This window comes from Lysinibacillus sp. FSL L8-0312, from assembly GCF_038003285.1.
Taxonomy (GTDB): domain Bacteria; phylum Bacillota; class Bacilli; order Bacillales_A; family Planococcaceae; genus Lysinibacillus; species Lysinibacillus fusiformis_D.
Genome location: NZ_JBBOOV010000001.1, coordinates 689,073 through 746,743 on the forward strand (window position 1 = coordinate 689,073; position 57,671 = coordinate 746,743).

A 57,671-nucleotide genomic window follows, 5' to 3' on the forward strand; every position below is an offset into this window, starting at 1 on the left:
CTACAGAATGAGAAAAAAATGGTGGTTTATTGTAAGTGGCTTGGCGATAATGATAGCGGGCTATTCGGTCGTTCAATATATCGTATTCCATGCACAACAGGCTGGGTTTGTTCAATTAAAGCTCATGCTTAGCGCTACATTGAATTCCTTTTGGTATAGTATGCTTTACATTCATATCATTTTTGGTGTATTAGCCCTCGTAATCGGCCCTTTTACATTGTCCTCCACCTTAAGAGAGAAAAATATGAAACGTCATAAACGATTAGGTAGCATCTACATGGTTAGTATTTTGTTCGGTGGTGTGGTAGGACTTTATTTAGCATTTCACGCAACTGGGGGATGGGTAGCACAGCTAGGCTTCGCTTTATTATCTATAGGCTGGCTCATCACAATGTTTCAAGCACTAGCTAACATTAAAAAAAGAAACATCCAAGGACATCAAAAATGGATGCTAAGAAATTATGCTTTAACCTTTGCGGCAGTGACATTGCGAATCTACCTCCCCTTATTTACTGTATTATTTGGCTTTGAAAATTTCCAGTATAGTTATGCCGTCATCGCGTGGTTATGTTGGGTGCCAAATTTATTCGTGATGGAATGGTATATTCAGCGCAAGCTTCATGTCTTTATAGACAATCGACATGTAACAAAGACGACTTGATTTGCAATAGATTAAAGAGAATGTAAAGCATAATGAATTCAATAATCACTAGTAATAATTTCTGTGCTTGTAAAGATAGGATACCAGCAATTGACCCTTTAACCATTCCTCAGTATGCACAGCCTTCTCCTCATAATTATGCGAATATTCTCGACAAGGTAACAGTAGTAGAGTATTGTTTTAGTAAGAGAAGTTATTATTTAGTTACTTTGGATAAATAAGGGGAATGACTATGCATACAAAATTGCAAAATGTTATAGTGGACATACAACAGAATCTTGATTTTTCGGGAACAATTCTAGTGGAAAATCAAGAGAAGGCTGCCTTAGTCAATCAAAGCTTTGGCTATGCAAATCGCTCGGAGCAAATTGAAAATAACACAAAAACGCGTTTTGGTATTGCATCTGGCTGTAAACTTTTTACTGCAATTGCTATTTGTCAGCTTATCGAAAAAGGAAAGCTTTCTTTGGATAGTAAACTAAGTGACTGTTTAAACCATCATTTTAAGCATTTGGATGAGCAGATTACTATTGAACATCTGCTAACGCATACTTCAGGAATTGCAGATTATTTTGATGAGGAAGAAATGGAGAATTTTGAAGAATTATGGGTTGAAAATCCAATGTATCAACTTCGAACATTGCGTGATTTCTTACCTTTATTTCAGGATCGGCCGATGAAATATAGAGTAGGAGAGAGATTTCATTACAACAATGCCGGGTATATTTTATTAGGCTTAGTTGTTGAGCATATTTCTGGTATGAACTTTTCTGACTACATTCAAAAAAATGTATTTGATCCAGCGAATATGAAGGAATCGGGCTATTTCTCATTAGATTCTCTACCGTCTAATACCGCAATAGGATACATAGATAACCCGGATGGTACATGGAAAACAAATATCTACTCCTTACCTGTAAAAGGAGGTTCGGATGGAGGAGCATTTGTAACGGCGAAGGATATGTCAAGGCTGTGGCACGCGCTGATGAACTTTGACCTTTTAAGTGAAGCTGTCACAACACAACTGCTAACGCCTCATGTTGAGATGAATGAAAGTGATAGTTACGGGTATGGTGTATGGATTAAGAAAAACAGTGACCAATCTATTTTAAAATATCATGTGATGGGATATGATCCAGGTGTGTGCTTCCATTCAGCTTATTATCCTGACTGCTCAACCAAAGTAGTTGTCTGTTCAAATAAATCGAGTGGAGCTATGAACATCATGAAGGGCATAGAAGCAGCATTATTATCAGCTCAAACCTTATAAAATAAATAGAGCCTATGTGGAAACAAATTTACACATAGGCTCTAATGTTTAATAGCATTGGTCGAATATCGCCCTTGTGTGTATGTGCCTTTTCTTCTCATTACCTATGAAGCTATTGACTGCTTGCGAGTGTATAACTAATACTCCAAACAATTAATATAAAGGTTATTATGACAATCCTCGATTCAGTCGTTGTCGTGTATTGTCCCTTACTGAATTTTTTGAGTAGCTTAATAAGGTAATAGCTAAACAAAAAAGCGTAGAGGGGCATTAAATAAAAATTACTAAAGAAAAAGAACATTTCCATAGCTGAACAACCTTTCTTATCTTTATTAAAAATTACAGGATTATTGTGCAAACTGATTAAAAAGGAGCTACTTTAATAAGTAGCCCCAAATTTGTTAATATTAGTATATTATTTTGTCTCTATTCCTGCAATCGCTACATTCTTATGGATCGCTATGTTTCTGTTTTTTGATTTTCTTTTGTTTGTAGGTAATATAAGATGTTTTCAATGAAGCGTAACTACCAATGGCTGCGTAGCCATAAAACCAGCCCATGAAAAGCCCAGCAAGAAGGTTGTGGCGATGGCTGATGAAAATGGAAATGAATAAGCCGACGATTAATGCAATGGTCGGAACCCAAAAAGGTTTGATATGACCCAATTTCTTAATTAGTTGCGTAACAATCATCACGACAGGGACTGCAATGACGGCATCCCAAAAATTTGTATGTATTAGCGGAAAATGCTCCATACCTCTCACCTCAAGTAGACTGACTTAGAACTTATTGTGGACATGAAGTAAGATTTTATGCAAAAGGAGATGAGGAGCGCTTGTAGGAATAGGCAACCAAAAGAACATGATAATTAGCTTTGTCCTTTTAAGTGTCATCAAATGGAAATAGAGATTGAAATAGTTCGTCGAAAAAAATTTGTTTAACAAATCCATGATTAAAGAGGTATGCTATGTTTCCTATATTACAAACTGAACGATTAGTATTAAGAGAATTAGGGAGTCCTGATGCACAAGCTCTTCTTGATTGCTTTTCGAATCCTGAAGTTTTGCGCCATTATGGGCAACAACCCTTAACGAGCTTAGTACAAGTGCAACAAATCATTAAAAATTTTGCAAACAATTTTACCGAAAAACGTGGTATTAAATGGGGTATTGCATTAAAAGAACAAGAAGGCATTATTGGTACACTTGGCTTTCAAGAGTGGTCAATGGAGCATCGAAGAGCAGAAATCAGCTACGCACTATTTCCTGACTATTGGGGAAAGGGCTATGCTCAGGAAGCTGTGAAAAGAGCCATTTCCTATGGTTTTGAAGAGATGGATTTAGTACGTATTGGTGCTATTGTTTTTACAGAAAATGAAGCTTCTCAGCTACTATTGCAAAAAATAGGTTTCGAACAAGAAGGATTATTAAAAAAATATATGCATCAAAACAATATGCCACATGATACATATATGTATTCACTCATAAAATAAAAAATTTTTTAAGACCAGATTCCCTAAGTTAGGGCTTCCGGTCTTTTTTTATAGTTTCTGTGAATGTTTTGCGACCTGGATTGATTTTAGCTACTTCCACATGAATTTTACTGATAGAATCCTCTGTTAATGGAATTTTTCCATCCTTTTCTAACCTTTTCCATGCTTTGACGTTGTCCCGATAAAGAGACTCTGATAATCGATAGATATCAACATCTAATTTTAAGCCTTCATTGAAGGTTTCATGGATTTCCTTTTTCACCTGTGTGATTATATGTTTTTCCAGCTCTTTTTCCGTTGTTTTTCCTTTAAAGCCATTAATGGTCGCATTGATTTTTAATTCGACTTCAAATGAAACATCTTCCTTTTTGACATGTGGTTTCACATCGACATGAATTTTTTCAATACTCACGGTTAATTCTTCCTGACCATTTGTTTTTAATTGGAAGGTAATCTCACCGCGATTTGTATAGTTATGCATCCATTGATTGCCTCTTGCTGCATTGTCTTGCAAAAATCCTTTAAAGCCATCTTTTGATAGGACACCAACCCCTGAAAAATAAGTTTCTTCTGTTCGATCCTCATCTGTTTGCCAATCTTCTTTAATGGACACATATGGGATGGTCACTTCATGGCTTGGTTCATTTAAACCAATGACGATATCTCTTATATTTTTGGGTTCAACAAAGGTTTCTTGTTCAGTTGGGTTAATCGGGTTACTTAATTTTGATGAGGACAAAGAATTTCTTAGGATGGGTGTGACAAGCAGCACTTCATCTACCGGATTTTTTGTACAGTACACCCAAATCTGGTACCTTGTATCGCGAAAACGTATCAATGTATCAATGACTGGAATAAAATGTTCATTTTCCATGGCCCGCTCTGAAAAGAGAAGAAACCTCATATGACCCCAAAATATTTCCTGATCGGAGGAGCGATACAATTTGTAAATCGCTTCTTCTACTGTTTTGCCAGTGGCACGACCCACCTCCGCAGGAGCCACATCTGCACTGGGCTGAATCGATTTCGCAACATCGGCAAAATTAATCACCTGTAAATAGACAACATATTCATCGTTTTCATAGTCTACACCTACTGCATTAATATAGTACATTCTCTGTGGTTCAGTAATATCCCAGCATCCAGCGAGTAAGGTCGTCAATCCAATAATCATTAAAATTTTGAAATATGGTTTCATCGTTTCTCCACTCAAAAGCTCTACCATTGTATTTTATAATGTTAGCTTAGACAAAAGGTGGTTATTTTATAAAATGATTATTTGTTTGAGTGTGTATATTCAGCACTTGCTTGTTTGCGTTATGATGAGAGAAGAGGTGAATAAGATGACGATTATTTCCTATTCTATAATAAATACCTTTACAACAGAGCTATATAAAGGGAATCCAGCAGCAATATGTCATGTAGATGCAGATGTTTCTGAGGAGACGATGCAAAAAATTGCACAGGAGGTACCTGTCCCGACAACAGTCTTTATTGAAAACAAACAGCTTGATTTTTCGATAAGATGGTTTACCCCAGAGACAGAAATCCCGATTTGTGGTCATGGCACCCTTGCTAGTGCTTTTTTGCTTTGGCAGCAGGGGATCGTGCCTAAGCATCAGACCATCACATTTCAATCAACAAATGGCCCTTTGCAGGCAAGATGGCAACAGGAGCGAGTGGAAATTGCCATCAAAACGTATCCAATTGATGAAATAGTGTGTCCTCCAGCATTGGAAGACTGGTTAGGAAGTAAACCGATCTATGTAGGGAGTACCGAATTGGATTATATTGTGGAACTAAGCAATGAAGACCTTATTGCACATTTCGAGCCAGATTTTTCTGCGATGGAACAATTTCCTGTTAGGGGGATATGTGTGACCAGTAAGTCGAGGGAAGAGGGCATTGATATAGTATCCCGCTTTTTTTCTCCAGCACAAGGAATTGACGAAGATCATGTTAATGGGTCTAGTCATGGCGCACTTGGGCCATACTGGTGTGAAAAACTATTGAAAAACCAGCTAGTAAGCAAGCAACTTTCCAAACGGGGCGGTATTTTATACGTAACACCCCAACGCGAAACAGTAGCGATAGCGGGTTCAGCCGTTCTCGTGTTGAATGGAAGATTAAGCATTTAAAAGCCGCTTAGATAAGAGAGATGAATGAAAGTTTACAAAAGGATTGTTATTTGCATCCTATTCATAAATACCAACGCCTTTTTGATGTTTGTCAATTTTTATCAACTGACGATGGTTTGCACTATTTGCAGGAAAGAACTAAAAAAATTTTAAATTGGTTGTAACTTATCGCAATGCTTTACGACTACTCTATTAGTAGAATACAAAAAACTAAAGCAAAATAGTAGCATTCACTTTTCACAAAATGACCAGGGCTCAATTTCTGAGTGCCTGGTTATTTTGTTGGATACAAAAAGGACATGCATTTGTTGCATGTCCCGTGTCATTTATTCGCTAAGCATCGCTTTTAATGTTCGCTTTTGCCAGCCTAGCTTGAAGTAGGCATATTGCATAATGAAATGGACGCAGAAGGTAATTGGATAGGCTAACCAAACACCGTTTAATGCGAGTGACGTATGGTGGGACAAGAAGTACGCTAATGGCACTTGCACGACCCAAATCGTTATGACTAAGAAGATGGTCGGCCATAGTACGACACCAGTGGCACGCATCGTAGCGGAAACGGTTTGCGTATGTCCAAATATTAAATAGCTCCAAAAGGCGATATATAAATAATTTTTGGCAATGAGCACAGTATCATGTGAATCGATAAAGAAAGCCAAAATTGGCTCTGCAAACAGATACATGATGAGAATGATTGCGCCACCTAAAAGATAGTTAATACGCACACCCATTTGACGAATTTTTTTAATCATTTCTGTAGAATTCGCTCCTAAAGCCTGTGCTACGAAAACGGATGTAGCAATAGCAATACTCATCGCAGGCACTTGTGCATAGCTAGCTACCTGATTGACAACGCCATAAGCAGCAGTGGCGTCAGATCCATAGGCATTGACAAAACCAATAACGGCAATTTCTGCAACTGAGATGGCAACCATACTAATACTTGATGGAATCGCTAGTTTTAATAATGATGTTAAAATATCTTTCTTTAATTTAAAATGCTGTAAGATGGATTTATCAAAACGTAGTAAATGCTTTGTTTTATGCAAATAAGCTAATAATAAAATCATGGTCACTAAGTTTGATAACACAGAAGCATAGGCAGCACCATTTAAACCAAACGCGGGTAATCCGAACCAGCCGAATACCAGCGGTGGGAGGAAGGCAATATTTAACACCACACTAATTACTAAAAAGAGAAAGGGTGTTTTCGAATCACCGACGCCGCGCATAAAGGTTGTATACACTAAATACCAAAACATAATGGGTAATGTGAAAAATAAAATTTGTGCATAGCTAATACTCATGTCTAAAATATTTGCTGGTGTTTGCATAAAGCGTAAAATCCATTCAATGAAAAAGCCGCCAAAGAGCGCCACGATAATCGATAAAATCGTAGTAAAGGCAAGGGTTACCCCAACTACCTCTTTCATCTTTTCATGATGACCAGCCCCAAACGTTTGCCCAACTAAAATAGAGCTTCCCGAACCTATGCCAATCGCGAAGGCCATTAAAAAGAAGAAAAACGGGAAAAATGCGGAAATGGCAGCGAGTGCATCGACACCTAAATTGCGCCCGACGATAAACATCGCAAATACTTGGCCAACAGATTGCAGTACATTCGCTAGCATCACCGGGATTAAGAAATTAAAAAAGGCCTTTCGTAGTTTTTTATCATCCTGTAACATTTGTTCATTCATCGTTAAAATCCTCTTGAGTTTTAATAACCCATTTCTTTTAAGATTCGTGATAGTGTGCGAAGGCGTTCACCGATTAGCTCACCATCATTATTTAATGCTTGCTGAAAAAGCTGAATATCCTCTTTAATTTGTTCATTTTCTGTGCAAACTTCCACAGTCATAGCATCACCCTGTAAGCCTACTCGATTAATAACAGGGTTTGCTTCATCATATAAGTGCTCGTAGCGGTATGCATCCTTAAAATAAAGTTGTGTCTCACATACTAGAATAGCGAGGTCAAGCACACGATGGAGGGGTAGTTCTTCCGACTGACGTGACCATTTGCCACCTGTATGTCGCCAAACCTTCGCAGAAATATCAACCTTTCCTCGATCATTCCATTGTGCCAACCCAAGTGAAAGTCCTTGTGTATCAGTTTGATAAGCTGTACGCCCATCGATATTGGCATAGTTTTCAGCAACGATTACAGGTTTATGTTTTAAATGTGTTGGAATTTTCATTGTTAAGCACTCCTTGTTATTTGAATTTAGTAATTTAGTAAATTACTGCTTTAGTAAATTTAGCATTCACCTAAACAGAAGTCAATAGAAATGGCAGTGTAACTTTTTCTGCTAGGCTAAGTCTAATATGTAAGATGATGGAAAGGGTGATGTGATGAAGGGCTATCTGCGGATGTTTTTGTTTTGTATAGTATGTCTCGTAATAATACCTGTGAACACTGTCGCAACAACTTGGGTCTATCCTTTCGTAGTTTGGGATGGTTATATATATGAGGTAACGGAGGAGAAAGTGCACGCAGTTGAGAATGAAATAGGAAAGGTAACGAAGTATTCAGATATGGAGCAACATGGAGGCAATTTTTCAAATGCATATCCAAAAGGAACCAAGTACTTTGCGATAAAGGGAACCGATACAAAGGTCGCCATCGCGATACAAGTTGACAAAGGAGCATACCTTAAAGCGGTGAATGATGGAGAATATACGTATCAACGTAAAGCAAACATTGCCTTATATCTTTATAAAGCATTAGGAATCCTCGCCCTGTTCATCGTTATTTATCTATTGTTCACGAGTTTACGCAAGAAGCGTTAAGCAGCAAATTCGTACTTTATGTAGGGATGTTGCTTCTCTATACAAGAAAACGATTATTGCTACTTTGCTTGTTTTTTGCGGTATCGTATTTTTGAAGGAGTTTAACTTTAAACGGTTCAAAGAATAACAGAAGTATGATAAACGTGAAGGGTTAATTTTTTTCAAAATTCCTTCAAAAACCTGTAACCTTTGCAAAGCTGACACGACTACTGTAATAGTAGAATACAAAAACTACAGCAAACTAGTAAGTTTCACTTTTCACAAAAAGACCAGGACTCTGTTTTTCGAGAGTTTCTGGTCTTTTTGTGTGCTGGAAATAACACCGTTTTATAGTTTATGTTCTTAAAAAAGGGATTTCTTAATCTCTTATTGACAATATATTTATAAAAATGAAACTTTTCCCAGTAGACATGCGTAAAACTAGTAAAAGAACAAGGAAGGGAGCTCTTAAAAATGCGTTGGAAACACTTTATTATGATGGTTATTGCCTGGATTGTGGAGATAGCGTTAACCTATTGGATTGCCACAATGTTCTCTGTTCGATTTATAGAAGTGATGTTTTTCACTGGTGTTGCCTTTACGTTAGGCACATTCTATTTTTCCAGCAGTGGTGGAGCCATGTCTAGGCTTTATGCATCTCAGGTCAGTGCACAAACAGGAATCATTCATGAGCGAGAACGATTCCAGGTAAAACTTGGTCCCATGTTTAAAGCCTCGTTCATATTTTTCCTCATTGGTTTGGTGTTCTTTATTTTACTTGTAACAGGCATCATTCCACCTCAAAGCATGTAATATCTTGTGTAGGTTTGATTTAACTGCTCTTATACCTTTAAAGCTTCAAATAAAAAGTCGGCTATTCCTTATCGGAGTAGCTGCTTTTTATTATGCACAATTTTTCTTAAAAACTTATTCTATTCCATTTTTACTATAGTTTTATGTGAGGTGTTAAAAGGGGAGTTCAAAATTACAAATTCCTGACTGAGGTAATACTTGGTTAGATTAGAATATGTAGTTCAACATTTAGTGTAATTATCAATTGAATGTAAAAAAATCCTTACATTCTACCTCAACAATTATAAAATATTATTTGGAACTTGATTTGCTTGAGTTAATAACAATTATGATGCTTTTGTTATGATATTATTTTTAATGAAGAGCATCATTTCTTTAGCCATATCAGTATCACGTATTTGTGATTCAGCAGCTTGAAAATTTTCAGATGTGTTGAAGTTAGTATTAAAAGCCGCTTCTAAGCGATTTACTAGTTTTGAATGTTCGTTCGATAAAATTTCTGTGGAATTATCGAGGGAATTTAGGGAGGTGGTTATTGCATTTAAACGAAATTAAACAACTTTATTATGCATTTTCAGTATCACCTAAGTGATACACCTGTAAGATAAATTTAATCCCAAATCCGTATTCTTGAAAATCTTGTCATTCTTAAGTAATCCAGCTTTGGACCGTATGTACTGATCACGATATACGACACTTAGAAAAATTCCCCTTAATCTTCTTCTATACCGAGAATGTGGCGTCTAAAATCTTTTTTTCTAATTTTCGTTTACAATTCTAGTTCTAACATTATTCAGAATTGCTACCCCAACAGCTAAAACTGTAGCAGCAGTACTTAATCTACCAATAATCTTTTCATCATTTTCCTTTAGGTCATTAAAAGAATCAATAAGCCCGTTCATATCAACATTTTTCCATAGTATGAATATCCATGAAGCAGAAATAACTAAATTACCAAATCACAAACCTTATCTCGTTCAGTCGGCTCCTTGCTTCTTCATATGCATTTAAATTACAAAAAAATAATTATATGGTAAAATAAGTTGATAAACGGAATATAAGACTTTTTCTTAATTTCAGAATACTAGTTTGGAGGGTTTATATGAAAGGCATAAAGATAAGTATAATTACTTTATTTATTATCGTATTTGTGTTGATTATCATGTTACTTAATGCTGGTCCCCCTAAGCCAATTGTATTGTCAGGAAATAATAAGATAACAATAGTACAAGGTTCTTATTGTTGGAAAAAAATAACTGGCACTGAATGTGTTGATAAAATTTCACCACCAGAAATTCTTGATAATAATAAAATTGTCCCTTTTTCAGTATCCCCTCAAAGTAAAATAAAAATCAATTTTAAGAAACAACCTGAAAAAGTAGAAGTTGAGAAATGGATGAATAACGATGAAAGCGAAAAAGTAATAGTGGAAGATAATAGTATTTCTGTACCGAACGAAAAAGGCAAGTATATATATATTATCTCTGGAAGATGGGACAAAGGGAGTTCTTCTTATATCTTTAGTATAAAAGTAAAATGATACCAAATTACCCTTTATATTGTATTTTATTATGTTTATAATTTATGTGTGTTAGTTCCATGAATGTAAAAATAAAGGGGACTTGGTAAAATGAAGTGGAAATTTAAAGGCTTTTTAATTATGCTATTACTTTGTGTTGTATCTCTACCAATTACAGCTGATGCTTATCAATTACTAGGATTTAAAAAGAAGGATAATTTAGATTTGTATTACAATATTAGTCAAGAGCTAATTGATATGGGTTATAAGCAAGATATTCTAAGAGGATTTACTGCGTGGCATTCAACTAATAAAGTTAAGTTTACTAAAGAGGTCTCGGTTAGTGGAAATGTTAATGTTGATTATGTAAATAGTAATTATGGTGATGCATATGCTACTCATCGTAATGGTTCCTCTACTTTATCAAACATAACAATGTATAAATCATGGAAGGGATTAGATCAAACTCGTAGAAGGGAAACTGCAGTTCATGAAGTAGGGCATGCTTTAGGTCTTGATCACACTCAAACAAAGAATAATTCCATATCTGTTATGAGGACAAAGGGTTTTAATGATAAAGACTGGCCGTTACAAGACGACATTGATGGTATAAAAGCTTTGTATTAATTACATACGGCTATTACTCACACAAAAATTGTCGACAAAGGGGCAGGTAGTATGAAAAATAGAAAGTTTCAAGTGTTTAGCTTTTTTTTAGTGTGTTTTTGTTTAATATTCTTTATAAGCATTAAAGATAATAAAAAAATAGAGACTATTAATTTTGAAGGTAAAACTCTAGGTTTTGATAATTTAGAAGAGATGGAAGAAGCATCACCTGTAATTGTTCTTGGTACAAAAACAAAAGAAAATGATACTGAAGTTTTTAGATCAGACATTAATAACGATGTAATTGGTGGATATACTAAATCAAGTTTTTTAATTTCAGAAGTTTATAAAAATAACGATAATAAAGAAGATATAAAAACAAATTCTCAAATTACTGTGTCAGAAATGGCTTTTTATGATAAAGAAACAAATGCTATGTATACTGTGAATGATTATGAGAACATGGAGTTTGATAAAGAATATTTACTATTTTTGGTTCCAGTAGATGATGGTATGTATGCCCCTAGAGGTGTAACTACTGGTAAAGTGCCAATGTTTGGATCTAACTCTTCTCTTAACTCTTTAAATACTGTAGATAGTGATAATTCTGATCTAGCCATTATGAGAGATGCACAGCTTAAGTATAAAAAATAATAAAATTTCGTGGTCTACTAAAATGTAGCGTATTTATATCATTTAAAAATAAGCAGCCTATGAGTGAAGTGACCCCTAAAAGTTAGACACGGTTATTTCATTAGGCAGCGGTTAGGGCATGGGTTCGATATTGTATCGGACTCATGCCTTTTAATTTTGCCTTAATCCTTTTTGTATTGTAATACGTTATATACTTTTCTAATTCAGTTTTAAAATGGTCTACACTTTCAAATTTTTTGAAGTATAAAAACTCAGACTTCATAATCCCGAAGAAATTCTCCATTACAGAGTTGTCGTAACAGTTTTCTTTACGAGACATACTTTGGAGAATACCCCTTGATTGAAACGCATGACAATATTGCTTCATTTGATAGTGCCAGCCTTGATCTGAATACATGAGAAGCTGATGGCCTTCTGGTAGACGCTCCAAAGCTTTATCTAACATCTCTGAAACAAGTGAATAAGTTGGTCTAGAGCCAATTGTGTACGTAATAATTTCACCATTAAATAAATCTAAAACAGGTGATAAATATAATTTTTCGCCGAATAATTTAAACTCCGTAATATCGGTTACCCATTTTTCATTCGGTGGGTCCGCTGTAAATTGGCGGTCTAAATGATTAGGCGCAATTTTACCGACTGTTCCTTTATAGGATTTATATTTTTTCATACGCACAAGGCACTTTAATCCAAGTTCTTTCATGATGCGTTGGATCTTCTTGTGATTCACGTTCTTACCACGATTAGCTAGCTCATCACGAATACGACGATAGCCATAACGTCCTTCATGTTCATCGTAAATTGAATTGATTTCTACTTTTAAATCGGCATCTGGATCTATTCGGTTCATTTTCTTTACTAAATCATAATACGTGCTACGTGGAATACCAGCGAGTTTCACAAGCGCCTTCATCGAATATTTATGCCTTAACTCAAAGACTACTTTTGCTTTGTCTTGTTTCATGATTTTTCCTTGTTTTGAACTAAGGCATTCAACTTTTTTAAATACTCGTTTTCCATTTCAAATTGTTTAATACGTGCTTCTAGTGCCTCGACAGATCCTTCAGCCAGGATTGTTTCGTCGATTGTTTTTTCATCGATGGACGCCCCTTTTGTCTTGATTCAAGGGCATCTAAACCGCCAACCTCCATTTGTTTTTGCCAAGTATACACTATTGTATAACTTGAGATTTTAAAAAGAGCTGCGGTATCCATTAATGACGAACCAGATTGAACCATGTAATTTAATACGTCTAGTTTAAATGGTACAGAATAATTTGTATAGGTATTCCTAAACCCTTCATCTCCATGTAATTCATATAACTTTAACCAATATTGAAATTGTGCTCTTGTTACTCCCATCTGTTTTGCATACTCTTGTTGAGAAAAAATCTTTGAATTAAAGCCTTGAATAATCTTTAACTTTATCTCGCTCGTAAATTTAGTCATAAAAAAACTACACCTCCAATTGTTAAATGCTGTGTCTAACAATTGGGGTGCAGTTCATTCCTTATCGGAGTAGCTGCTTTTTTTATGGCAAAAAGTTCAAAAAACCCGACTTTACTTACAGGCATTGGATAGGAAGGGTTGTGGAAGTATATGAAATGTTTTGGCGAAATGGCTCAACCAAATCAGAGCCTGTTGTTCGATTAGGACTATATTAAGAATTTGTTCAGAATTTGTAGAGATGTGCTTGGTAGAATTGGAAGGTTGTAAGATCATTACTCGATCAAGACCTAGGAGGTGGCGTTCGCAAAGGAGAAATACTATGTTGCCCTTTGACGAGATTCACTTATGAAAAAGAAAAAAATAGCGATCATTATTCTCTTATTTTTTATTTTGTTAACGAGCACACGCATATTGTGGTTGCATTTATTTACTCAGCCAGACCAACCCTACGCAGAAAAAGGGCAAATCGATGTACGGGATTTTGATTTTCAACAGAATGCTTTGACGCTGGATGGTGAATGGGCATTTTATTCTTCTCACTGGTTGATGGATAGTAATCAACCACCTTTCCCCCCCACGTACATACAGGTTCCAGATGGTTGGGATCAAATTTTTCAAGAAGGTAAGCTGACGCCATATGGCTATGGCTCCTATCATTTGAAAATACAGGTTAATCCAGAAGAAACAAAAACATTTAGCATAAGGGTGCCTAGCATTCGTAGTGCAGCAGAAATATATGTAAATGATCGTTTAGTTGCGAAGGCTGGTGAGCTAGGTGAAAATCGAGCGCAAACGATGGCCAAAAATGTTCCATTTACAGCTTCTTTTGACACAAAGGGCCAAAGTGAAATCGACATTGTTGTGCAAGTGGCTAACTTTCAAGATCCTCGTAATGGGGGAATTGTGCGGTCTATAAAATTTGGATATGAAGATGTTATCTATCGCGAAACACAATTGTCTATTACCATGCAGCTATTAGTGGCAGTCGTTTTACTTTTACATGCCCTTTACTCGATCATCCTATATTTAGTTGGAAATAAGGAAAGACCTTTACTGTTCTTTTCACTCTTAACCGTCAGTATCATGTTTTATTATCTATTAGGGAGTGACGATAAGCTTCTTTCATTTTGGTTTCCAATCAATTATGATTGGGGGTTTATATTGGTTCACCTTTCGATGATTGGCATTGGCTATTCCCTGCTACAATGTATCGATCCATGGCTACCGCGCCATTTTCACCGTTATCAGCAGGGATTTGCCCTTGTATGTGCCTGTGCAGCTGTGTTGGCTATTGTACTACCAACACGATATGTAGTGTCGATACAAAGTGTTTATATTGTCATTTTAGGCGTTCCCATTGTGATCACCATGATGATGATGCTAGGAAAGGCGCTCAAAGATATCCGTCAGCATGTTTTTCTGCTTTTAGCAATCCTTGCATTTATTAATAGTATTCTTTGGGATATTTTGCTACTGATTTCAGGAATCAAGGTGATTTCATATCCCTTTGATTTGATAATGACCATTGCTTGTTTAGCGACATTGTGGTTTAAAGATTACGCAAAAGTGCATGCGGATACAAAAGACCTTGCCCAAAAATTGCAAGAGACAGATAAACTAAAGGATGAATTTCTGGCAAGCACCTCCCATGAATTACGCAATCCGCTTCATAGTATTATCAATATGTCCAAGGCTGTTTTAGAGCGTGAGTCTCATGCACTTAGTCATAAAAGCGTCCATGATTTAGAAACGGTGCTGTCTGTTGGGCAACGAATGTCGCATTTATTGAACGATTTACTTGATGTGATGAGCCTAAAGGATAATACTCAAAAATTGCATCTGACCACGGTTTCCATTCATACCATCGTGGCTGGCGTCTTCGATATGCTACGTTTTATGATTGAAGGAAAGCCAGTTCAGTTTGTTCAGCAAATTCCAGCAGACTTTCAAAAAGTATTGGCAGATGAAAATCGGGTAATCCAAATTATTTTTAATTTGGTACATAATGCCGTGAAATTTACTAATGAAGGTACTATTACGATTTCGGGCTATACCGAGGCTAGCATGGCGAAGATTGTGGTGGCAGATACGGGCATTGGCATAGATGAGGAAACCATGCAGCGATTATTTGAGCCATATGAGCAAGGTACTGTCAGTAAGACGATAGTAGAGGGCGGATTTGGGCTAGGGCTTAGTATTTGTAAGCGACTGGTTGAACTACAAAGGGGAACATTGGACGTACAATCAGTGGTGGGACAAGGCACCACCTTTACCTTCACATTACCACTATCTGACGAAGCGGAAGCTCAAGAGGTAACGCTTGCACAGCAGACTCATCAAAAACAGGAAAGCCCTGAGGTACAGCAAGATGGAATGAACGATGTAGGAGATGCGTGGAATCAACCACGAATTTTAGTAGTGGATGATGAGCCCATCAATTTAAGAGTGGTGGAAACCCTCTTGGCGAATGAGCAGTATGATGTCGTCACGGTGACAAGTGGTTTGCAGGCACTTGAATATATACGGTCCCAGGAATGGGATTTAGTGATTTCAGACGTAATGATGCCGAAAATGAATGGCTATGAATTAGTACGAATCATCCGTAAGCAATTCTTCATGACGGATTTACCCGTACTATTACTAACTGCACGTAGTCAGCCACATGATATTGAAAATGGCTTTTCAGCGGGGGCCAATGATTATGTCGTCAAGCCTGTTGATGCCTTAGAGCTTCGATCTCGCGTTGAGGCATTAACAAAGGTGAAGCGATCTATTCAAGAACGACATCGTATGGAGGCAGCGTGGCTTCAGGCACAAATCGAGCCCCATTTTCTCTTTAATACATTAAATGCTATCTTAACGTTAAGTGAATTGGACAGTGAGCGGACAGCTAAATTAGTAGAGGCATTAAGTGATTTTTTAAGAGAATCCTATAATTTTCAAAACGTAGAAGCGCTTGTTCCATTAGAAAATGAACTTCGGTTAATTCAAGCCTACCTCTATATTCAGCAGGAACGTTTTGGTGAACGTATTCGCGTCGTATGGGACTTAGATACAGCGACGAATGTATTGATTCCATCGCTAACCATTCAACCGCTAGTTGAAAATGCATTAAAGCATGGTATTTTAAAGCGTGTTGAAGGGGGAACCGTTCACATTCGTATCATTAATTGTGGTACTCATATCGAAATTAGTGTCTCAGATGATGGCGTTGGTATGGACGAAGAGCAATTGGCGAAGCTACTACAGCCGAACAAACGTCCATCCAGAAGTATTGGCTTATCGAATACCCATAGACGTCTGCAACAGCATTACGGTCAAGGCTTACACATAACAAGCAAGCTGCATGAAGGAACTGCTGTTTCATTTGTTGTATTACCAAAGAAAACAACTAATCAATTAGATGCCTTCTCCCTCAGCGAATACTGAGAGGGGGGAAGGCATCTTGCATCTTATGTTAATGACAAACTTGATTCTGTGGCATTTTGGTTTTAAAGTGCGTAAATAAATAACAGCCCATAATAACGATCAGTCCTCCAATGCCTTGAAGCCAACTCAGCTTTTCACCGATAAAGAAGAACGCGAGCAGGGCAGTGAAAATAGGATTGAAGTTTAGGAAAATGCCAGAGGTTGTGGCTCCTAATTGCTGTACGCCTATATTCCAAAAGACCATACAAACGACAGTAGAGATAATCCCTGTATACAGAAGAGAAAGGATGAAAGATGGATTAATATTAGAGAAGGTGAATTCCGTACTGGTGAACGGGACAAGAGTAAGAACACCGAACACTCCCGCATACAATGTGGCCATTAATGGAGAGGTTGTTTTCATAGCCCACTTACTACAAACCGAGTAAAGTCCCCAGACACAAACCGCAGCTACCATCCATAAATCCCCTGTATTCAATTGAAAATCCAGTAACTGCTGCAAATCTCCTTTCGAAAGGACGAGAACCACCCCCATGAAAGAAAGAGTCATAGCCAAAAGCTGCAAGCCATTTATTTTTTCTTTGAGAAAAGCAAATGAAAAAAGGGCTATGGACATCGTATTCATCGTTGAAATAAGGCCTGCATTCGTGGATGTTGTTCGCTCCAACGCTAAAAATTGAAAAATATTAAACAGGGCGACACCTGTAATACCCATGAACAATAACGGCACAAGAGCTGCTTTTGCAGGGACTAGCTTCTTTTCTTTCCACCAGACTAATGGTATAAGGACAATCACCGCAATGAACCATCTTGCCATCGTTAAAGTCATCGGAGAGGCATGCGCCACAAGCGTCTTGGCCACAACAAAATTGCCTCCCCAAAGTAAGCTTGTGACGAGCATTAAGCCCATATAAAATTTGACCAAGGTATGTAACCCTCCTATGATTTTATGTATATTAAGAATCATAGCATTATTGAGGTTTTGGCTGTATAATATTTTGTATAATTGTACTAATTTGAAATAATTAAAATAAATTTAATAAATTTCAGAAGAATATTCTGAAATAGAGTCTAATATGTACTTGCCGAATAACAATCAAAAGGAGAGATAACAATGGAGGAGATTAAAAATAAAGCATTAGACAGTGTGGATCTTCAAATTTTAGCGATTTTGCAGAGAGAGGTGCAACTCAGTAATGCAGAATTGGCTAGACGAGTAAACTTGTCTCCACCAGCAACTCATACAAGGGTCAAACGCCTTGAAACAGAAGGATATATCGATCAGCAAGTGGCTATTTTAAATCAAGAAAAGCTAGGATTTGATTTACTGTGCTATGTCTTTATGAGCACTAATATTCACCAAGCGAAGGAAATCGAGGAATTGGAGGACAGCTTAAAAACGATGACCGAAATCATGGAATGTCATTGTTTAACAGGTGCATATGATTATTTGTTAAAGGTTGTCATTCGAGATCGCAAAGAATTAGATCAATTCATCCGCAAATTAAATAAGCTAGGGGTTTCTAGAATTCAAACGAACTTATCCTTGAGGGAAATTAAATATTCTACTGTGTTACCTATAGAAGAAAACAGCAAGTGTGAGTTTTAGGCTCAAACTTGCTGTTTTTTTAGTTTTCAGGATGACCTATTAAAGGTTTTCTACGATACTTGTGGCATACTTTTTCAGGTTAGACAACGATAGAATTTTATAGAAGCGTGTTTGGATGCTCTCTACTTTTCTCGTTATTCATCCTTTGCTGGGAGTTGGTCATATCCCAAAGTATTCAGGTTTTCTTGTGGCTGCGCATTGACGGTTTGTTCTTTAGCTTCCGCTTCTTCGCTAGGCGGAGCTTCTTCCGCAGAACAGGCAGCTAAGAGGGAAAATAGCACGCAACTTAATAACAGTAGCTTCTGCATGAGGCAAACCTCCATATATTCGATGTTGATATGAATATTTTGTCCATTTTCATGCAGAATATGTTGAACATCGCTTACAAAAAATTATGCTACTGTATTACTAATAATGGTACTAAAGCCATTAGTGGCAGCATTGTTTATAAGCTGTTTTATAGATTGAACTGCTTGATCTGTGAAAATATACCAGCTATCTTCAAACACATCATGCAGTAGATGATGGGGATGACCTTGTAATAGTTCATCAGGGAATGCAGTATTTAATGAATAAATATCAAATTGTTTGACTGTGTTCGTATCATCGCTCATAAAACGATATTGCCCACGTTTAGAATAGGAACCAGGTATGTCTAAATTAATTTGCCATGAATATTCTTTAGGTGCCTCTACTTTGTTTCCTTTTTGCTGGAAAACTTGATAAAGCGCTTTATGATAAGCATTGCCTTTAATGTCTTGAATAACACCACCCATTGTCATTTGATATTCATAGCGGAGGGCTTTTATTTTTTTATTGTCAAGTAGTAGTGGTTCAGAAGTGATACTGACTGTACCTTGATTGTATTGGACCTGACTGCCAAATGTTTCCGCAATAAAGCGAATCGGTACATAGGTACGATTATTTTTCATGTATGGCTGTACATCCAATTGCTCTGTTTTGTCATTTTTCATGACAGTCTTGTTGTTGAGATTTAATACAATCAATGTTTTATTCATGGCAAGGGTAATTTGTGAATCCTTCCAATGCACTTGCGCACCTAGATTTTCACTGATCACACGCAATGGCACCATGATTCGATTGCTTCTTTGCTCGGGTGCTGTATCAGATTTTACTATTACGTCATCTATTTTAATTTGTGTAGTGGCAGCATCAGCCGGAAAAGCCACAAAAAACATAGATGTTAACAATAGTCCAGTGAAGACTTTTTTCATGGTAGTCAACCTCCTATATTCGAGTTTTTAGCATCTTCAATATTTTACCATAGTTATTGGCTATTGGTCGCTAATTTTTTACAGCTATATTCCGTAATTGTTCTCGAATACTAACGGTGAAGGGAGGTTTTTAAATGAAATTATTGACCTGGGGTATTGTTGGTGCAGCACTGTTTGCTGCCATGAAAGGCTATGGGAAATCAAATCAAGGACAGAAGGATAGCTTTCAACAAACGACGACGCCTGTACAACTAGTTGCCAATGCGAATCCACTGACAGCCAATACACCGAAACAGTAAAACGAAGAGAAGCTTATAGATTACTTTGATCTATGAGCTTTCTATAATTTTACATAAATATCATATAATTGGTATAATAGATTGCGAGAAAAGAGGTGGGATAGATGCTTGATTTTACAAACTATCATGACGATTTAGAAGAAATTCTGCAATTATTTAACGAAACCGTACATACTTTTATGTCCATAAGGATTTTCAAAGACAGGGGATTGCAGCAGCCTTAGTAGATTTACTAGAAGTGGACGCAAAAAAGCTTGGTCTTACCCATATCTACACAGATGCTAGTCTTACAGCGAGACCCTTCTTTGAACGAAAAGGATACCAAATCATTCAAAGACAAACCGTCGAGCGTCAAGGCATATTGTTCATGAATGTTAGTATGGGTAAATTATTTATTGATGAAAAGGACGGATGAAAAAGATGCATTATGTAAAGGGTTTTGTCGTATTAATGATGCTATGCTTCGTGTTTAGTGCCTGTGCACAAACAGAAAAGCCTTCCCATAAAAAACCAGATATTGAAAGTATCACGGTTTCATTCGAACATCCAGAAACGAAGCAACCATTTAAAATAGTTCATGCTTTTGAACTTTTTCAAAACTATACGGAAAAGGTAGAAAGTAATCCAGATCGTTCACCATTGGACATCTATCGAGAAGAGGTCATTGATCCCGTTTATAGTGCATGTTTTGAGAATGGTGAATATATAAACATGGCTGAGACGGTGTTGAATAGCACGACCAAACAATTGAAAGAAAATCAATTATTAAGCGAAAAAATTGATAGGGAAGCAACAGAAAAGAGTATTAAGGAAGGTCTGTTCAAATCTTCTGAACTCCTTCCCACTAAAAATGAAACGACGGTATGTGTTTTTCCAGCCACAGATGTAAACGCGAATATGGTAACGATTGGTGCAGGTAAAATAACAGCCCTCTATAATAAATATTATACAAATGAATTTATTAGGGCTGTAATTGCCCATGAATATCATCATAGTGTTGCAACTGAAAAACGCCCGCGTAATGAGGGGACAGTGCTAGATCATCTCATATTTGAAGGAAGGGCAGTGATGTTTGAAAAATTAGTTTATCCTGATTTAAATTTTACGCGAATAGATTTGGATTACAACAAAGTTTATTGGTCTGATGTTGCAGCGGATTTGGAAAAGCATAACTTGATTCGTGCCCTAGAAATAATTAGAGGTGGAAATGGTCTACCCTTTAGTTATGGCTACAGCGAAGGCTATAAAATGGTTAAATCTTATCTCGATTTGCATCCCAATGTATCGATAGAGGAGTGGACTGCCTTAAGTCCGAAAGAAATTTTTGAAAAAGGAAAGTATCTCGAAAATTATCAATAAACAAATAAGCAACAGACCCTGTATTAAACTCGGTCTGTTACTTCGTTTAGGCATCGATGAATGGTGACAATTGCTTGTAAATGCATACCTTCATGAAAGATGGTACGTAGGAGTACTTGTTCAATGGTCTGCATACCCATGTCGATAGGTGGGAATTCCTCAGCCAATCGATGACCGTATCGTTCCTTTATCTGTGAAGGCTGCTGAGCCAAGTACTTTTTTAACTCCTCGAATGTGGGCGTTTTTTCGTCAAAATGCTTAGGCGACGTACCAAAGCTAAACCATTTCATGAGAGCTACTAATGCTGTATCCTTTTCTTTTGTTAACGCCTCTAGCCATAAATATTGATCGAGATAAAGATGGCCCATATTCCAGCGAATATTATTATGAAAACCAGCTGGAATGATGTTTGCCTTTTCTTCTGACACATGCTCTAGCAAATGGAGTAACTCGCTACGGTAATGTGCTAACTGCTGAAATAAATTTTCTTGACGTTCATTCAAGTTCACCCCTCCTTTTTAGTATGTATTGGCTAAAATTCTCCATTTTCCTGCAAAAAAAAAGAAGAACACTCTTTTGTGTTCCTCTCCAGATTATCTACTTTGTGTCTGTAGTGCTAAACGGACACCGAGACCGATATAGACAAAGCCAACAGTTTTTTCAAGCCAACGTGAGCTACCACTTGTTTTCGTAAAGATTTTTTCACCAATGAAGCTTGTAATAATTGCTAGTAGTATTGTATACAAAGCACTCATCACAACAAAGGTGATGCCTAGTGTTAGCAATTGGCTTGTGACAGATTGCTCGTTGTGCTGTACAAATTGTGGTAAGAAAGCAAGGAAAAATAAAGCTGTCTTCGGATTTAAAATTTCTGCTAAAAAGCCTTGGCGGAATGATGTACTAGCAGGGCTTTGTTCCACAGTTGGTTGTTCAATTTTTTTTGGTTTTGTGAGGAGCATCTGAATACCTAAATAAACAAGGTAGGCCACCCCAATATATTTCACTACCTCAAAGGCTGTGGCTGATTTCATCAAAATAGCAGAAAGACCTAAAACAGCCGCTAACGTATGAACTAAATCTCCAAGACCGATGCCTAAAGCGGTATAAATACCATTCTTTTTGCCACTTTTTAATGTTTGTGTAATCGTGATAATAACAGCAGGACCTGGGATTAAAAATAATAAAAGTACTATTGCGATAAAAGATAACATGCGAAACCTTCCTATTCTAATAAACTAATCAATCTAAGGTGAATGCATGGAATATTATATTCCAGCGACTATAGGGCTGTCGATAAAGAAATATTGAAAAAGGAATGAAAAAAAATTCAGAAAACAATTTAGCGAGGAGATGATCGGCATGAAATGGTCCTATTGTCTACAACTATTCATATTTATCCCAATTGTGGTGACGAGTATGTGTGGTCTTATTACAAAAGATTTTTCGTTCTTACCAGTTACTTTCATGTTATTAGGTTGTACATTTTTACTCATTGGTATGAGAGCGTGGCAAAGAGCCAAACGATCTACCATTAGTATTCTTTCTTTTGGTACGGCCATTTTTCTATTTGTCATTGTCGGACAGTCATTTTTTGACTAACTTCATTTTTATTACTAAGTACTAATATTTAGTGTTAGAATAAGGTTATAAAAATGCTGTGGAGGAATCAATATGTTAACAAGTCAACAATTGCAAGAAATATTACCACATCGCTATCCGTTTCTTTTAGTAGATCGTATTTTGGAATTAGAGGAGGGAAAGCGTGCAGTCGGATTGAAAAATGTGACAATCCATGAGGAGTTCTTTCAGGGACATTTTCCACATTATCCTGTCATGCCAGGTGTGCTCATTGTGGAAGCGTTAGCGCAAGTCAGTGCAGTCATTATGCTGACAAAGGCAGGGAATGAGGGGCGGTTAGGCTTGCTTGCGGGCATTGATCATTGTCGCTTTAAAAAACAAGTTAAGCCTGGTGATCAGCTACGGCTTGAGGTAGTAATCAACCGTGTGAAAGGGACAGTCGGTAAAGGAAGTGGGGTTGCCACAGTGAATGGAGAAATCGTTTGTGAAACAGACCTTGTTTTTGCTTTTGGCCAGTAAAAGGAGGTCCTTTTATAAATGATAGTTTCATGCATAGTGTTTTTGTCTTGACTTTGCTTGATGACGTACTACATACCCATCTTATCCTCATGATTCAACTGAAGACTCCCTTCTCTATAGGGGCAATGAATACTTTTTGGCGGGTGAGCGCCACGTGGTAATAATGGTGAAAGCATGTCACAGGATGTAACGATCGGCAAAAGTGAAGCGTCTGCGACAAATACACCATGGTGTGATTGAATGTTGTGGATAAGCTTCAACAAAAAAATTATAGGAGCCTGGAAAACATACGTCATGATAAATTTTAATGAAATAAAGCTAAACATAAGCATTTTTTTATGAAATCCACAAATAATAAAGTACGAAAATTATTTGGGGACGTGAAAATGTGAAAAAATTTTTACTGTTTTTACTACCACTTTGTTTGATCACGGTGTCGTTTTTTTATGTCAAAGTAAGTTCTTCTGAAAATAAAGGGAGAAAGTATTATGAAGAAGCAGGACAAATTCTTTGGGAAATCCAAACAGAGGAAAAAATCATTGCCTTAACGTTTGATGATGGTCCACATCGTACCTATACAGCGGATGTTCTTGATGTATTAGAGAAATACAATGCGAAAGCTACTTTTTTTATTGTTGGTCAAAATGCAGAAAAAAATCCTGAATTGATAGCAAGAATGTATGAAGAAGGGCATGAATTGGCCAATCATACCTTTACACACCCTTTAAAAACAAATGTACCTAATTTAATGAAGGAAATTCAACAAACAGATGAGGTAATTGCAGGAATTACGGGCTATCAGCCAACCTTATTTCGCCCCGTTGAAGGGCAATATACCGATGCCATGATAGAGGCGATTGCCAAAAAAGGCTATAAAGTCGTGATGTGGTCTTGGCATTTGGATACGCTCGATTGGAAGAATCCTGGGGTCAATCGCATCGTTAATACGGTTTTAAAAGGCGTAAAGGCTGGCAATATCGTGCTGTTTCATGATGGTGGCGGAAACCGAGCCCAAACCGTCAAAGCATTGGAGCAAATATTGCCAGAGCTTGAAAAGCAGGGCTACCAGTTTGTGACGGTTTCTGAATTGATGGAACTACAAAGGACTCATCAGAAGATAAAAAAACAGTAGTGTGGTAGGTATTTGGCTTCCACACTACTCTTTATGTAAAGGTTATTTTAACATTTTTTTGATTTGCTTTAGTTCAGCAATTAAATAATCGATTTGTTTCTGCATGTTATCGACTTTGGCTGTTTGATCACCATTATTTGTTGGAGAAGAATCGTTCTTCGCATTTTGTAGTGCCTCTAGGGCTAGACCAGCTGCGATGGTCTGAATGCCATCCCCTAAAGTTGAAATGGCTGTGCCGATATAGGCTAACTTTGCAATATAAATATCCATTGAATCATTGTTCTGGTTCTGTTTATTATTTCTTCCCATTTTCCTGCCTCCTTACAATTGTCATTACTTGCATCATATGCGACAACAATGGAAAAGGCGATTCACGAGGCATTTGAATGATTCGCTAAAATGGTAATGTTAGCTCAGCAAAATTATTGGGGGAAAATAGCATGGGCAAATGTAGAGCTTGTTGAAATGGATAGTGCGTTGCTAGAGGGAATGGGCAGGAGCGATTAGCAAACTTTCAATCTTCCTATGTAGACGTTGCGACGGAAACATTCAAATGGCTGCACGAAAGTTAGGATTGTAGCCTAAGTTGATTGAGCTTCAAGAGATGAGCTAATGGAAAAAGCGCCTACACTGTATGGTAATTTTTCAGTCGTATATAAAGGGCAACTGCTTTCCTTCCGTCGATTAACTGTTCATACGGTCTATAAAAAAGGTGAAAAAGAATGAATAGTTGCTAAGGAGCTGCAACTTTTTTCGTCACTTGTACGTTATATTCTTATAGCATTTCTATGATTCTTTGAGTTTTTGGTTGACTGCAACTAGGAAATGAGTAAAATTAAAAGGCAGTACCATTATATACCTAAACTTAACAGTATGATGAGTAAATAGGTGCTAGGATGCTAGATAGGATGAAGCATGATAGGTTAAGGTTTGTCATGAAGTTTTGGCAGTCTTTTTCTTTTCGTCTTCTGGATAACCTGTTAAGATGGTAGTAGTGTGACAACAAGTTAGTGTATATGAGAGTGGTGACAATCAAGATGGATGAACAGAAAAATGAAAGTACAGAACAGCAGCAGGAGCCGACTCCAGCAGAAGTAAAGCCGGCAGGACAATTTATACAACTGAAACCGTTTAAATTTATCATGCTAATGTTCTTTACAATCCTTATTACGGCAGGGTTAACGATTTTTGCGTTAACGTTTGGTGATAAGAAAGTAGTAGAAGTGAAAGTTCCGACTGAACGTGAGGAATTTACAAAATTATATGAAGCATTTGATTTACTGAAAAATAACTATTACCAAGATATTGATGATGAAAAAGTAGTCGATGGTGCTATTAATGGTATGTTCGATGCATTAGGCGATCCTTATTCTGACTTCATGGTAAAGGAAGAAGCAGATCAATTTAATTCTGGTTTATCTTCTAGCTTCCAAGGAATTGGAGCGGAAATCCAAGAGCGTAATGGTTATATTACAGTTGTGTCACCTATCAAAAATTCTCCTGCAGAAAAGGCAGGCTTATTACCAAAAGATATCATCTTAACGGTTGATGGGAAAAGCATTCAAGGCTTGAGTGCAACAGAAGCGGTTGCTTTAATTCGCGGTGAGAAAGGAACACCAGTGAAATTAACGGTGAAACGCGGCGAAAACACAGAGGCTATTCATATGACCATTGTTCGTGATGAAATCCCAGTAGAAACAGTTTATGGGGAAATGCTCGATGGCAATATTGCCCATATTCAAATTACATCATTTAGTGAACAAACAACGAAAGAGCTTGAAAAAATCCTTGCTGAGTATGAAGGCAAAGGAATGAAAGGCATTGTTTTAGATTTACGTCAAAATCCTGGTGGCTATTTAACGGCTGCTGTCGATATTTCTAATTTCTTTGTACCAGAAGGAAAAGCGATTGTTCAGGTACAAGAAAAAGATGCAGAGCCTCAGATTACTAATGCCATTGCAGGTAAAAAATATAACCTACCAATTACAGTACTTGTCGATAGTGGTAGTGCCTCTGCCTCTGAGATTTTAGCAGGTGCATTAAAAGAATCTGTAGGTGCCAAAGTTGTAGGTGAAACATCCTTCGGTAAAGGGACTGTCCAAAATGTAACACCATTAAAAGACGGCTCTAATCTGAAATTTACAACAGGTAAATGGTTAACACCGAATGGGAACTGGATTAACGAAAAAGGCATTGAACCTGATGTCAAAGTTGGTTATCCATCGTATGCTACTTTACCTTACTTGAATGCCTCTTTAGAAATGAAGACAGGCTTACAGTCGGACTCTGTAAAAGCAGCGGAGGAGATGCTTCAAGTGCTAGGGTATGAGCCTGGTGAAATAGATGGTATTTTCGATGACAATACTGCACGTGCTGTAGAAAAACTACAAGCAGCGAATAACCTTGAAGAAACAGGTATTTTAACAGGCAATACAACGTATGCGTTAATGGATGCTTTACGTGCAAAAATGAAAGCCGATGATCCTCAGTTATTAAAAGCGAAAGAGCTTCTTTCAGGAACAGCCGAAAAAACAGAGGACACAACAAACTAACAATGTAGCTGTCGCAACGGTCGTCTTTCACGGCATTTGCGACAGCTTTTTTTATAGGAGGAAAAATGATGAAAGATGTATACCTATTTAGTGGCTTTTTAGGGAGTGGCAAAACATCCATGCTTACGGATGTCATTCGCCAATTAAAAGAAAAGAATCTAAAGCCTGCAGTTATTATGAATGAGCTAGGAAAGCTGCCATTTGATTCACAGGCAGTGGAGAAAGATATCCCGCTCAAGGAGATGCTAGAGGGCTGTATTTGCTGTTCAGGTGCTGAAAAAACGGAGGCACAAATTCAATCTCTTCTATTAGATAGTGATTTTGATGTATTAATTATTGAAACAACGGGAGCTGCTCATCCTGTGGAAGCATTAGATGCTGTGTATTCACCACTTTTTGCAGATCAGTTAAATGTCAAAGGCATTATCACAGTGGCTGATTCCAAGCTCTGGCTGCACCGTGATACGTTAACACCGCAAGTACGCTCTTTATTTATGGAGCAAATTCGACATGCGCACTTATTATTAGCAAATAAAACAGATTTATTAACAGAGGCAGAGCAAGGACAAGTGGTCTACGAACTCCAAGGCTTAAATCCACATGCCTTTATTTTGCAAACAACGAATGGGCGAGTCCCACTTCACTTACTTGAAGGCTTAAAGGCAACGGCACAGGTTGATAAAGCTGACATTGTCAAAGCGCCAATAGCCTCCATGCAGCTTGGCTCACGCTTAGTGGAATTCACAGATAGCGAATTTACACAGGAGCAATTTGAAGATTGGATTCGTACATTACCAGAAACGATTTATCGTATGAAGGGCTATGTGCCGATTGAGGGCATTAAAAATCCGATGCTGTTTCAATATGCTTATGGAATGGTCCAATGGCTCCCTGAGTATATCAAAATGCCAGCAAAACTTGTCATTATTGGAGAAAATGTCAGTTCTTTACCTATCATTGGGGGACAATGAATAAATTTGATAATCTGCGAAATGTTGCATATGTACGTCATATGTAGCTTTACGCAGGTTATTTTATTTTTATGTAAATGAATTGTAATGCCTTTGTAACATAACTGTAATATTGAATAGCAATAAACACGCGACACTAGCTATCTCTAGGCCTATTCCATAATTGAAGGTAAGAAAATAGGCTGAGAATCTAGTGCATAAAACCATCATTTTTTATTCATTTTAAATGCGTATTTTCGAAAATAGTAACGAGTTTAAGAGGGGTGTCAACCCTCTTTCAAACGTAAGTATTTCATAGATTGGCGAAAACTAGTAAAAAATAGTGCAAAAAAAACGCGATTTTTCGCGCATTTCTTTCTTCGTTGGAGACGTTAGCAAATGTTGGTAAGATTTTTATGAAAATCATCCTTTACGATTAGTTGCAGAGAAGGAGGAATTGCAAACATGAAAAAAACACTCACTGCAATTTGTGCAACAATTCTTTTAGCAGCTCCAATTCAAATAGCTTCAGCTGCTGCTAATACAACAGAAGGGGATTCTGTACAGCAATCAACGAACTGTAAAGTTTATTATTATAAATGGTCAAACAATCATAAGTGGAATATCAAATTACCACAGGCATCTACACCATCTAAAGAGGTGCCAACAACAAATAATAATACACAACCAACGCCAAATAATAATCAATCATCACAAAACGAAAAACCAGCAACACCACCAGCTACTTCAACACCATCAACAACAACTTCAGATGTGAACGCATTTGAACAGGAAGTAGTAAAATTAACAAACGCTGAGCGTACAAAAGCTGGTTTATCACCACTTCAAACAGATGCGAAATTAATGGCTGCAGCTCGTGAAAAATCACAAGATATGCAAACAAACAAGTATTTCTCACATACAAGTCCAACATTCGGTTCACCATTTGATCGTATGAAAGCTTTAGGCATCACTTATAAAGGTGCTGGAGAAAACATTGCTCAAGGTCAACGTTCACCACAAGAAGTAGTACAAGCGTGGATGGACTCACCAGGTCACCGTGCGAACATTTTAAATGGTAAATTTACGCACATCGGTGTAGGTTACGTGAAATCAGGTAACTACTGGACACAACAATTTATTCAAAAATAATCACTGCTTACACAAAAGATACCCGATAAGTCTCTAATGGCTTATCGGGTATCTTTTTTTATTTGCAAAAGTTAAATGCTAATGGACTGTTTAATTATTGAGCAAATCACAGGCTTCATCACTCATACATCAACCTTTATCGTCCAACTTTTAAATTTTATCGTCTAACCATCAAAATGATAGTTTTTAAACTATGTTTTTGGGGAATTACTAAATTAGTAGTAGGTAAAAAGTAGGGAAGGGTGAGGTTGATGAAAAAGCCGAATTTATTAAAGCATTTTTTTGCAAGAGAAGAAAGTACACAGGCGATAGCGCTGGCTACAGTTCAAGATCATCGTTTATTCTCATATGCCATGTCCTTTGCGAAGTATCACCCTGATATGATGATTGTCTTTGCAGCGGATGGAGAAATTATTTATGTAAATCAAGAGGCACTCTATCAACTATTACACTATCGACCAAGCCATGCAGAGGATTTTAAGCGAATTTTGACGGTCCCTGATTATAAGCGGCTAAAAAGAGCATTCAACCAAACATTGCGGGGGAAATCGGTCAAAATTGATATAGAAAGGCTACAGCATCAAGGTCAACAGCTAAGCCTTGTACTAACATTTATACCGATTAAAAATGGTGAGGATCAGGCAGAGGGGCTTTATTTAATTATTGAAGATATGTCTACCTATTCTGCGATGAAGCATCAATTATTGCTTCATGAAAAGCATTTAAATTATGCTCAGCATATTGCCGCAGTAGGGAGCTGGGAATACTTTATTCAGCATGACAAGCTGTATTGCTCCGATAATTTTTATCAAATTTTTGGCTTTAGCCGTTCAGAAAACGACGGTATTGATCGAGCTTTCCAATTCATCCATCCAGATGACCATGAAAAGACCTACGATGCATTTAACAATGCCCGAAAAGGCATCAACTTGAATAGTGAATTTCGAATATACCATGGTGAAACTCATGATTTACGTTATGTACAAGCAGCGGCAGAAGTAACTTGGAAGGATAATAAGCCCTTTAAGATGGTTGGGGTTGTAAAGGATCAGACAGCTTTTAAACTGCTTGAGCAGGCATTAAATGATACACTCGCCAACTATCATTATATTTTTAATCATTTAGATGCGGGGATTTGGATGCGAGATTCCATTCGGGGAACAATGCTTTTTGCCTCAAAAGGGCTAGAGGGGATTTTAGGCATTCCACTAGCGAAGCTTTACGAAGACGCCGAAGTATGGATTAACATGATTCACCCTGCACATCGCGAGGAGGTACTAGCGTACACCGATTATCTTGCTATCGGCAAGAGCTACCAAGTGATTTATCGTATTTTTACAGGTGAAAACCAAACAAAATGGTTGCTTGAGCAAATTGTACCGAGACTCGATGAGAAGGGAAAAGTAAATCAAATTTTTGGCTTAGTAACGGATATTACAAAGGAGGTTGAACGAGAAAAGAAGCTCAATTATTTAGTGTACTATGATGAATTGACAGGCTTACCAAATCAATTGAGCTTGCATGATAAAGTGGACACGCTCTGTTCGGCAGGCGAGCCATTTGCCCTTCTCTATATTTCCATTAATCGTTTTCATGTGCTAAATAATGCATTAGGTTCACAAATCGGTGATGAGCTTCTTCGAGTGGTGACCCAGCATTTTGCCAAGCTTCTCGATGATACTAGTTACTTGGCACGCCTAGACCATCAGCATTTTATTTTGGTAATGAAAAAATATGTGAGTAAACAGCATATTTACGCATTGGCTAATCGTTTACTGAAAATCTTTGATACCGCTCTGACGATTAAAGACTATCAATTGCATCTCTCTGCTAGCATTGGCATTGTTTTTTATCCTGAGGAAGGTAGAAAGAGAAATATCTTATTAGAAAATGCTTACTCTGCTTTGTGCTATGCGAAGCAACAAGGGCGCAATCGCTTTCATATTTATGCCTTTACAGAAGATATTACTTCCTATAAGCAATATGTGCTAGATCGTGATATGCGTCAAGCGATGTTAAATGAAGAATTTGAGCTATATTTTCAGCCATTGGTAGAGCCACAAAAAGGCAATATTTATGGGGCAGAGGCGTTAATTCGTTGGCATCATAAAGAATGGGGGCTTGTGTCACCTGGTGAATTTATCCCTTTAGCGGAAGAAAATCATATGATCCATATTATTACAGATTGGGTCATTAAAAAAGCATGTGCTTTCTTGCGGAAATGGAAGCAAGATGGGCATGTACTGCGTACGATTAACATCAAAATTTCACCTATTCGTTTGATGAAAAGGGGCTTTGTCCCATTTCTTCAAGAGCAATTGCAGCTCAATGAAATCCCTGCTCACTATTTACAATTAGAAATTACAGAAAGGACCATTTTAAAAAATAGCGCAAGTGTTATGACGGTATTAAAGGAATTGCAAGAACTTGGTGTCAAAATTGCTATTGGTGATTTTGGAACAGGCTATTCATCGTTAGAATCATTGCGCACGTTTCAGCCAACAACGCTTCATATCTATGAGGCGTTTATTCGGCAAATTCGCCATGATCATCCTATTGAAAATGGGCTTATCTCAACAACGATCTATTTAGCAAAAATGCTAGGTATTCAAGTAGTGGCAAAAGGGGTCGAAAGCTATGATCAATATATTTTTTTAAAGCAGCATGAATGTCATTATCTACAAGGAAGCATCTATTCAAAAGCAGTTCCTGCGAAGGCTTTTGAAAAAATGCTAGCTAAAGGCTTCTTAGAACCGCCGAAAGCAATTGTCCATCACAAGCCAGCTGTGGAGCGTCGCAAGTATTTTCGCTTTCATTTCCCAGCCTATGTGAAGGGCTCTATGACCATTATTGAAATGAACCAGCAAAAGCTTGCTATCGGTCATACGCCAATCGTGATTGAAAATATTAGCTTAGGGGGAATGAAGATTCGCTCTACACTGAAGCTACCAATCAATCAAACGATGAAGTTTCAATTTAACTTTGTGTTGATGAACCAGTCATTTACTATAGAAGGTACATTTAGATGGACATTAGAGGAAAAGTATCAAATTTATTCATACGGAGTAGCCTTCAATCTAACGCAGGAAAATGAGGGGAAATTAGCGCCTATCATCAATCGTATGACAGCTTTGCATAATCAGCATGAAAAAATAGAGGGGACGCCCTTTATCTATGAAGATATTGAAGCTTATTTTAAAAAATAATCCATTTAAAGATGCCCCTCTGTTTTAACGGGCATCTTTTTTATGGCTATGAATCCCACTATGCAAGCGTTTGAAAATGGCGAAAAATGTTTATACTCTCCAATAGAGGGGGGCGTTTTATGGATAAAGTGGAGTATATGATGAAAAGCCTACAAAAAGCATTCTACCATTCCTCGGATTTGACAGTCAGACAAGTAGATTGGCATGAAGGGGATACGGCTATTTTATGCTTTTACGCTTCTCTAGTTGATGCGAAGGAAGTACAAAAAGTACTGGATACCATTTATGCCCGTTTAGATACAGATAAACCTTTTTGGAGTGAAACGTTAATTACGACATTGCAAGATTTTTCCTTACCGCAAGCGATTGAAAGAGTCTGTCAAGGGGAAACGATCGTGATATTGCCTGAAAGGGGAGAGATGCTGACACTTAGCATCATAAATGAGGTGCGTCGAAATCTCGAAGAGCCGATCAACGAACATATTCTTCGAGGTTCGCATGAGGGCTTGATTGAGCGTGCAGACACCAATTTAGCTTTGATACGAAAGCGAGTGAATAATCCCGCACTTGTCGTAAAATCTTTTTCGATTGGCCATCAAACGAAAACAAAGGCCTATTATCTGTATATGGATGGGGTCATACAGCCTGAGACCTTACAGGAGGTTGAAAAGCGGATTGCAGCGATTCAGATCGACTATTTTTATAGTATTGGTCAATTAAGCGATGCGTTAGAGGATTCGGTGTTATCGCCCTTTCCACAATTGTTAAATACAGAGCATCCAGATCGTGTAGTAGCCAATTTAGTGGAGGGCAAGGTCGTGGTCATGACAAATATTTCACCATCTGCCTTAATTGGTCCCGTGACCTTTTTCTCTTTCTATCAAACACCCGATGATTATAATGGTCGGGTTGTTGTTGGCTCCTTTTATAAAATCGTCCGCTTACTGTCGTTTATAACCGCGGTTTTTTTACCAGCTTTTTATATTGCAGTAGTTAGCTTTCATTTTGAGGTACTGCCACTAGAACTGAGTAATCAAGTGAAAAACGATGTGAATGAAATCCCTTATCGACCACTAATCGAAGCGCTCATTCTTGAAATCATTATGGAGCTTATTCGAGAATCGAGTATACGTTTGCCGCAATCTGTAGGGCAAACAATTGGAATCGTTGGGGGGCTAGTAATAGGAGATGCCATCGTTAATGCAGGGTTAGTGTCTAATTTAATGGTCATTGTCGTTGCCTTAACGGCTATTTCAAGCTATGTCGTTCCATCCGTTGAATTGAATAGTACCATACGTATGTTACGCTTTCCGTTTATGGTCCTAGCCTCATTGTTTGGGTTTTTAGGGATTGTCATAGGGGTTGTTATTTTACTCATTCATCTAATCAGTTTAACTTCTATTAAACAGCCGTATTTTTCACCCATCGTACCTTTTCAGCCAAAAGCGGTGTATAAAATTTTTTTACGCTGGCCATTCATTAAACCGACTGTGCAAGTTACTTCCTTTGACCCACCAGAGGATGAACAGCTAAAAAATGAGGATACGCCATGAAGTTTTCGCTATCTAAGGCTCAATTTTTTTTAGTACTATTTATTATTCAAACAGGTGTCGTCTATATTGCCTTCCAAACCCCTTTAATCATTTACAGTCAACATAATGCTTGGCTCGTTTTTATTTTAGCAAGTGTCATTCATTATGGTCTGTTGCTCCTGTTTGAACGCTATTATGCCTACTTTTATTTAAATCGATTTTTTCGCTGGGTCTATCAGCTTTATTGGATTTTATTAGCGGCTGTACTGATTGCCTATATGGGATATGTTTTGGCCACATGGGTATTACCACAAACCCCTGAATGGCTCGTTGTTGTACTGATTGTCGCACTATCCTTGTATGCCAACCTAGTAAGACCAGAAACGGTCATTAACATCGGTGTCATGCTCATACCAATCATTTTCCTTTTTGTGCTTTTTTTAATGCTGGCGATTCCCGATTTAACATGGAGTAATCTATTTCCTATTGAATGGAATCATATGAGACAAATCATGGGGGGCTTGATTCATAGTACCTATGCTTTTTTTGGCATTGAAATGTACCTTCTTTATCGACCATTTCTAAAACAAGATACACAGGTGAAAGGGCGGCCTTTATTCATCTACCAACTGGTCATTTTTGTATTTTATTTGATTTCCGTGCTTTTTACACAAATGTTCTTTGCCTTAGATGAAATCAAGTTGATCCCAGAGCCGATTATGTATATTTTAAAATCACAGGAAGTGACATTTGTTAAACGACTTGATATTTTCTTCCTCTATATTTGGCTATCATGGTCTATTGTCACGGTCATGATTTTTGGTCTGTCCTTTCGAGTGCTGTATCTTTCAAAAAAAAGGAAGCATCCGAAATGGAGTATTATTATCTACCATCTTTTACTGGCAATACTACCGCTCTTTATGATGCAATTTCAGCGCATTGAGTTTATTAAAAATTCTTTGCACTATGTATTATTCTTTTTTACCTTTCTACTACCGCTCATCATTATCTGTTGGAATAAATGGAGGGGAAAACGTGTATCGTAAAGGGAGTATAATCATCTTATCTATAGTGCTTTTAGCGGGATGTTGGGATGAACGCCTTTATAAAAATGCGTCTGTCGTAACACTCGTTGGTGTGGAAGGCTATGTTGGGGAGTACAAAGGCTATTATGCTTATCCGAATACAACAGCACAGCAAAATGAAGTGATTGAAGCGGAAGGGATTTCACCGAAAGATGTACGCAATAACGCCAATTTGAAAGTCGAGCAAACGCTTGATCTATCGGAGCTATCAACGCTCCTAATAGCGGATCAAACAGTGAGAGAGCCCATTTATGATATCTTGGATATTTATTTTCGCGATCCTCAAAATCCGATATCCATCAAAGTGGCGATAACAGAAGGGGATGTCAAACCATACGTCGACTTAACGAAGGATTTAGCTGGAAGCGCAGGCGTTTATTATGAACGCTTTATCGAAAGTACAGAGGAAAATACCTTTTTTCCGAAATTAGATTTACAAACGATTGGCTCGATGTTATTTGAACAAACAATCGATATCACGCTACCGTATATTCGGCTAGGTGAGGATAAAAAGCACGTTGTTGCGGCTGGTTTAGCTTTATTTTCTGGTCAAACCTTTACGGGCACAGTATTAACGCCAAAACAATCCCTCATCATGCTCATTTTAATGAATCAAACTAATAAGCAAGCACGTATGAGTTATATGTGGAAGCATGACGGGAAAGAAATGCCGATTACGGCAGATGTTATCCATGTGAAGCGTAAATGGATAGTGGATGAGGAACTGAGACGAATAACGATGGATTACCAACTCGAGGTCGGAATTGAAGAATTCGCCCAAGATCATTTGTATAAAGAAACCATTTTTAAGGATGTTCAACAATTGATTCAAAAGCATTTGCAGGCGGAGTTTGAGGAGGTCTTACGTATACTTCAAAATCAAAAGTCTGATACATTAGGAATTGGTCGCTATATTCGTGCCTATCACCCGAAGATGTTTAAGGACGACTGGCATGCGGAATATACATCCTTACAGCTCGTGCCGTCTGTTCAAGTGAAAATCATTCGTACAGGTGTATTACGCTAAAAAATCGCCTTTCTCAAGAGGGAGAAAAGCGATTTTTTGTCGTTAGACGGTAACTCTTTTTTGAACAATTAGCAGACGGATAAGCAGGGTGATTGCGCCCATTGTTAAACCAGCAACAAGTCCAATCCAATATCCAAATGGACCAAAATCAGTATGCGTAGCAAGGATATAGCCCACGGGCAAGCCAATGATCCAATACGAGATAATTGCCATCATAAATGTGATCATAACATCCTTATAGCCACGTAATGCCCCTTGTACGGGTGCTTGAATCGCATCCGAGAGCTGAAAAATGGCTGCATAAACTAAAAATTGTACAGCATACTCAAGTACTATAGGATCTGTTGAATACATATGAGCTACAGGCTCACGTAAAATAAATAAGATACAAGCAGAAATAAAACTAAATAAAATGGCTGTGCCGACACATAGATAACTATAAATACGAGCATCCTGCATGCGACCAGCACCAATTTCAAAGCCTACTAATATGGTAACGCCCATGGAAATACTAAGCGGCACCATATAGAGCAGGGAGGTGAAATTTAAGGCAATTTGATGAGCGGCAATAATTTCTGTGCTAAAATTACTCATCATCATGGTAACGGCAGAAAAAATGCTTGTTTCTGCAAATAAGGAGATGCCAATTGGCACACCAATCAGTAAAATTTCCTTCCATCGAAGCCATTCCAGCTTCGGCCAATGGTGGAACAAACGGAAACGTTCGAACGGTACTCGTTTGGCGATAATCCATACAGTAATCAAGAAAATGAGCCAGTACGTAATTGCTGTTGCGACACCTGCACCAATCCCGCCAAGCTCTGGTGCGCCGAATTTACCGAAAATAAAAATGTAGTTAAGGACGATATTAATCGGCGTTGTCAATAATGTAATAATCATTGTGACACGTGTCTGCCCAAGGGCATCAATGAAACAACGCATGACAAAAAATAAGAATAAAGGTAAAAGACCAGCACACATCGCATAGATGTAGCCTTTTGCAATGCTATGTACAGCAGATTCTAAATTCATCTTGCTAAGTATCCAATCGATGCCAAAAAAGAGCCCTGTGAAGATGATGATTGCCAGCAAAATGGCTACATAAATACCTTGCTGAACGGCCTTTTTGGCATCCATCTCTTGTTTCGCTCCGACTAGCTGTGAGACAATCGGTGTAATGGCAAGGAGAATACCCGACAGTCCTGTATAAATCGGCATCCAAATGGAGGAGCCGATTGAGACACCTGCTAAATCGGCGGTCCCATAGCGACTGGACATTAAAATATCAAAAAATGAAATAAGATAAATGGCTACTTGTGTTACTAAGATGGGAACAATCATTTTTAAAAGTAGTGCATATTTTTCCTTAATTGTGGATGTTTGGTACATATTTGATACTTCCTTCGTGAACATAATGAACAAGTATAGCATATGTAAAGAGAGAAAAGCTTGAAATTTTCGTGCTTCATCTATATCTTTTCTTCAGCATATAGTAAAATAGAACACTGTAAACAAAAAGTAGTGCGGACTACAATGGTTTTTAAGGAATAGGAGAATTAATGTGAAACAACAAACTATCATTTTAACCGGTGGTGGGACAGCTGGCCATGTATCGTTAAATCAAGCGATACTCCCGTCTTTACTTGAACTTGGTTATGATGTCCACTATATTGGTTCAGAACAAGGTATTGAAAAAGAATTAATAGGCGAGGCTTTCCCCGATGTTCCGTTTTATGGCATTGCGAGTGGTAAATTGCGTCGTTATTTCTCAATGAAAAATTTTACAGACCCATTTAAAGTGCTTGCTGGAATGATGCAGGCTTTTCGTATTATTAAAAAAGTAAAGCCACAGGTTGTCTTTTCAAAGGGTGGCTTTGTTTCAGTACCTGTTGTTATGGCAGCAAAACTGGCAGGTGTGCCTGTTGTTATACATGAATCTGATGTGACACCTGGTCTTGCCAATAAAATTGCCCTGCCTTTTGCCTCTCATGTGTTCACGATTTTTGAAGAAACACTAAAGCATTTACCACAAGAAAAGGCAACTTGCACAGGCTCCATTATTCGTCCGGAGTTGTTTGAGGGCGAACGGGCAAAAGGGTTATCATTCTGTGGCTTTTCAACATTAAAGCCTGTTTTACTAGTGATGGGCGGAAGTTTAGGCTCTGTTGTTCTAAATGAGGCATTGCGTCAAAACTTACCAGAGCTTTTAAAGCAATTTCATATTATTCATTTGTGTGGGAAAGGGAACTATGACCAAGCACTAGAGACAATGCCTGGCTACAAGCAATTTGAGTATGTGACAACAGAGTTACCTGATCTATTGCATGCAGCAGATTTTATCGTGTCACGAGCAGGCTCTAACTCCATTTTCGAATTTTTGGCACTCCACAAGCCGATGCTATTAGTGCCGCTATCCGCACAAAAAAGTCGTGGGGATCAAATTTTAAATGCCAACTTGTTTAAAAAACAGGGCTATGCGGAAGTGCTGCAGGAAGAAGAATTAACAAAGGAATCTTTTATGAAGTCGGTTCATACATTAACAGAGTGTAAGGCAGAAATGGTCGAGAAGATGTCCAAAACGCAAAAACCAAAAACACCAGACGAAATGGCAACATTAATTTTGCACTACAAAAAATAAAGGCTCTTTGAAAAAAGAAAAGAAGCTATGAGGCAGGTCAAAGATGACAAAACCTTATAGCTTCTTATTATATATGACACATTACATGGCTTGCTCTTCGCCTTCTTGCATTTGATGTGCTGTTATTAAGTAGAATAAATCTTTTTGAATTTTGAATAAATTAAATTGAGCTTCACCGCTATTGACCTGTTCTAATAAAGTCGGATGACTTTCATTAGCACTCACCACATAAGGTAGCTTTAATGCGGCACGCTGTGATTTTAAATTTTCAACTCGTATACGGAGAAATACCGTATGGAAATTATAATCAAAAAATAACTCATTCAAAAATAGCATTTTTGCCTTTTGATTATAGCCTTTACCCTGGTAAGGGAGTCCAATCCACGTTCCTAAAAAGCCTGCACCGTCCTCCACATCGTGAATACTAATGGTGCCGATTGGTTGACCCCAATCATCAGTAATGGTCCTCGAGATAGCGAGTCCTCTCGCTTCCTCTTCAATCAGTTGTTTTGTCATAAACCAATACTCATCAGCGGATGTGGCTTTCTGACGGACAAAAGGGAATACAGAAGGGTGTGATAATAGCTCATAAAGCTCTGTACATTCATGCAGGTCTCGATGTTTAAGCATACGAAACGCCTCCTTTACTAGGGTAGTTAAAACAATTCCGTTGAAGCATAAAGAAGAAAACTAAAATTCGTACTGGAATTAAAACCCAAAGAACTAGACGTTATAACTATGATATTCCATAATCTCCCGCTGTCTTACTGATTTCGACCATACCGAAAAAAGGCTAGTTTTTTAAATATAATATAACACGAAAGCTGTTTGATGCAATCATTTTGCTCGAAAAAAACAAAATTTGAGTTTAGTAGTCAGTAAATTCTGACAAAAGAAGAGGCGTTGGCGAAAATATTGTTGTTTTTTAGCATTAAGTCTATCCTATCAATTTTATCTAATATTAATCATTTATACACTTCTTTAGTAGGATTTAAATGTTTCTACAATAGGTAATATATCAAAAAATATCCTAAAAAGGATATAATTTATCTTATTCTGTAAGGGTAATTTTTGATTTTTATGTTATAATAGTAGTATTATATAAAATCGAACAAAACATACATACTAGCATTTTTATCATGATTGCAATGGCTTTTCTGGAGGTGACAGCATGGAGTATCTTTTAAGCGAAGATTTTTTTAATTCATTATTTATTGGCAAAGATTTTGCTTTTCTCATGAAAAAAGTAGAGGATGATTATCAATATATTCGCTTAAACCAAGCAGCTCGTGACCTGTTATCAAATGAGGCGATTGGAAAAATGATTTCAAGCGTTACCTCAGAGCGCATTTTTTCGATCATTCAGAAAAACTACGATCAAGCGATTAGGGAGCATAATCAGGTTGACTATGTAGATTATGCGTATTTTCAGTCGGAGGTTCATAAATACGAAACGTCTGTCAGACCGTTGAAATATAATAATGAAGACTATATATTAGCCATCACAAAGGAAATCCTCTATGACCGCAATATTGAGGATAAATTTTTATTTATGCGGTCCATGTTTGACCATGCCTTTTTCTCCACGGTCATTTTATCGGCCGAAGGTATGGTATACGAAGTGAATTCTTGCTTTATGGAAGATTTCCAATTAGATAATGAAACTGTCAAGCAAAAATTGTTTGTTGATTTACCGATCATCCCGAAAGAAGAGGTTGAACACATTGAAGCTTGTTTACAAAAAGCAGCGAGAGGGGAAAACCTTGATAAAAAGCTGATCAAGCTGTTTACGTCAGAAGGTCAGGAGCGCATGTATTTAATGTCCCTATCGCCTGTAATGCAGGATGATAATTCGTTTGCTATCTTTCTAATCATGCAGGATTTTACTCAATTTACTTTACAAAAAGCAGAATTACGTTCGAAGTCTCATGGTTTAGAAGTTTTTAAGTCTGCCTTAAATTCAGCTACAGCCATTGCTGTATTGGACCATAAAGGCTATATTACGGAAGCAAGCGATATGTTTTTACAGGCTTCTGGCTACACTGCGGAGGAATTAATAGGTCAGCCCTATTCATTAATGGAGCCAAGGTTCAATGCGCAAAACTTTTTACAATTAATCGAAGGCAAGCTGGATACAATGGAGATTTGGCGAGGAGAACTGTGCTATCGCACAAAATATCATGCCGATTATTGGGTGGAGGCAACCATTGTGCCGTTAAAAAATGAGTTCGGTAAAATCGAACAAATTTTAACCATTAACTATAATATTACAGATAAGAAAAAAATGTTCACAGAATTAAAAAATATTGAACGTACTTTCCGACTCATTACGGAAAATACAAATGATTTAATCGTGATTACGAATGAAGATGGCATTATTCTTTATGCGTCTCCATCCTATGGGATTTATTTAGGGTATGAAAATGAAGAGCTACTTGGGCAGTTTTACAGTGATATTTTAGATCAAGAAAGTAAAAACGAATGGCAAACATTTTTAAACAATTTTACAGGTCAGCCAGAAACACAGTTTGAGCTTTTACTAAAGGCGAAGGACGGTACACCGATTTGGACAGAGGGCAATGTCACGGTTGTACATGACCCTGAACGTGAAAAGGTTTCACAAATTATGATGGTGTCTCGAGAAATTACTCATCGTAAAGAAAGAGAAAATGATTTGCTCTATTTAGCCTATCATGATGCGTTAACACAGCTACCTAATCGACGTTATTTACAAAAAGAGTTTCCGAAAATACTGGCTAAAGCAGCTGAAAATCAAACCTGTGTCGCCATGCTCTATCTAGATGGTGATGATTTTAAAGAAGTCAACGATCGTTTTGGTCATGACACAGGGGATGCGTTTATTCAGCGCTTTGGTAATGCCTTAAATCAAACGGTTCGCAGTCATGACATGGTCATTCGAATTGGTGGCGATGAATTTATCGTCATCCTAACAGGTTTAACAAGAGAAGCTGATAAAAGGCATGACCAAATTATGCATATTATTCGTCGAATCCGCGATGAACTAGCAGAAGGCTGGATGATTGAAGACCATCATTTTACTCCTACAGCCTCAATCGGTATTGCCTATTATCCAGATCATGCACAAACTTTGGATGAGTTAATGGATTTAGCCGACCGAGCTTTATATCGATCAAAAGAGTTGGGAAAAAATAATCTTTCCATTTCGGGAATACAATAAAAAAGTCTGTCCACAAGGTTTCCCTTGTGAGACAGACTTTTTGTTTGATGTTATGCTAGAACGTGAGAGGGATAAATATCCTATATCGTTATTTTAGAATAGAAGGTGATACAATGCCTAAGAAGATATTGTTGGTAGAAGATGAGAAGCATATTGCGCGTTTTGTTGAACTAGAATTACAGCATGAGGGCTATGAGGTGAAAACAGCCTTTGATGGACGGGATGGACTGGCTTTGGCCACTACGGAAAATTTTGATGTTCTCTTATTGGATGTGATGCTGCCAGGCATTAATGGCATTGAAATTTGCCGCCGTATCCGAACGCAGTCACAGGTGCCAATTATTTTATTAACGGCGAGAGATGCTGTAATGGACCGTGTAGCGGGCTTAGATGCAGGAGCCGATGACTATATCGTCAAGCCTTTTGCTATTGAAGAGCTGCTTGCTAGAATACGGACGATTTTACGTCGTGTCACACCAGAGCCTACTAGCAGCGAATCTTTATGTTTACGAGATATTGAAATAGATGTGGCAGCCTATGAAGTTTTTGTTCAAGGGAATAAACTTGACCTAACAAAGACAGAATATGATTTACTAAAACTATTAATCGAGCACAAAAATAGAGTGTGTACGAGGGAGCATATTTTAACGTCAGTTTGGGGCTATGATACGGATATCGAGACCAATGTAGTAGACGTTTATATCAGACATTTACGCACAAAGCTCCCTGGTGATATGAACGCTTATATAGAAACTGTTCGTGGTGTTGGGTATGTGATGCGTGAATGAATAAATTAAAAAATTATGTACGTCACCAATCTTTACAGAAAAAATGGATGCTGACATCAAGTAGTGTCATCTTTATTAGCTTTACAATTATTTGTATAGTCGTTTATCTTTCGCTTCATACATGGCTCTTAAACGATGAGGAAGGTAAGGTCAAACGTACAAGTGACGATATTATCTCCTTTTTAGAATCACAAGGTCCTAATGTTACCATTCAGCAAATACAACAAAATACAGGTTTGCTCAAATCCATTGCCGATCGCGATGAAACGGTCAGAATATTTAATAGAGATGGAGTGGATATTTTACGTATCAATGATACTTCAGCTGCTGCACCGCTACAATCGATGCAAGAAGTTCTGGAAATGACCATCGATAAGAAGGATGTACTCGTCATCAATGAACCGATACGGATCGGCTTTTTTCAAGGCTATATCCAAGTTATTCATCCTTTGACTAGCTTTCAATCCCTTATGCATTACCTTCTGACAGCGATGCTAATAGCGGGGATAGGGGCATTGATACTATCAGGCTCCATTGGCTATTATTTGGCCAATTATTTAATGAAGCCATTACATGAATTGCGTGCATCCATGAAGACGGTGGTAGACCAAGGATTTAATCAGCCTATCCAGCTAACCTATACATCACAGGATGAGATTGGTGATCTGTTAAAAATGTACAATGCGATGATGAATGAGCTGCAAATTTCCTTTACCCAGCAGCAACAATTTGTCGCAGATGCTTCCCATGAACTGCGAACACCGATTCAAGCCATTGAAGGGCATCTCTCCTTGTTAAAAAGATGGGGCAAAGATGATCCAGCCATTTTAGAAGAATCCATTGATACTTCACTAACGGAAATTGCTCGGATGCGTAAAATGATTGAGGAATTATTAGAGCTTGCACGACGTGAGGAAAAAGATGAGGCAAGTGAGGCAAATGCACTAGTAGTAATAGAAGCCGTCATGGAGGAGCTACAGCTTGTCCATCCACAAGCACGAATATCGCTGTCGAAAAATGGCGAAATCGGTCCGTTATTTATTACCGAAAATGCACTAAGTCAAATCGTTCGTAATATAATAGAGAATGCAATTCGTTATTGTGAAAAAATTCCTGAGATTGAAATTTCTCTTACAACTGCTGGAAAAATTGCATGTTTAGAAATTGCTGATAATGGTATAGGAATAGCAGAAGAGAATATGCCGTTTATCTTTGATCGATTTTATCGAGTGGATGAAGCAAGAAATCGTCAAATTGGTGGAACTGGCTTAGGACTTAGCATTTCGAAGATGTTACTTGAAAAATACAATGCGACAGTAGAAGTCAAGAGTGAGGTTAATATTGGAACCGTTTTCTCGCTAAGAATACCGCTAAAATATTAAGAAAAATTCACGCTTTATTTCATTATTCTATCCTTTGCGAAAAAAATTGCTTAATTTGCTAAAAAGAGTTGTATTTTTTGTGAAGAGTAGTAAGATTGAGATGGAAAAAACGTTCTTTAAAATATGGAAAAGTAGTGTGAAACTTTCTTTTAAAGAACGGCTAAATATTATATAATTAATTGTAATTTAATTAATGGAACTGCCGAAAGGCAAAATTTGGAGGTCATTTTTCATGTCGAACAACGTTACAACTGTAAGTTCTCCATGGTCAGCTTTCTCTGGTCCTAACCTAGGATATGTGATGGAGCAATACGACTTATTCTTACAGTCTCCTGAAGAAGTAGAACCGGAGTTAGTTTCTTTATTCCAACAATTTGGTGCACCAGTAGTAGTAGAAGGTGAAGTAGCTGTAGTTAGTCATACAGCAGCGGCTCCTGCTGGCGATTACAAAAAAGTGTTAGCCGCTGTGAAATTAGCAGACGCAATCCGTTCACACGGTCATTTAGCGGCAGATATTTATCCTCTGAAAAACCGTGAACTACAAACAGCTCAAATTGAAGAAAGCGCGTTCAACTTAAGCGCTGCGGATTTAGCTGAAATTCCTGCAGCAATCTTCTTCAAAGATGTGCCAGCAAACGTGAAAAATGGTAAGGATGCAATCGACTATCTAAAAGCTGTTTATACAGATAAAGTGGCATTTGAATACGGTCACGTAGTAGCTACAGAAGAACGTGATTGGATTCAAGCGCAAATTGAATCAGGCTTATTTAAACAAGCATTATCTTCTGAAGAGAAGAAAGCCTTATTAGATCGTTTAACTCGCGTTGAAAATTTCGAAAAATTTATTCATAAAACTTTTGTAGGGCAAAAGCGTTTCTCTGGTGAGGGCTTAGATACGCAAATCGTTCTATTTGATGAAATCGTTAAAACAGCAGAAGCCAAAAATGTAGAAAATGTACGTATTGGTATGGCACACCGTGGTCGTTTAAATGTTTTAACACACATCTTAAACAAACCTTATGACATGATGTTCTCTGACTTTGCACATGTTTCAAATGAGTTATTTATGCCTGAGCATGGCCGCCTTGAAATTACAAAAGGTTGGACAGGTGATGTGAAATACCATATGGGTGCTTCTTACAACCGTGAATCGGGTATGAATGTTAAATTGGCTTACAACCCATCTCACTTAGAAGTTGGCAATCCAGTTGTACTTGGAGCTACTCGTGCAACACAAGATGATACGTCTAAACCAGGCCAAGCGGTACACGACCGTACTAAAGGCTTAGGTATTTTAGTGCACGGTGATGCTGCATTCCCAGGTCAAGGGATTGTGACTGAGGTTTTAAACTTTGCTAAAACAGAAGGCTTTACAACAGGTGGTACAATCCACATTATCGCGAACAATATGATCGGTTTCACAACTGAGCATTATGATTCTCGTTCTTCTGTGTACTCTTCTGACCCAGCAAAAGGTTACGAGGTACCAGTAATCCATGTCAACGCAGATAGCCCAGAGGCAGTAGCGCAAGTGGGTCGTTTTGCTGCTAACTACCGTCAAAAATTCGGCAAAGATATTATTGTAGACTTAGTTGGTTACCGTCGCCATGGTCATAATGAAACAGATGACCCAACTGTGACAAACCCAGAAACATACAAATTGGTTTCTAAACATGAAACAGTGCGTGCTTTATATGGAGCACAATTAGTGGCTGAAGGTCTTCTATCTGCTGAAGATGTAGCTGCCTTAGATACAGCAATCTATGCAGAAATGCAAGCAGCCTATGACCATGTAAGAGAAATGGCAGATAAAGATGATCATCAGCATTTAGAAATGCCAGCAGAATTAAAAGTAGAGTTCCCACAAATTGATACAGCAGTTGGTGCGGAACGTTTAGAAAAAATCAATGAAGAGCTTTTAGTGTTTGAAGAAAACTTCGAGCCACAGAAAAAGCTTGGCAAAATTTTAGAAAAACGTCGTGATGCCTATGCATCAGCAAAAATTGACTGGGGCCATGCAGAAACGTTAGCATATGCGACAATTATCCAAGACGGCACACCAGTACGTTTTACAGGTCAAGATGCTCAACGTGGTACATTCTCTCAACGTCACTTAGTACTTCACGATAAAAACAATGGGAATGTCTTCACACCGCTTCATCATATTTCTGGTGCGAGTGCATCCTTCTCAGTACACAACTCTCCACTGACTGAAGCGGGAGTAGTAGGCTTTGAGTATGGTTACAACCTAGAAAATAGTCATGTTTTAACAGTGTGGGAAGCACAATTCGGTGACTTTGCGAACATGGCACAAGTGATGTTTGATAACTTTATTTCAGGGGCACGCTCTAAATGGGGCCAAAAATCTGGATTAGTGATCCTTTTACCACATGGTTATGAAGGTCAAGGTCCAGAGCACTCTTCAAGCCGTATGGAACGCTATTTACAAATGTCAGCTGAAAACAACTGGTTTGTAGCGAACTGTTCAAACGCAGGTAACTACTATCATTTATTACGCCGTCAAGCAGCGTTATTAGGTACAGAAGGGGTACGTCCACTTGTAGTCGTATCACCAAAATCACTATTACGTCACCCATTAGCTGCGGCGAATGCTGAACAATTAGCAAATGGTTCATTCCAAGAAGTGATTGAACAACCAGGTTTAGGCGCTAAACCAGAAGCTGTAGAGCGTATCGTTTTAGGAACTGGTAAAGTGATGATCGACTTAGCGGATCGCGTAAAAGACGGAGAAGGCTTCGATCATTTACACATTATTCGTGTAGAACAACTTTACCCATTCCCAAAAGAGCAAGTTGCTGGTATTATTGCTAAGTATCCAAATGTGAAAGAAATTGTTTGGGTACAAGAAGAACCTAAAAACCAAGGCTCATGGAATTATGCATTAGAAACATTATATGAACTTTCAGAAGGTAAAAAACTTCGCTATGTAGGTCGTCCTGCAATGAGCTCAACTTCTGAAGGGGATGCAGATTCTCATAAAGCAGCACAAGCAGCATTAATTGAAGCGGCAGTTGCTGAGCCAGTGAAGGTTAAATAATCACATATAAATTTTTGAAAAAAACGGGCTACTTGCCCTCAAGCAGTAGCCCTTTTATGTGCGTCATGCACGTTAATCAAAGGAGGAAATGAAAGTGGCTGAAATTAAAGTCCCTGAATTAGCAGAATCGATTACAGAAGGTAGTATCGCACAGTGGGTAAAAAAAGTGGGCGATCGCGTTGAAAAAGGTGAATTCATCGTTGAACTTGAAACAGATAAAGTAAACGCTGAAATCATTTCTGAAGAAGCAGGTGTATTAACACAAATTTTAGCTGAAGAAGGCGATACTGTACTAGTTGGTCAAGTTATCGCAGTAGTAGAAGCAGGCGAAGGCGCAGCACCTGCACCTGCAGCGGCTCCAGCTGAAGCAGCTCCGGCTCCAGCAGCGCCACAAGCAGCATCTGCACCAGTAGCAGCGGCTCCAGTTGTAGAAGAAACTTCTGGTGAGCGAGTAATCGCCTCTCCAGCAGCACGTCGTCTTGCTCGTGAAAAAGGTATCAACCTTGCAGCAGTATCTCCAGTAGATCCACAAGGACGTGTACGTGTACAAGATGTAGCAGCTCATGGTACAGCTCCAGCTGTAGCACCAGTAGCAGCACCTACATCAGTAGCAACTTCAGGTGGCCCAGTAGTATTTACACCAGCAGCTAATTCTGACCGTGTAACAGTTGAAAAAATGAGCCGTCGTCGCCAAACAATTGCTAAACGTTTATTAGAAGTGAAACAATCAACAGCAATGTTAACAACATTTAACGAAATTGACATGACAAATATCATGGCACTTCGTAAACGTAAACAAGAAGAGTTTGTAAAAGCAAACGACATCAAACTTGGTTTCATGTCATTCTTCACAAAAGCTGTTGTTGCAGCACTAAAAAAATACCCATACGTAAACGCTCAAATCTCTGGTGATGAAATTCATTTAAATAACTTCTTTGATATCGGTATTGCTGTATCAACTGAAGAAGGTTTAGTTGTACCAGTTGTACGCGATGCAAACAGCAAAAACTTTGCAGAAATCGAAAAAGATATCGCTAACTTAGCGACAAAAGCTCGTGATAAAAAATTAGGCTTAAATGACATGGCTGGTGGATCATTCACAATTACAAATGGTGGTGTATTCGGTTCATTAATGTCAACTCCTATTATGAACGGTACGCAAGCTGGTATTTTAGGTATGCACTCAATTGTTAACCGTCCAGTTGCAGTAAATGGTGAAGTTCAAATCCGTCCAATGATGTATGTAGCACTTTCTTACGATCACCGTATCATCGATGGAAAAGATTCTGTAGGATTCTTAAAAACAGTTAAAGAATTAATCGAAAATCCTGAAGATTTACTATTAAATTCATAATGCGATTCAACCCTGCGAACAATGTTCAGCAGGGTTTTTTTGTGTGCTTTGAAAACCCCCTGCTATGCAGGGGGTTCCGGAAAGCTTTTAGCTATGGACAATAAAAAAACTCCAAACGTACAATAAAGTCAGGTCTAGTCAACCGACTTCGTACGAAAGGAGCCACCATAAATGGATAATAAAAGTTTAGCACATACAACGTGGAATTGTAAGTATCATATCGTCTTTGCGCCAAAGTATAGAAGGCAGATTATTTATGGTCAAATTAAAGCAGATGTTGGAAGAATATTGCGCCAATTATGTGAAAGAAAAGATGTAGAAATCATAGAGGCAACAGCCTGTCCTGACCATATTCATATGTTGGTAAGTATTCCACCGAAATTGAGTGTATCTGCGTTCATGGGTTATTTAAAAGGGAAGAGTAGTCTAATGATTTTCGACCGACATGCAAATTTAAAGTATAAATACGGTAATCGTCAATTCTGGTGTCGAGGATACTATGTGGACACAGTCGGCCGAAATAAGAAAAAGATACAAGAGTATATAAAAAATCAATTACAAGAAGATATCCTGCAAGATCAAATGACGATGAAAGAATTCATTGACCCATTCACAGGAGAAGAAATCAAGAGAAAGAAAAAATAAGTAAGCCGCTTTAGCGGTTTGTGTGAAAACGGAGTGCGGTTGGCAGACCATTCAGAATGTCTTTAGACATGGGCCAGTACCCCAGCGTTTCACGCGCAGAGCAAACCACCAGTTATACTGGTGGTTCTGATTATGCATGACGAAAGATTTTGACCGATTCTATGTTTGAAAGAGTACTAATGTTATATCGTTTAGAGGAGCAAAAAAGACATAAACACAACTTTTCTCACATAGAGCACATACTCTATAATAAAAATTTGTTTTAATTTTCAGAAATATCGATAGAAGCTTAACGATTTAAAATGAATAGAGAACGAACAATATCCTAATATTGTCATTAGTCAGAAAAATGTTAAAACTGTCTTGACGAGTGTACTAGTTTTATAGTAGTATCTAAATATCAATTAAATAAACAAACCTCACTAACGTTTACCAGTGAGGTAGAGGCGCGGTATTTATTAGTTCATTGTTGAGTTCAAGCAAGCGAAGACGCAATGAAGAAGGAAATATCGCCGAAGTATAAAAGGAGCTCGTACTTTTATGCTGGGTCTGCAGTGAATAAGTGCAGGACTGTCCTAGTAAATGGATTTCCAGATTTACTAGGTTGTGCTATCTCGGAAAATGGAAATTATAGTGAGGATTTGGGCAACTGTCATACAAGGTAAGACCTAAGTTCAATATACTTAGGTCTTTTTTATTACAGTTGTCTTATTTTTTTACAGAAAAGGGGAGTTTTTTATGAAAAGAAAATGGTTGTTAGTAATGATCTCTATCATGACAGCAATTGTGCTAGCTGCATGTGGCACTAGCGACAAAAAGGATGGCGGTTCAGGTGATGCTGGTGCTGACAAGGAAGCAAGTGGCGGTGAATTCCGAATCGGAATGGAGGCTGGCTATCCACCATTTAACTGGACACAGCAAGGTGATGCTAATGGTGCAGTGAAAATTGCTGATAATGCAGAGTATGCAGGCGGCTACGATGTCCAAATGGCAAAAAAAATTGCTGAAGGCTTAGGCAAAGAGCTAGTCATTGTCAAAATGGAATGGGACGGATTAGTACCAGCGCTACAATCTAACAAAATTGATGCGATTATCGCGGGTATGTCACCAACTGAAGAGCGTAAGAAAACGATTGATTTTACAGAAAACTACTATACTTCTGATTTCGTTATGGTTATTAAGAAAGGTAGCAAGTATGAAAATGCAAAATCGATTCAAGATTTCTCTGGTGCTAAAATTACTTCACAATTAAATACATCGAACTACAACGTTATTGATCAAATTAACGGTGTAGAAAAACAAACAGCAATGGAAAGCTTCCCCGCAATGCGTGTCGCTTTAGAGGCTGGCAAAATTGATGGCTATGTAGCAGAACGTCCAGAAGGTATTTCCGCTGCTACTGCCAACGATAAGTTCACATATGTCGCATTTGAAGAAGGCTTTGATACGGATCTTTCCAATACTTCGATTGCTGTAGGCTTACGTAAAGACGATGCAAACCGTGAAAAAATCAACGAAATCCTAAAAGGTATTTCGGAAGACGATCGTCAAGCGATTATGGAAGAAGCGATTTCTCAACAACCAGCAGCACAATAATGACAAGGCACGGGCTAGTTGCTGGTCCGTGCATGATCATTTCATCATTATCAAAATGAGAACCTCTCTACATAATGATAATGTCCTAGCGTAACAAATCATAGAATAGTAGAAATAGCTAGGACACGAAGGAAATAAGCAAGCAACATGACATTGTTAGGAGGAACATCATGAGTCTTGAATGGATACTTTCAATTATTGAAAACAACTGGCAAATGTTTTTACGAGGTGCGTATTATACGTTACTGATTTCGATTATTAGTACAATTATTGGTGCATTCATCGGATTTTTCATTGGAATTATGCATACGATTCCAGTTCGTAAAAAAGGTTTAAAATTTTATAGCTTAAAGCTTATTAATTTTATCCTGACATGCTATGTTGAATTTTTCCGTGGTACACCAATGATTGTACAGGCTATGGTAGTCTACTACGGACTAGATATTGCATTTGGTATCGATATGCATTTTATTACAGCAGGTATTTTAGTCGTTTCCCTTAACACAGGGGCCTATATGGCAGAAATTGTTCGAGGTGGTATTGTCTCGATTGATAATGGTCAATACGAGGCAGCGTCGGCAATTGGTATGAATCACTTCCAAATCATGCTGCATGTTGTTTTACCACAAGTAGCACGCAATGTCTTGCCGGCGACAGGTAACCAATTAATTATGAATATTAAGGATACAGCCGTATTAAATGTCATTGGGGTAACGGAATTATTCTTCCAAACAAAATCAATTTCAGGTAACAACTTCCGTTATTTTGAATCATTCTTTGTTGCATGTATTCTTTATTTTATCATGACATTTACCGCATCTCGCATCCTTCTCTATGTTGAAAAACGTCTAGATGGACCTGATGCCTATCAAAAAGAACAAAAAGAAGCTGTATAGGGGGACGCACAAATGGCAGTGATTAAGATTGAACATTTAAGTAAATCATTTGGACGTAACCAAGTGTTAAAAGATGTAAATTTCCAAGTAGAAAAAGGCGAAGTCGTTTGTTTAATTGGCTCTTCTGGTTCTGGTAAATCAACATTACTTCGTTGCATCAATTTATTAGAAACACCAAGTGGTGGTCAAATTATTTATAAAGGGGAAGACATTTTAGATGATAAGCACAATATTCAAGAATATCGTACACATCTAGGAATGGTATTCCAGCAATTCAATTTATTTAACAATCACAATGTGTTAAACAATTGCACAGTGGGCCAAATCAAAGTATTGAAGCGATCAAAGAAAGAAGCAGAAGAAACGGCGCTTAAATATTTGAATATCGTTGGTATGGATCAATATGTGAACGCCAAGCCTCGTCAGCTTTCAGGGGGGCAAAAGCAGCGTGTGGCTATCGCTCGAGCATTGTCAATGAATCCAGATGTCATGCTATTTGATGAACCGACTTCGGCATTAGACCCAGAAATGGTCGGTGAGGTATTAAAGGTGATGCGACAGTTAGCCACTGAGGGGAATACAATGTTAATCGTGACACATGAGATGGAGTTTGCCAAAGAGGTGGCAGATCGTGTCGTCTTTATGGATAAAGGCATCATTGTCGAGGAAGGCCCGCCATCACAAGTATTAGTAAACCCTCAGCATGAACGGACAAAAGAATTTTTAAAGCGGACATTAAAATAAGCATAGAAAAAGTGAGTCCGATTTATTGGACTCACTTATTTTCTAGAATTCCATTCTGCATAAAGAACAAAGCAGATTGCAAATGCTACAGCAATAATAAAAAACCATTGCGGTACACCACCAAAACTCATCATAACACCTCAAATAGTCATTTTTTTTGGATAGAATAGCTATAGTCTTTCTTTTTTCTCCACAAAAGCCCAAAAATATTATAAAATAAGCAATAGACATTAGCTTCGGCTAGTAAAGAGAGGTAGAGAGAATATGTTACATTTAAAATGGAAAGATGCGCCAACACTACGAACGATAACTTGCAAACATACAAATGCATCAAAATACTTAGTGTCCAATGTATTAACAGTAGGGAAAGAATATGAAGTAAAAAATGAAACAGAAGAGTTCATTTTTATCATCGATAATACAGGTAATGTCGGTGGCTACTATAAAGATTATTTTGAATAACATAAAACAGGGTGGTTCAGATTATATGCTGAGCCACCCCTTTTTTGTTAATCGCGCTGATAGCCTCTGGCACCTGCCACATCTTGTAGCTGTTGTTTTTCTTGTTCAGTTGCTGTATGCAGGGCAAACACATCTTTAATCGCGGTTTGCAGTTCTCGCTGCGTTTCTTTAAATTTCGAAACCTGTTGTTCAAACGATGGACTAGAGAAGCGATCATGTGCCTGAGCTAATCGTTCTTCTAGCTGTGCATAGTGATGATCCATATGCATAGAAAGCATCATCGCCAGCTGATTTTTCCAAAGAGGAATCAAAGTGACAATCGAAAATTCAATTTTTTCCGCTAACGTTTGATTCGCTTGTTGAATCATGCGTATTTGAGGAGCCGTTTGCAGCGCTACTTGCTGTGATACTTGTAAATCATAAATACGTTGATCCAACCTTTCAATTTGTGCGGCAAAGTCATTGAGCTGCTGAATAGCAAGCGGTTGTTTCGTTGCTTGAACACTCGTTATTTGTGTGGGTAACTCAACCTCAATGGCTTGCTGTTTTTTCATTTGACCTGCTGCAATGGCAGTAGCCAGCTCCTCAAAAAATCCACGATTATGAGCATAAAGCGCTTCTAAGTTTTCGACATCCTTGATCAACTGAAGCTGTGCACGCTCTAGCTGAACGCCAATACGTTCCACCTGAATACTAATACGCTCAAATTCTGTTAATGTTTGCTTCACAGTCGGCTCTGTTTTTCCAAAGATTTTTTTGAAAAAGGTTTGTTTCTTTGGTTCTAAAGCCGTCGGGTCTATTCGATCTAACGTGTGCATTAAGGAATCAAGCATTTGACCGATTTTTGAGACGTCCTTTTGCTTTACTTGCGCAAGCATGCGATCAGCAAATTGAGACAGGGCTCGCTGTGAATCTTGCCCAAGGGACAGCAATGATTCAAAATCTGTCAAATCAATTTGACTAGCATAAAGTAAGGCACGACTTTGTGCAAGAGGCGATAGCGTTTCATAAGTCGCCATCGCCTCATTTTGTGGAGTTGTTTCTAAATAGGATTGGACTAGTGGAGAAAGCCCTGGTATGGTATTCAGTTGAAATGCGTGTTCATTTGCTGTCATTTATCGTCCCCTCGCCAATCCAATTGTTCTCTACGTCTAAGATTAGAACGATTTGCGAATTCAATCTCCATTTGTAGGGTATCAATATCATTAGCAAGCGCGTCCTTTAAATCAATTTGAATCGTATCATTTAAATCAGTTAGCGTTTCACGTGTTTTTGATAATGTTAATTGAATTTCTTTATCCTTCACAGGCTGCTTCGAAAGCATTGTATACTTATCCGTTAATTCCACAGCAGAAGGTAAGTGTGCATAGAAAAAGGGCTCTACATTATAAAATTTTCGTGGGTCTGTCTTCACAATTTTGACGATATTTTTAGAAATACGCGTCATTTCAAGTAATTGTTTAAAAGCAGATACAGAACGTACGCGTAAATAGTTTTGACTTAATGTTTGAATATGCTTATTAGCTGCTGATAATTGTGTTTCAATATGCTTGAATTCTTCTTTTGTAATACCTGCTATTTGCATGACTTTCTTTTTTTGTCTATGTTTCAGCAACGCTGTACTCGTCGCGTAGGAACCCGCAAACAGTAAACCACCAAGGAAGAATCCAGGATTTGCCGCAATTGCTGCGATAGAAACGGTCGTAAGCGAAATAAGAAAGCTGGCAGAATGTCTAGAAAAAAACTGTCCGACACTAAGCATTGTTTCATCCTCCTTGCTTTTCAATATGTCTATCTTCTTATACGAAATAATCGACATAAAGTTTCATTGAAAATGATCCCTTACATAAATTTTACTGCTATTTGTTAACTTTCTCAATGATAATACATAGAATAAGTGAATTGTTTCTCCAAATGCGTCGATTTTGTCCTCCTAATGAACGATTGTGGCATTGGCATGAGCGATTTAACGGTCATCTCCCCATATCAGTACTAATAACCATTCAAGCGTTAACTAAAACAGTAGCATCCATTCATAAATAGGATGACCCAACCCCAAAAACATTATGAATGGGAACAAAATGATAGGTCTTAGCTCAAGGGCACGTCTTTTTTTAATTGAAACTTTACCCAAATAAATTCGTAAAATAGTTAAAGGGGGAAAGAGCATGACAAAAATTTATATGATGTCGATTACTAAAAATATAGATGAACAAGTATGGGAGCAAAAGGTGATAGAAAAGATCTTTGAGAAAAAATCAAAACTAAAAGCGTATTTATGCAAAGAGGGATATTTGAAGGAATCCAAAAATCAATATGTGAAAATCAGTGAAGCATCTATCTATGTTGCGACGATTCAAAAAATAAAAATTAAATAATCGTCAGAAGTCTGGATGTGGCTTTTGCTGTCCTTGATAGTTCTTACAATAATGCGGTGTAGTATTAATTTAATAGAAGTAGGAAGAAAGGTATGAAGATTATTTGATGAAGAAAGATATTCAAGAGTTGCTTGATGATCACAATTTATTTGCGAGACAAATTGCTAATATAAGGTTATCGAATTTATCATTTGATGTATATGAATTTAGAGATAACTATGTTAGGCAAGTCGATTTAATATTTGCAGAAAAAAGTCAATTTGATACTATTCAAGAGGCATTTTCAGCGATCTTTAAAAAAGAATTGTTTGATGGAGAGGAGTGGGAAATTAATGATGACCCAGACCCTTCAGATGAACAATGGATAACGGCGTTAGAAATGGGCTGGATTAATGAGTATTACCCCCCAAAATACAGTTATATGGAGTTAGTGAACAAAGATGATTTTATCAGTAGATTTAAAAATGAGTTAGCATACCTTAATGCTCAAGAGTCCATTGTAAAAGAACTTTTAACTAGATTGAATAATGTCGAAATTATTCAAATAAAAAAGGGACATACATATGATTATATATTTGGAAAATCTGATAGTCATTATTTTTTATTTGAATGGGGAATATATGATTAGTATGTTGTTGACTATTACGAACATTAAATAACGCTCAAATGAAAAGATGTTCCTAGTTTTGGGGAATGTTTCATATCAATGTAGGGTGAAAAGGGAATGCTTTCTTTACTCTTTTTGACGTCCCGTATAACAGTACAAAAAAAAGAGCCAGACTAAACAATGTCTGACTCCATACGTACGTATCCTTTTAACTCATCGTACAATTCTAATGAAAATGAATTGGAATCAGCTTGAGGGCTGACGCCTTTTTGGACAAAAAGGAGGAATTCATTAAGCGCTTTTTCAGAGCCTTCTACTTCCACTTCAATTTGCTCTGCGTCATTCAATCGGCAGTAGCCTTTTAACCCTAATTCAATAGCTTTTTGTTTGATGAAAAAACGGTAGCCTGTGCCGTAAACATCACCAAAAAATTTGATACTTGCTCGTTTGTTCAAGGGAATACCTCCTAGCTAATGGGGGAGAGGGATGAGCCTCTCCGTTTATTGCATGACACGTTCTTTTTCTAAATAAGCAATTAAGTTATTAATATAATAAAGAACATGCTTAGATGCCTCATCTACTTCCTTTAAATGGACATCGGCTTGCTCGATATGGCCAGCTTTATGGGCTTCTGCAGCAAGCTTCGCTGATTCATGGACACGTAAATGATAGCCATCCAACTCATGATAGTCCTGTAAATGGCCGAAACGTTCTACTGTCCGTGGCGCTGTGTACCATTTGCCAAGTCGGCAATCTCGATGAGAAGAAACATCGCTTGGTTCCACTTTTTCTAGGCCAAGGAACATATTATAAATGCGCCATTTCCATAAAATATGATCAGCCTTCGATAATTGTAAAAGAGCAATAGATGAAAGCTGCACATTATTGTTGGCAATAATATCATTACGGAAACGGTTAATTTCTTTCCCTAATAAATGAATGTCACTGGATGTATTATGGCTATAATCACGAATATCTTCCTGCAAACTTGAAATTTCAATCATTCTCGCAGAGACTTCATCAATTGCAGCTGCTTGTTGTTGTGAAATGGCTGCTGTATTTGTAACATCTAAATTAATGCCTTCAATCGCATGCACAATGGCATTTAATAATGGTAATGAATCTTTTGCCTCGACAGTAGCTTCTTTAATGATGGCTGTCGTTTCTGTAATGGAATGAGACACATCATTGGAATAACTCTTTAAATGATGAACATTCGCAGATACTTCGCTTAGAGCAGAGACCGTGTTTTCAGCTAGCTTTCGTACTTCTTGTGCTACGACCGCAAAGCCTTTTCCATGTTCACCTGCACGTGCGGCTTCGATGGAGGCATTGAGAGCAAGTAAATTCGTCTGATCTGCAATTTGGTTGATTAACGTGACAACCTGCTCAATATCATTTACCCGCTTTTGCAATTCTGAAAATGATTCTACGATAGAAGTAAACGTTTCTTCCGTTTTAAAAATTTCTGATAAGGCATGCTCAATCGCATTTTTCCCTTGCGTTGCATGGTCAACAGATTCAGTCGTTTTCTCAGATATATGAGAAGACATACGCGCTACCTCATTAATAGAAGCGGCAATCTGTTCTGTTGCAGCAGTGGAGGATTGAATTTCCTCATTTTGTTTATCTAAGCTAAAGACCAAATCTTTCATGTACATAATTTTGGCATTAACATCCATTAAAGAGGATACTTCGCCCACTACATTTTCAATAATGCGTTCCGTCAAGACTTCCACTAATAATTCTTGATCGACATTGACAGCGGATTGGAATGATTTCATAAATTGAAATGCCTTATTCGGCTTGATACCAAAATTGTGTAAAATATATGTCGTAATATAGAATGCGAATTGATTAAATACGACAATTAGTTTACCAGGCT

The 57,671-nt window shown here is 37.8% G+C and carries 53 protein-coding genes, 2 pseudogenes and 1 riboswitch (1 of these 56 only partly in view); of the genes and pseudogenes, 37 read left to right on the forward strand and 18 right to left on the reverse strand.

What is annotated here, in order from left to right; genetic code table 11:
• The first annotated feature begins 7 nt into the window (after positions 1-7).
• Both MHI22_RS03650 and MHI22_RS03655 read left to right on the forward strand, forming a co-directional pair.
• The gene (locus MHI22_RS03650) at positions 8-661 is read left to right on the forward strand and encodes a DUF2306 domain-containing protein (protein WP_101966638.1); all 654 of its coding nucleotides are present in this window, start codon (positions 8-10) and stop codon (positions 659-661) included.
• 232 nt (positions 662-893) lie between these two features.
• The gene (locus tag MHI22_RS03655; RefSeq protein ID WP_340811081.1) at positions 894-1,931 is read left to right on the forward strand and encodes a serine hydrolase domain-containing protein; all 1,038 of its coding nucleotides are present in this window, start codon (positions 894-896) and stop codon (positions 1,929-1,931) included.
• A gap of 449 nt (positions 1,932-2,380) precedes the next feature.
• Here the strand turns inward: MHI22_RS03655 and MHI22_RS03660 are convergent, their stop codons facing one another.
• On the reverse strand, positions 2,381-2,686 hold the full coding sequence (locus MHI22_RS03660) for a hypothetical protein (protein ID WP_340811082.1): 306 nt from the start codon (positions 2,684-2,686) through the stop codon (positions 2,381-2,383).
• A 212-nt stretch (positions 2,687-2,898) separates the two neighbouring features.
• On the opposite strand from MHI22_RS03660, the gene MHI22_RS03665 reads away from it, so the two are divergent.
• Entirely contained in the window at positions 2,899-3,423 is a 525-nt protein-coding gene (locus MHI22_RS03665; RefSeq protein WP_036126121.1) for a GNAT family N-acetyltransferase, read from the forward strand.
• Between the two features lie 28 nt (positions 3,424-3,451).
• Here MHI22_RS03665 and MHI22_RS03670 read toward each other — a convergent pair whose 3' ends face one another.
• Positions 3,452-4,621 (reverse strand): Ger(x)C family spore germination protein, encoded by a 1,170-nt coding sequence (locus MHI22_RS03670; RefSeq protein ID WP_058844456.1) that lies wholly within the window; start codon positions 4,619-4,621, stop codon positions 3,452-3,454.
• A 145-nt stretch (positions 4,622-4,766) separates the two neighbouring features.
• Here MHI22_RS03670 and MHI22_RS03675 point away from each other — a divergent pair, with 145 nt between their 5' ends.
• Positions 4,767-5,561 carry a PhzF family phenazine biosynthesis protein gene (locus MHI22_RS03675; protein WP_340811084.1) on the forward strand — a complete coding sequence of 265 codons (795 nt, stop codon included), beginning with the start codon at positions 4,767-4,769 and terminating at the stop codon, positions 5,559-5,561.
• A gap of 326 nt (positions 5,562-5,887) precedes the next feature.
• Here the strand turns inward: MHI22_RS03675 and MHI22_RS03680 are convergent, their stop codons facing one another.
• Positions 5,888-7,264: an MATE family efflux transporter gene (locus MHI22_RS03680; protein ID WP_058844454.1), complete on the reverse strand. Its 1,377-nt coding sequence runs from the start codon at positions 7,262-7,264 to the stop codon at positions 5,888-5,890.
• A gap of 20 nt (positions 7,265-7,284) precedes the next feature.
• Complete coding sequence (locus MHI22_RS03685; RefSeq protein WP_058844453.1) at positions 7,285-7,764, reverse strand: DUF6530 family protein; 480 nt, start codon at positions 7,762-7,764, stop codon at positions 7,285-7,287.
• Between the two features lie 211 nt (positions 7,765-7,975).
• On the opposite strand from MHI22_RS03685, the gene MHI22_RS03690 reads away from it, so the two are divergent.
• Together MHI22_RS03690 and MHI22_RS03695 are read left to right on the forward strand one after the other, a co-directional pair.
• A complete protein-coding gene (locus MHI22_RS03690) occupies positions 7,976-8,356 on the forward strand; it encodes a hypothetical protein (protein WP_340811085.1) in 381 nt (126 codons plus the stop codon).
• 453 nt (positions 8,357-8,809) lie between these two features.
• Positions 8,810-9,148 carry a hypothetical protein gene (locus MHI22_RS03695; RefSeq protein WP_036126110.1) on the forward strand — a complete coding sequence of 113 codons (339 nt, stop codon included), beginning with the start codon at positions 8,810-8,812 and terminating at the stop codon, positions 9,146-9,148.
• Between the two features lie 326 nt (positions 9,149-9,474).
• Here the strand turns inward: MHI22_RS03695 and MHI22_RS23360 are convergent, their stop codons facing one another.
• On the reverse strand, positions 9,475-9,684 hold the full coding sequence (locus tag MHI22_RS23360) for a flagellin (protein WP_080717120.1): 210 nt from the start codon (positions 9,682-9,684) through the stop codon (positions 9,475-9,477).
• Positions 9,685-10,250: 566 nt separating this feature from the next.
• On the opposite strand from MHI22_RS23360, the gene MHI22_RS03700 reads away from it, so the two are divergent.
• The 3 genes from MHI22_RS03700 (at position 10,251) to MHI22_RS03710 (ending at position 11,927) form a co-directional block, all read left to right on the forward strand.
• A complete protein-coding gene (locus MHI22_RS03700; protein ID WP_036126107.1) occupies positions 10,251-10,688 on the forward strand; it encodes a hypothetical protein in 438 nt (145 codons plus the stop codon).
• Positions 10,689-10,778: 90 nt separating this feature from the next.
• Complete coding sequence (locus MHI22_RS03705; RefSeq protein WP_271913334.1) at positions 10,779-11,294, forward strand: matrixin family metalloprotease; 516 nt, start codon at positions 10,779-10,781, stop codon at positions 11,292-11,294.
• Positions 11,295-11,345: 51 nt separating this feature from the next.
• A complete protein-coding gene (locus tag MHI22_RS03710) occupies positions 11,346-11,927 on the forward strand; it encodes a hypothetical protein (RefSeq protein WP_271913336.1) in 582 nt (193 codons plus the stop codon).
• A gap of 100 nt (positions 11,928-12,027) precedes the next feature.
• Here MHI22_RS03710 and MHI22_RS03715 read toward each other — a convergent pair.
• Positions 12,028-13,375 (reverse strand): annotated as a pseudogene (locus tag MHI22_RS03715) (IS3 family transposase).
• 345 nt (positions 13,376-13,720) lie between these two features.
• Here MHI22_RS03715 and MHI22_RS03720 point away from each other — a divergent pair.
• Positions 13,721-16,804, forward strand: a complete 3,084-nt coding sequence (locus tag MHI22_RS03720; protein ID WP_340811086.1) for a hybrid sensor histidine kinase/response regulator — start codon at positions 13,721-13,723, stop codon at positions 16,802-16,804.
• Between the two features lie 28 nt (positions 16,805-16,832).
• On the opposite strand, the gene MHI22_RS03725 is transcribed toward MHI22_RS03720, so the two are convergent.
• Positions 16,833-17,714, reverse strand: a complete 882-nt coding sequence (locus MHI22_RS03725; RefSeq protein WP_419185192.1) for a DMT family transporter — start codon at positions 17,712-17,714, stop codon at positions 16,833-16,835.
• Between the two features lie 204 nt (positions 17,715-17,918).
• Between MHI22_RS03725 and MHI22_RS03730 the strand changes: the two genes are divergently transcribed.
• Entirely contained in the window at positions 17,919-18,413 is a 495-nt protein-coding gene (locus MHI22_RS03730; RefSeq protein WP_036126093.1) for an Lrp/AsnC family transcriptional regulator, read from the forward strand.
• 134 nt (positions 18,414-18,547) lie between these two features.
• On the opposite strand, the gene MHI22_RS03735 is transcribed toward MHI22_RS03730, so the two are convergent.
• Both MHI22_RS03735 and MHI22_RS03740 read right to left on the reverse strand, forming a co-directional pair.
• Entirely contained in the window at positions 18,548-18,721 is a 174-nt protein-coding gene (locus tag MHI22_RS03735) for a hypothetical protein (protein ID WP_170829867.1), read from the reverse strand.
• Positions 18,722-18,805: 84 nt separating this feature from the next.
• Positions 18,806-19,648 carry a copper amine oxidase N-terminal domain-containing protein gene (locus MHI22_RS03740; RefSeq protein WP_058844448.1) on the reverse strand — a complete coding sequence of 281 codons (843 nt, stop codon included), beginning with the start codon at positions 19,646-19,648 and terminating at the stop codon, positions 18,806-18,808.
• A gap of 134 nt (positions 19,649-19,782) precedes the next feature.
• On the opposite strand from MHI22_RS03740, the gene MHI22_RS03745 reads away from it, so the two are divergent.
• From MHI22_RS03745 to MHI22_RS03755, 3 genes and pseudogenes are all read left to right on the forward strand, one after another.
• Positions 19,783-19,947, forward strand: a complete 165-nt coding sequence (locus tag MHI22_RS03745; RefSeq protein WP_180957800.1) for a hypothetical protein — start codon at positions 19,783-19,785, stop codon at positions 19,945-19,947.
• Between the two features lie 178 nt (positions 19,948-20,125).
• A pseudogene (locus MHI22_RS03750) lies at positions 20,126-20,362 on the forward strand (GNAT family N-acetyltransferase); the annotation flags it as partial.
• A 5-nt stretch (positions 20,363-20,367) separates the two neighbouring features.
• Positions 20,368-21,306, forward strand: coding sequence for a DUF2268 domain-containing putative Zn-dependent protease (locus MHI22_RS03755; RefSeq protein WP_340811087.1), 939 nt, complete (start codon positions 20,368-20,370; stop codon positions 21,304-21,306).
• A 23-nt stretch (positions 21,307-21,329) separates the two neighbouring features.
• Here MHI22_RS03755 and MHI22_RS03760 read toward each other — a convergent pair whose 3' ends face one another.
• Both MHI22_RS03760 and MHI22_RS03765 read right to left on the reverse strand, forming a co-directional pair.
• Entirely contained in the window at positions 21,330-21,809 is a 480-nt protein-coding gene (locus tag MHI22_RS03760; protein WP_340811088.1) for a DinB family protein, read from the reverse strand.
• A gap of 90 nt (positions 21,810-21,899) precedes the next feature.
• On the reverse strand, positions 21,900-22,517 hold the full coding sequence (locus MHI22_RS03765; protein WP_036126079.1) for a LysE family translocator: 618 nt from the start codon (positions 22,515-22,517) through the stop codon (positions 21,900-21,902).
• Between the two features lie 148 nt (positions 22,518-22,665).
• Between MHI22_RS03765 and MHI22_RS03770 the strand changes: the two genes are divergently transcribed.
• The 3 genes from MHI22_RS03770 to MHI22_RS03780 all read left to right on the forward strand — a co-directional run bounded on the left by MHI22_RS03770 (position 22,666) and on the right by MHI22_RS03780 (position 24,535).
• Positions 22,666-22,905 carry a DUF3953 domain-containing protein gene (locus MHI22_RS03770; protein WP_058844445.1) on the forward strand — a complete coding sequence of 80 codons (240 nt, stop codon included), beginning with the start codon at positions 22,666-22,668 and terminating at the stop codon, positions 22,903-22,905.
• Positions 22,906-22,977: 72 nt separating this feature from the next.
• The gene (fabZ, locus tag MHI22_RS03775) at positions 22,978-23,403 is read left to right on the forward strand and encodes a 3-hydroxyacyl-ACP dehydratase FabZ (RefSeq protein ID WP_036126075.1); all 426 of its coding nucleotides are present in this window, start codon (positions 22,978-22,980) and stop codon (positions 23,401-23,403) included.
• A 388-nt stretch (positions 23,404-23,791) separates the two neighbouring features.
• Positions 23,792-24,535, forward strand: coding sequence for a polysaccharide deacetylase family protein (locus MHI22_RS03780; protein WP_036126074.1), 744 nt, complete (start codon positions 23,792-23,794; stop codon positions 24,533-24,535).
• 42 nt (positions 24,536-24,577) lie between these two features.
• Here MHI22_RS03780 and MHI22_RS03785 read toward each other — a convergent pair whose 3' ends face one another.
• Positions 24,578-24,844: a hypothetical protein gene (locus MHI22_RS03785; RefSeq protein WP_036126072.1), complete on the reverse strand. Its 267-nt coding sequence runs from the start codon at positions 24,842-24,844 to the stop codon at positions 24,578-24,580.
• A 728-nt stretch (positions 24,845-25,572) separates the two neighbouring features.
• Between MHI22_RS03785 and MHI22_RS03790 the strand changes: the two genes are divergently transcribed.
• The 7 genes from MHI22_RS03790 to MHI22_RS03820 all read left to right on the forward strand — a co-directional run bounded on the left by MHI22_RS03790 (position 25,573) and on the right by MHI22_RS03820 (position 36,039).
• A complete protein-coding gene (locus MHI22_RS03790; RefSeq protein WP_036126069.1) occupies positions 25,573-27,087 on the forward strand; it encodes a lmo1851 family serine protease in 1,515 nt (504 codons plus the stop codon).
• Positions 27,088-27,155: 68 nt separating this feature from the next.
• Positions 27,156-28,058, forward strand: a complete 903-nt coding sequence (locus tag MHI22_RS03795) for a CobW family GTP-binding protein (protein ID WP_058844442.1) — start codon at positions 27,156-27,158, stop codon at positions 28,056-28,058.
• Positions 28,059-28,502: 444 nt separating this feature from the next.
• On the forward strand, positions 28,503-29,189 hold the full coding sequence (locus MHI22_RS03800; protein ID WP_036126066.1) for a CAP domain-containing protein: 687 nt from the start codon (positions 28,503-28,505) through the stop codon (positions 29,187-29,189).
• A gap of 251 nt (positions 29,190-29,440) precedes the next feature.
• Complete coding sequence (locus MHI22_RS03805) at positions 29,441-32,395, forward strand: EAL domain-containing protein (RefSeq protein ID WP_340811089.1); 2,955 nt, start codon at positions 29,441-29,443, stop codon at positions 32,393-32,395.
• A gap of 119 nt (positions 32,396-32,514) precedes the next feature.
• Positions 32,515-33,948 (forward strand): spore germination protein, encoded by a 1,434-nt coding sequence (locus MHI22_RS03810; RefSeq protein WP_249645688.1) that lies wholly within the window; start codon positions 32,515-32,517, stop codon positions 33,946-33,948.
• Entirely contained in the window at positions 33,945-34,973 is a 1,029-nt protein-coding gene (locus tag MHI22_RS03815) for a GerAB/ArcD/ProY family transporter (protein WP_340811090.1), read from the forward strand. The genes MHI22_RS03810 and MHI22_RS03815 overlap by 4 nt, the downstream gene beginning before the upstream one ends.
• Positions 34,963-36,039, forward strand: a complete 1,077-nt coding sequence (locus tag MHI22_RS03820) for a Ger(x)C family spore germination protein (protein ID WP_058844439.1) — start codon at positions 34,963-34,965, stop codon at positions 36,037-36,039. The genes MHI22_RS03815 and MHI22_RS03820 overlap by 11 nt, the downstream gene beginning before the upstream one ends.
• Positions 36,040-36,081: 42 nt before the next feature.
• Here the strand turns inward: MHI22_RS03820 and MHI22_RS03825 are convergent, their stop codons facing one another.
• Positions 36,082-37,428 carry an MATE family efflux transporter gene (locus MHI22_RS03825; RefSeq protein WP_340811092.1) on the reverse strand — a complete coding sequence of 449 codons (1,347 nt, stop codon included), beginning with the start codon at positions 37,426-37,428 and terminating at the stop codon, positions 36,082-36,084.
• Positions 37,429-37,600: 172 nt separating this feature from the next.
• Here MHI22_RS03825 and MHI22_RS03830 point away from each other — a divergent pair, with 172 nt between their 5' ends.
• A complete protein-coding gene (locus tag MHI22_RS03830) occupies positions 37,601-38,677 on the forward strand; it encodes an undecaprenyldiphospho-muramoylpentapeptide beta-N-acetylglucosaminyltransferase (RefSeq protein WP_036126049.1) in 1,077 nt (358 codons plus the stop codon).
• 81 nt (positions 38,678-38,758) lie between these two features.
• Here MHI22_RS03830 and MHI22_RS03835 read toward each other — a convergent pair whose 3' ends face one another.
• Positions 38,759-39,307, reverse strand: coding sequence for a GNAT family N-acetyltransferase (locus MHI22_RS03835; RefSeq protein ID WP_089933612.1), 549 nt, complete (start codon positions 39,305-39,307; stop codon positions 38,759-38,761).
• Positions 39,308-39,848: 541 nt separating this feature from the next.
• Between MHI22_RS03835 and MHI22_RS03840 the strand changes: the two genes are divergently transcribed.
• From MHI22_RS03840 to MHI22_RS03885, 10 genes are all read left to right on the forward strand, one after another.
• Positions 39,849-41,876 (forward strand): diguanylate cyclase domain-containing protein, encoded by a 2,028-nt coding sequence (locus MHI22_RS03840; RefSeq protein ID WP_036126045.1) that lies wholly within the window; start codon positions 39,849-39,851, stop codon positions 41,874-41,876.
• Positions 41,877-41,989: 113 nt separating this feature from the next.
• Positions 41,990-42,664 (forward strand): response regulator transcription factor, encoded by a 675-nt coding sequence (locus MHI22_RS03845; protein ID WP_058844437.1) that lies wholly within the window; start codon positions 41,990-41,992, stop codon positions 42,662-42,664.
• Positions 42,661-44,046, forward strand: a complete 1,386-nt coding sequence (locus MHI22_RS03850; RefSeq protein WP_036126039.1) for a HAMP domain-containing sensor histidine kinase — start codon at positions 42,661-42,663, stop codon at positions 44,044-44,046. Before MHI22_RS03845 ends, MHI22_RS03850 begins: the two co-directional genes overlap by 4 nt.
• 232 nt (positions 44,047-44,278) lie before the next feature.
• Positions 44,279-47,104 carry a 2-oxoglutarate dehydrogenase E1 component gene (locus MHI22_RS03855; RefSeq protein ID WP_271913357.1) on the forward strand — a complete coding sequence of 942 codons (2,826 nt, stop codon included), beginning with the start codon at positions 44,279-44,281 and terminating at the stop codon, positions 47,102-47,104.
• A 94-nt stretch (positions 47,105-47,198) separates the two neighbouring features.
• Positions 47,199-48,458, forward strand: coding sequence for a 2-oxoglutarate dehydrogenase complex dihydrolipoyllysine-residue succinyltransferase (gene odhB / locus MHI22_RS03860; protein WP_249645685.1), 1,260 nt, complete (start codon positions 47,199-47,201; stop codon positions 48,456-48,458).
• Between the two features lie 171 nt (positions 48,459-48,629).
• Positions 48,630-49,103 carry an IS200/IS605 family transposase gene (gene tnpA, locus MHI22_RS03865; RefSeq protein ID WP_036129052.1) on the forward strand — a complete coding sequence of 158 codons (474 nt, stop codon included), beginning with the start codon at positions 48,630-48,632 and terminating at the stop codon, positions 49,101-49,103.
• Positions 49,104-49,536: 433 nt separating this feature from the next.
• A riboswitch (Lysine riboswitch) is annotated at positions 49,537-49,723 on the forward strand.
• Between the two features lie 118 nt (positions 49,724-49,841).
• Positions 49,842-50,699 carry a transporter substrate-binding domain-containing protein gene (locus tag MHI22_RS03870; RefSeq protein ID WP_340811094.1) on the forward strand — a complete coding sequence of 286 codons (858 nt, stop codon included), beginning with the start codon at positions 49,842-49,844 and terminating at the stop codon, positions 50,697-50,699.
• Positions 50,700-50,869: 170 nt separating this feature from the next.
• The gene (locus MHI22_RS03875; protein WP_036126030.1) at positions 50,870-51,595 is read left to right on the forward strand and encodes an amino acid ABC transporter permease; all 726 of its coding nucleotides are present in this window, start codon (positions 50,870-50,872) and stop codon (positions 51,593-51,595) included.
• A 12-nt stretch (positions 51,596-51,607) separates the two neighbouring features.
• Positions 51,608-52,339, forward strand: a complete 732-nt coding sequence (locus MHI22_RS03880) for an amino acid ABC transporter ATP-binding protein (RefSeq protein ID WP_036126028.1) — start codon at positions 51,608-51,610, stop codon at positions 52,337-52,339.
• A gap of 264 nt (positions 52,340-52,603) precedes the next feature.
• On the forward strand, positions 52,604-52,801 hold the full coding sequence (locus MHI22_RS03885) for a DUF6501 family protein (protein ID WP_036126026.1): 198 nt from the start codon (positions 52,604-52,606) through the stop codon (positions 52,799-52,801).
• A 47-nt stretch (positions 52,802-52,848) separates the two neighbouring features.
• Here MHI22_RS03885 and MHI22_RS03890 read toward each other — a convergent pair whose 3' ends face one another.
• Together MHI22_RS03890 and MHI22_RS03895 are read right to left on the reverse strand one after the other, a co-directional pair.
• Positions 52,849-53,916, reverse strand: coding sequence for a toxic anion resistance protein (locus tag MHI22_RS03890; RefSeq protein ID WP_058844434.1), 1,068 nt, complete (start codon positions 53,914-53,916; stop codon positions 52,849-52,851).
• Complete coding sequence (locus MHI22_RS03895) at positions 53,913-54,563, reverse strand: 5-bromo-4-chloroindolyl phosphate hydrolysis family protein (protein WP_036126015.1); 651 nt, start codon at positions 54,561-54,563, stop codon at positions 53,913-53,915. The genes MHI22_RS03890 and MHI22_RS03895 overlap by 4 nt, the downstream gene beginning before the upstream one ends.
• Before the next feature lie 406 nt (positions 54,564-54,969).
• On the opposite strand from MHI22_RS03895, the gene MHI22_RS03900 reads away from it, so the two are divergent.
• Both MHI22_RS03900 and MHI22_RS03905 read left to right on the forward strand, forming a co-directional pair.
• On the forward strand, positions 54,970-55,179 hold the full coding sequence (locus MHI22_RS03900; RefSeq protein WP_036126012.1) for a hypothetical protein: 210 nt from the start codon (positions 54,970-54,972) through the stop codon (positions 55,177-55,179).
• A 106-nt stretch (positions 55,180-55,285) separates the two neighbouring features.
• Positions 55,286-55,807 carry a hypothetical protein gene (locus MHI22_RS03905; RefSeq protein ID WP_340811095.1) on the forward strand — a complete coding sequence of 174 codons (522 nt, stop codon included), beginning with the start codon at positions 55,286-55,288 and terminating at the stop codon, positions 55,805-55,807.
• A 152-nt stretch (positions 55,808-55,959) separates the two neighbouring features.
• Here MHI22_RS03905 and MHI22_RS03910 read toward each other — a convergent pair whose 3' ends face one another.
• Positions 55,960-56,241, reverse strand: coding sequence for an acylphosphatase (locus MHI22_RS03910; protein WP_036126007.1), 282 nt, complete (start codon positions 56,239-56,241; stop codon positions 55,960-55,962).
• 45 nt (positions 56,242-56,286) lie between these two features.
• Positions 56,287-57,671, reverse strand: the 3' portion of a protein-coding gene (locus tag MHI22_RS03915) for a methyl-accepting chemotaxis protein (protein WP_036126005.1). It continues 343 nt past the right edge of the window; only the last 1,385 of its 1,728 coding nucleotides appear in the window; its start codon lies beyond the right edge, outside the window; its stop codon occupies positions 56,287-56,289.

What these genes read in the sequence shown, in the direction of transcription:
- MHI22_RS03665 (WP_036126121.1), top strand. Translation starts at nt 2,899, where the DNA reads ATGTTTCCTATATTACAAACTGAACGATTAGTATTAAGAGAATTAGGG.
- MHI22_RS03890 (WP_058844434.1), bottom strand. Translation starts at nt 53,916, where the DNA reads ATGACAGCAAATGAACACGCATTTCAACTGAATACCATACCAGGGCTT.
- MHI22_RS03765 (WP_036126079.1), bottom strand. Translation starts at nt 22,517, where the DNA reads ATGTTATCTTTTATCGCAATAGTACTTTTATTATTTTTAATCCCAGGT.
- MHI22_RS03885 (WP_036126026.1), top strand. Translation starts at nt 52,604, where the DNA reads ATGTTACATTTAAAATGGAAAGATGCGCCAACACTACGAACGATAACT.
- MHI22_RS03695 (WP_036126110.1), top strand. Translation starts at nt 8,810, where the DNA reads ATGCGTTGGAAACACTTTATTATGATGGTTATTGCCTGGATTGTGGAG.
- MHI22_RS03870 (WP_340811094.1), top strand. Translation starts at nt 49,842, where the DNA reads ATGAAAAGAAAATGGTTGTTAGTAATGATCTCTATCATGACAGCAATT.
- MHI22_RS03670 (WP_058844456.1), bottom strand. Translation starts at nt 4,621, where the DNA reads ATGAAACCATATTTCAAAATTTTAATGATTATTGGATTGACGACCTTA.
- MHI22_RS03700 (WP_036126107.1), top strand. Translation starts at nt 10,251, where the DNA reads ATGAAAGGCATAAAGATAAGTATAATTACTTTATTTATTATCGTATTT.
- MHI22_RS03810 (WP_249645688.1), top strand. Translation starts at nt 32,515, where the DNA reads ATGGATAAAGTGGAGTATATGATGAAAAGCCTACAAAAAGCATTCTAC.
- MHI22_RS03720 (WP_340811086.1), top strand. Translation starts at nt 13,721, where the DNA reads ATGAAAAAGAAAAAAATAGCGATCATTATTCTCTTATTTTTTATTTTG.
- MHI22_RS03805 (WP_340811089.1), top strand. Translation starts at nt 29,441, where the DNA reads ATGAAAAAGCCGAATTTATTAAAGCATTTTTTTGCAAGAGAAGAAAGT.
- MHI22_RS03905 (WP_340811095.1), top strand. Translation starts at nt 55,286, where the DNA reads ATGAAGAAAGATATTCAAGAGTTGCTTGATGATCACAATTTATTTGCG.
- MHI22_RS03650 (WP_101966638.1), top strand. Translation starts at nt 8, where the DNA reads ATGAGAAAAAAATGGTGGTTTATTGTAAGTGGCTTGGCGATAATGATA.
- MHI22_RS03895 (WP_036126015.1), bottom strand. Translation starts at nt 54,563, where the DNA reads ATGCTTAGTGTCGGACAGTTTTTTTCTAGACATTCTGCCAGCTTTCTT.
- MHI22_RS03825 (WP_340811092.1), bottom strand. Translation starts at nt 37,428, where the DNA reads ATGTACCAAACATCCACAATTAAGGAAAAATATGCACTACTTTTAAAA.
- MHI22_RS03875 (WP_036126030.1), top strand. Translation starts at nt 50,870, where the DNA reads ATGAGTCTTGAATGGATACTTTCAATTATTGAAAACAACTGGCAAATG.
- MHI22_RS03745 (WP_180957800.1), top strand. Translation starts at nt 19,783, where the DNA reads ATGAAATTATTGACCTGGGGTATTGTTGGTGCAGCACTGTTTGCTGCC.
- MHI22_RS03900 (WP_036126012.1), top strand. Translation starts at nt 54,970, where the DNA reads ATGACAAAAATTTATATGATGTCGATTACTAAAAATATAGATGAACAA.
- MHI22_RS03785 (WP_036126072.1), bottom strand. Translation starts at nt 24,844, where the DNA reads ATGGGAAGAAATAATAAACAGAACCAGAACAATGATTCAATGGATATT.
- MHI22_RS03755 (WP_340811087.1), top strand. Translation starts at nt 20,368, where the DNA reads ATGCATTATGTAAAGGGTTTTGTCGTATTAATGATGCTATGCTTCGTG.
- MHI22_RS03815 (WP_340811090.1), top strand. Translation starts at nt 33,945, where the DNA reads ATGAAGTTTTCGCTATCTAAGGCTCAATTTTTTTTAGTACTATTTATT.
- MHI22_RS03795 (WP_058844442.1), top strand. Translation starts at nt 27,156, where the DNA reads ATGAAAGATGTATACCTATTTAGTGGCTTTTTAGGGAGTGGCAAAACA.
- MHI22_RS03840 (WP_036126045.1), top strand. Translation starts at nt 39,849, where the DNA reads ATGGAGTATCTTTTAAGCGAAGATTTTTTTAATTCATTATTTATTGGC.
- MHI22_RS03790 (WP_036126069.1), top strand. Translation starts at nt 25,573, where the DNA reads ATGGATGAACAGAAAAATGAAAGTACAGAACAGCAGCAGGAGCCGACT.
- MHI22_RS03655 (WP_340811081.1), top strand. Translation starts at nt 894, where the DNA reads ATGCATACAAAATTGCAAAATGTTATAGTGGACATACAACAGAATCTT.
- MHI22_RS03740 (WP_058844448.1), bottom strand. Translation starts at nt 19,648, where the DNA reads ATGAAAAAAGTCTTCACTGGACTATTGTTAACATCTATGTTTTTTGTG.
- MHI22_RS03710 (WP_271913336.1), top strand. Translation starts at nt 11,346, where the DNA reads ATGAAAAATAGAAAGTTTCAAGTGTTTAGCTTTTTTTTAGTGTGTTTT.
- MHI22_RS03660 (WP_340811082.1), bottom strand. Translation starts at nt 2,686, where the DNA reads ATGGAGCATTTTCCGCTAATACATACAAATTTTTGGGATGCCGTCATT.
- MHI22_RS03770 (WP_058844445.1), top strand. Translation starts at nt 22,666, where the DNA reads ATGAAATGGTCCTATTGTCTACAACTATTCATATTTATCCCAATTGTG.
- MHI22_RS03835 (WP_089933612.1), bottom strand. Translation starts at nt 39,307, where the DNA reads ATGCTTAAACATCGAGACCTGCATGAATGTACAGAGCTTTATGAGCTA.
- fabZ (WP_036126075.1), top strand. Translation starts at nt 22,978, where the DNA reads ATGTTAACAAGTCAACAATTGCAAGAAATATTACCACATCGCTATCCG.
- MHI22_RS03675 (WP_340811084.1), top strand. Translation starts at nt 4,767, where the DNA reads ATGACGATTATTTCCTATTCTATAATAAATACCTTTACAACAGAGCTA.
- MHI22_RS03845 (WP_058844437.1), top strand. Translation starts at nt 41,990, where the DNA reads ATGCCTAAGAAGATATTGTTGGTAGAAGATGAGAAGCATATTGCGCGT.
- MHI22_RS03855 (WP_271913357.1), top strand. Translation starts at nt 44,279, where the DNA reads ATGTCGAACAACGTTACAACTGTAAGTTCTCCATGGTCAGCTTTCTCT.
- tnpA (WP_036129052.1), top strand. Translation starts at nt 48,630, where the DNA reads ATGGATAATAAAAGTTTAGCACATACAACGTGGAATTGTAAGTATCAT.
- MHI22_RS03705 (WP_271913334.1), top strand. Translation starts at nt 10,779, where the DNA reads ATGAAGTGGAAATTTAAAGGCTTTTTAATTATGCTATTACTTTGTGTT.
- MHI22_RS03800 (WP_036126066.1), top strand. Translation starts at nt 28,503, where the DNA reads ATGAAAAAAACACTCACTGCAATTTGTGCAACAATTCTTTTAGCAGCT.
- MHI22_RS03725 (WP_419185192.1), bottom strand. Translation starts at nt 17,714, where the DNA reads ATGGGCTTAATGCTCGTCACAAGCTTACTTTGGGGAGGCAATTTTGTT.
- MHI22_RS03680 (WP_058844454.1), bottom strand. Translation starts at nt 7,264, where the DNA reads ATGAATGAACAAATGTTACAGGATGATAAAAAACTACGAAAGGCCTTT.
- MHI22_RS03735 (WP_170829867.1), bottom strand. Translation starts at nt 18,721, where the DNA reads ATGCAGAAGCTACTGTTATTAAGTTGCGTGCTATTTTCCCTCTTAGCT.
- MHI22_RS03850 (WP_036126039.1), top strand. Translation starts at nt 42,661, where the DNA reads ATGAATAAATTAAAAAATTATGTACGTCACCAATCTTTACAGAAAAAA.
- MHI22_RS03730 (WP_036126093.1), top strand. Translation starts at nt 17,919, where the DNA reads ATGGAGGAGATTAAAAATAAAGCATTAGACAGTGTGGATCTTCAAATT.
- MHI22_RS03880 (WP_036126028.1), top strand. Translation starts at nt 51,608, where the DNA reads ATGGCAGTGATTAAGATTGAACATTTAAGTAAATCATTTGGACGTAAC.
- MHI22_RS03685 (WP_058844453.1), bottom strand. Translation starts at nt 7,764, where the DNA reads ATGAAAATTCCAACACATTTAAAACATAAACCTGTAATCGTTGCTGAA.